50 protein-coding genes and 1 pseudogene are annotated in these 54,018 nt (G+C 69.5%); 32 read left to right on the top strand and 19 right to left on the bottom strand.

The window, feature by feature from the left end; all coding sequences use genetic code 11:
- A partial coding sequence (locus tag F4X11_19995; GenBank protein MYN67280.1) for a diacylglycerol kinase family lipid kinase occupies positions 1 to 917 on the bottom strand: 917 nt, incomplete at its 3' end.
- A gap of 102 nt (positions 918 to 1,019) precedes the next feature.
- Here F4X11_19995 and F4X11_19990 point away from each other — a divergent pair.
- The 3 genes from F4X11_19990 (at position 1,020) to F4X11_19980 (ending at position 3,745) form a co-directional block, all read left to right on the top strand.
- The gene (locus F4X11_19990; protein MYN67279.1) at positions 1,020 to 2,204 is read left to right on the top strand and encodes a hypothetical protein; all 1,185 of its coding nucleotides are present in this window, start codon (positions 1,020 to 1,022) and stop codon (positions 2,202 to 2,204) included.
- A 236-nt stretch (positions 2,205 to 2,440) separates the two neighbouring features.
- On the top strand, positions 2,441 to 3,013 hold the full coding sequence (gene fabZ, locus F4X11_19985; protein ID MYN67278.1) for a 3-hydroxyacyl-ACP dehydratase FabZ: 573 nt from the start codon (positions 2,441 to 2,443) through the stop codon (positions 3,011 to 3,013).
- 87 nt (positions 3,014 to 3,100) lie between these two features.
- Positions 3,101 to 3,745, top strand: a complete 645-nt coding sequence (locus tag F4X11_19980) for a hypothetical protein (protein ID MYN67277.1) — start codon at positions 3,101 to 3,103, stop codon at positions 3,743 to 3,745.
- Here the strand turns inward: F4X11_19980 and F4X11_19975 are convergent.
- Positions 3,742 to 3,921, bottom strand: a complete 180-nt coding sequence (locus F4X11_19975; GenBank protein ID MYN67276.1) for a hypothetical protein — start codon at positions 3,919 to 3,921, stop codon at positions 3,742 to 3,744. The genes F4X11_19980 and F4X11_19975 overlap by 4 nt on opposite strands.
- Positions 3,922 to 4,007: 86 nt before the next feature.
- On the opposite strand from F4X11_19975, the gene F4X11_19970 reads away from it, so the two are divergent.
- The 3 genes from F4X11_19970 (at position 4,008) to F4X11_19960 (ending at position 8,095) form a co-directional block, all read left to right on the top strand.
- A complete protein-coding gene (locus F4X11_19970) occupies positions 4,008 to 4,847 on the top strand; it encodes a sel1 repeat family protein (protein MYN67275.1) in 840 nt (279 codons plus the stop codon).
- Positions 4,848 to 5,010: 163 nt separating this feature from the next.
- A complete protein-coding gene (locus tag F4X11_19965; protein ID MYN67274.1) occupies positions 5,011 to 6,798 on the top strand; it encodes a PQQ-dependent dehydrogenase, methanol/ethanol family in 1,788 nt (595 codons plus the stop codon).
- Positions 6,799 to 6,814: 16 nt separating this feature from the next.
- A complete protein-coding gene (locus tag F4X11_19960; GenBank protein ID MYN67273.1) occupies positions 6,815 to 8,095 on the top strand; it encodes a quinoprotein dehydrogenase-associated putative ABC transporter substrate-binding protein in 1,281 nt (426 codons plus the stop codon).
- Between the two features lie 8 nt (positions 8,096 to 8,103).
- On the opposite strand, the gene F4X11_19955 is transcribed toward F4X11_19960, so the two are convergent.
- The 3 genes from F4X11_19955 to F4X11_19945 all read right to left on the bottom strand — a co-directional run bounded on the left by F4X11_19955 (position 8,104) and on the right by F4X11_19945 (position 9,504).
- A complete protein-coding gene (locus F4X11_19955; GenBank protein ID MYN67272.1) occupies positions 8,104 to 8,346 on the bottom strand; it encodes a type II toxin-antitoxin system HicA family toxin in 243 nt (80 codons plus the stop codon).
- A 25-nt stretch (positions 8,347 to 8,371) separates the two neighbouring features.
- Positions 8,372 to 8,947 carry a hypothetical protein gene (locus tag F4X11_19950; protein ID MYN67271.1) on the bottom strand — a complete coding sequence of 192 codons (576 nt, stop codon included), beginning with the start codon at positions 8,945 to 8,947 and terminating at the stop codon, positions 8,372 to 8,374.
- Between the two features lie 116 nt (positions 8,948 to 9,063).
- On the bottom strand, positions 9,064 to 9,504 hold the full coding sequence (locus tag F4X11_19945) for a PIN domain-containing protein (GenBank protein MYN67270.1): 441 nt from the start codon (positions 9,502 to 9,504) through the stop codon (positions 9,064 to 9,066).
- Positions 9,505 to 9,819: 315 nt separating this feature from the next.
- Here F4X11_19945 and F4X11_19940 point away from each other — a divergent pair, with 315 nt between their 5' ends.
- Entirely contained in the window at positions 9,820 to 12,048 is a 2,229-nt protein-coding gene (locus F4X11_19940; protein MYN67269.1) for a carboxypeptidase regulatory-like domain-containing protein, read from the top strand.
- A 97-nt stretch (positions 12,049 to 12,145) separates the two neighbouring features.
- On the opposite strand, the gene F4X11_19935 is transcribed toward F4X11_19940, so the two are convergent.
- The gene (locus F4X11_19935; GenBank protein ID MYN67268.1) at positions 12,146 to 13,621 is read right to left on the bottom strand and encodes a hypothetical protein; all 1,476 of its coding nucleotides are present in this window, start codon (positions 13,619 to 13,621) and stop codon (positions 12,146 to 12,148) included.
- A 161-nt stretch (positions 13,622 to 13,782) separates the two neighbouring features.
- Here F4X11_19935 and F4X11_19930 point away from each other — a divergent pair, with 161 nt between their 5' ends.
- On the top strand, positions 13,783 to 14,568 hold the full coding sequence (locus F4X11_19930; GenBank protein MYN67267.1) for a hypothetical protein: 786 nt from the start codon (positions 13,783 to 13,785) through the stop codon (positions 14,566 to 14,568).
- A 77-nt stretch (positions 14,569 to 14,645) separates the two neighbouring features.
- On the opposite strand, the gene F4X11_19925 is transcribed toward F4X11_19930, so the two are convergent.
- Entirely contained in the window at positions 14,646 to 15,542 is an 897-nt protein-coding gene (locus F4X11_19925; protein MYN67266.1) for an alpha/beta hydrolase, read from the bottom strand.
- Positions 15,543 to 15,777: 235 nt separating this feature from the next.
- Between F4X11_19925 and F4X11_19920 the strand changes: the two genes are divergently transcribed.
- Both F4X11_19920 and F4X11_19915 read left to right on the top strand, forming a co-directional pair.
- A complete protein-coding gene (locus F4X11_19920) occupies positions 15,778 to 17,946 on the top strand; it encodes a PQQ-binding-like beta-propeller repeat protein (GenBank protein MYN67265.1) in 2,169 nt (722 codons plus the stop codon).
- A 240-nt stretch (positions 17,947 to 18,186) separates the two neighbouring features.
- Entirely contained in the window at positions 18,187 to 19,116 is a 930-nt protein-coding gene (locus F4X11_19915; protein MYN67264.1) for a hypothetical protein, read from the top strand.
- 64 nt (positions 19,117 to 19,180) lie between these two features.
- Here the strand turns inward: F4X11_19915 and F4X11_19910 are convergent, their stop codons facing one another.
- Positions 19,181 to 21,340, bottom strand: a complete 2,160-nt coding sequence (locus tag F4X11_19910; protein ID MYN67263.1) for a PQQ-binding-like beta-propeller repeat protein — start codon at positions 21,338 to 21,340, stop codon at positions 19,181 to 19,183.
- A gap of 155 nt (positions 21,341 to 21,495) precedes the next feature.
- On the opposite strand from F4X11_19910, the gene F4X11_19905 reads away from it, so the two are divergent.
- On the top strand, positions 21,496 to 23,403 hold the full coding sequence (locus F4X11_19905; protein MYN67262.1) for a hypothetical protein: 1,908 nt from the start codon (positions 21,496 to 21,498) through the stop codon (positions 23,401 to 23,403).
- Between the two features lie 21 nt (positions 23,404 to 23,424).
- Here the strand turns inward: F4X11_19905 and F4X11_19900 are convergent, their stop codons facing one another.
- Together F4X11_19900 and F4X11_19895 are read right to left on the bottom strand one after the other, a co-directional pair.
- A complete protein-coding gene (locus F4X11_19900) occupies positions 23,425 to 24,153 on the bottom strand; it encodes a TonB-dependent receptor (protein ID MYN67261.1) in 729 nt (242 codons plus the stop codon).
- Positions 24,015 to 24,944: a TonB-dependent receptor plug domain-containing protein gene (locus tag F4X11_19895; protein ID MYN67260.1), complete on the bottom strand. Its 930-nt coding sequence runs from the start codon at positions 24,942 to 24,944 to the stop codon at positions 24,015 to 24,017. The genes F4X11_19900 and F4X11_19895 overlap by 139 nt, the downstream gene beginning before the upstream one ends.
- Before the next feature lie 270 nt (positions 24,945 to 25,214).
- On the opposite strand from F4X11_19895, the gene F4X11_19890 reads away from it, so the two are divergent.
- Genes F4X11_19890 through F4X11_19880 form a run of 3 tightly spaced genes read left to right on the top strand, consistent with a single transcriptional unit; the run spans position 25,215 to position 28,740 of the window.
- Positions 25,215 to 25,517, top strand: a complete 303-nt coding sequence (locus F4X11_19890; protein ID MYN67259.1) for a DUF1330 domain-containing protein — start codon at positions 25,215 to 25,217, stop codon at positions 25,515 to 25,517.
- 9 nt (positions 25,518 to 25,526) lie between these two features.
- Positions 25,527 to 27,290, top strand: coding sequence for a hypothetical protein (locus F4X11_19885; GenBank protein ID MYN67258.1), 1,764 nt, complete (start codon positions 25,527 to 25,529; stop codon positions 27,288 to 27,290).
- Entirely contained in the window at positions 27,259 to 28,740 is a 1,482-nt protein-coding gene (locus tag F4X11_19880) for an SLC13 family permease (GenBank protein MYN67257.1), read from the top strand. The genes F4X11_19885 and F4X11_19880 overlap by 32 nt, the downstream gene beginning before the upstream one ends.
- A gap of 82 nt (positions 28,741 to 28,822) precedes the next feature.
- Here F4X11_19880 and F4X11_19875 read toward each other — a convergent pair whose 3' ends face one another.
- Positions 28,823 to 30,640: a redoxin domain-containing protein gene (locus F4X11_19875; GenBank protein ID MYN67256.1), complete on the bottom strand. Its 1,818-nt coding sequence runs from the start codon at positions 30,638 to 30,640 to the stop codon at positions 28,823 to 28,825.
- Between the two features lie 180 nt (positions 30,641 to 30,820).
- Between F4X11_19875 and F4X11_19870 the strand changes: the two genes are divergently transcribed.
- Together F4X11_19870 and F4X11_19865 are read left to right on the top strand one after the other, a co-directional pair.
- Positions 30,821 to 32,056, top strand: a complete 1,236-nt coding sequence (locus F4X11_19870; protein ID MYN67255.1) for a nitrate reductase — start codon at positions 30,821 to 30,823, stop codon at positions 32,054 to 32,056.
- Positions 32,057 to 32,123: 67 nt separating this feature from the next.
- On the top strand, positions 32,124 to 32,894 hold the full coding sequence (locus tag F4X11_19865) for a hypothetical protein (protein ID MYN67254.1): 771 nt from the start codon (positions 32,124 to 32,126) through the stop codon (positions 32,892 to 32,894).
- A gap of 141 nt (positions 32,895 to 33,035) precedes the next feature.
- Here the strand turns inward: F4X11_19865 and F4X11_19860 are convergent, their stop codons facing one another.
- From F4X11_19860 to F4X11_19850, 3 genes are all read right to left on the bottom strand, one after another.
- Complete coding sequence (locus F4X11_19860; protein MYN67253.1) at positions 33,036 to 33,254, bottom strand: hypothetical protein; 219 nt, start codon at positions 33,252 to 33,254, stop codon at positions 33,036 to 33,038.
- A 131-nt stretch (positions 33,255 to 33,385) separates the two neighbouring features.
- On the bottom strand, positions 33,386 to 33,946 hold the full coding sequence (locus F4X11_19855; GenBank protein ID MYN67252.1) for an RES family NAD+ phosphorylase: 561 nt from the start codon (positions 33,944 to 33,946) through the stop codon (positions 33,386 to 33,388).
- Positions 33,943 to 34,407: a helix-turn-helix transcriptional regulator gene (locus tag F4X11_19850; GenBank protein MYN67251.1), complete on the bottom strand. Its 465-nt coding sequence runs from the start codon at positions 34,405 to 34,407 to the stop codon at positions 33,943 to 33,945. Before F4X11_19850 ends, F4X11_19855 begins: the two co-directional genes overlap by 4 nt.
- Before the next feature lie 128 nt (positions 34,408 to 34,535).
- Here F4X11_19850 and F4X11_19845 point away from each other — a divergent pair, with 128 nt between their 5' ends.
- The 8 genes from F4X11_19845 to F4X11_19810 all read left to right on the top strand — a co-directional run bounded on the left by F4X11_19845 (position 34,536) and on the right by F4X11_19810 (position 39,396).
- A complete protein-coding gene (locus F4X11_19845) occupies positions 34,536 to 35,309 on the top strand; it encodes a sulfite exporter TauE/SafE family protein (GenBank protein ID MYN67250.1) in 774 nt (257 codons plus the stop codon).
- A 60-nt stretch (positions 35,310 to 35,369) separates the two neighbouring features.
- The gene (gene pyrE / locus F4X11_19840; protein ID MYN67249.1) at positions 35,370 to 35,939 is read left to right on the top strand and encodes an orotate phosphoribosyltransferase; all 570 of its coding nucleotides are present in this window, start codon (positions 35,370 to 35,372) and stop codon (positions 35,937 to 35,939) included.
- A gap of 62 nt (positions 35,940 to 36,001) precedes the next feature.
- On the top strand, positions 36,002 to 36,268 hold the full coding sequence (locus F4X11_19835; protein ID MYN67248.1) for a hypothetical protein: 267 nt from the start codon (positions 36,002 to 36,004) through the stop codon (positions 36,266 to 36,268).
- Positions 36,265 to 36,642 carry a type II toxin-antitoxin system VapC family toxin gene (locus F4X11_19830; GenBank protein MYN67247.1) on the top strand — a complete coding sequence of 126 codons (378 nt, stop codon included), beginning with the start codon at positions 36,265 to 36,267 and terminating at the stop codon, positions 36,640 to 36,642. The genes F4X11_19835 and F4X11_19830 overlap by 4 nt, the downstream gene beginning before the upstream one ends.
- Before the next feature lie 4 nt (positions 36,643 to 36,646).
- Positions 36,647 to 37,015, top strand: coding sequence for a type II toxin-antitoxin system VapC family toxin (locus tag F4X11_19825; protein MYN67246.1), 369 nt, complete (start codon positions 36,647 to 36,649; stop codon positions 37,013 to 37,015).
- Positions 37,016 to 37,185: 170 nt separating this feature from the next.
- The gene (locus F4X11_19820; protein ID MYN67245.1) at positions 37,186 to 37,419 is read left to right on the top strand and encodes a type II toxin-antitoxin system prevent-host-death family antitoxin; all 234 of its coding nucleotides are present in this window, start codon (positions 37,186 to 37,188) and stop codon (positions 37,417 to 37,419) included.
- 8 nt (positions 37,420 to 37,427) lie between these two features.
- Positions 37,428 to 38,033, top strand: coding sequence for a type II toxin-antitoxin system VapC family toxin (locus F4X11_19815; protein ID MYN67244.1), 606 nt, complete (start codon positions 37,428 to 37,430; stop codon positions 38,031 to 38,033).
- Positions 37,912 to 39,396, top strand: a complete 1,485-nt coding sequence (locus F4X11_19810; GenBank protein MYN67243.1) for a transcriptional regulator — start codon at positions 37,912 to 37,914, stop codon at positions 39,394 to 39,396. The genes F4X11_19815 and F4X11_19810 overlap by 122 nt, the downstream gene beginning before the upstream one ends.
- Positions 39,397 to 39,415: 19 nt before the next feature.
- On the opposite strand, the gene F4X11_19805 is transcribed toward F4X11_19810, so the two are convergent.
- The 5 genes and pseudogenes from F4X11_19805 to F4X11_19785 form a co-directional block, all read right to left on the bottom strand.
- Complete coding sequence (locus tag F4X11_19805) at positions 39,416 to 40,597, bottom strand: ATP-binding protein (GenBank protein MYN67242.1); 1,182 nt, start codon at positions 40,595 to 40,597, stop codon at positions 39,416 to 39,418.
- A gap of 80 nt (positions 40,598 to 40,677) precedes the next feature.
- Positions 40,678 to 40,770: pseudogene (locus F4X11_19800) on the bottom strand (DUF2191 domain-containing protein).
- Between the two features lie 7 nt (positions 40,771 to 40,777).
- On the bottom strand, positions 40,778 to 41,422 hold the full coding sequence (locus F4X11_19795) for a hypothetical protein (GenBank protein MYN67241.1): 645 nt from the start codon (positions 41,420 to 41,422) through the stop codon (positions 40,778 to 40,780).
- Positions 41,391 to 42,077, bottom strand: coding sequence for an AAA family ATPase (locus tag F4X11_19790; protein ID MYN67240.1), 687 nt, complete (start codon positions 42,075 to 42,077; stop codon positions 41,391 to 41,393). Before F4X11_19790 ends, F4X11_19795 begins: the two co-directional genes overlap by 32 nt.
- Positions 42,014 to 42,328: a hypothetical protein gene (locus F4X11_19785; protein ID MYN67239.1), complete on the bottom strand. Its 315-nt coding sequence runs from the start codon at positions 42,326 to 42,328 to the stop codon at positions 42,014 to 42,016. Before F4X11_19785 ends, F4X11_19790 begins: the two co-directional genes overlap by 64 nt.
- Positions 42,329 to 42,773: 445 nt before the next feature.
- On the opposite strand from F4X11_19785, the gene F4X11_19780 reads away from it, so the two are divergent.
- The 8 genes from F4X11_19780 to F4X11_19745 all read left to right on the top strand — a co-directional run bounded on the left by F4X11_19780 (position 42,774) and on the right by F4X11_19745 (position 53,998).
- Complete coding sequence (locus tag F4X11_19780) at positions 42,774 to 43,991, top strand: hypothetical protein (GenBank protein MYN67238.1); 1,218 nt, start codon at positions 42,774 to 42,776, stop codon at positions 43,989 to 43,991.
- On the top strand, positions 43,991 to 45,910 hold the full coding sequence (locus F4X11_19775) for a hypothetical protein (protein ID MYN67237.1): 1,920 nt from the start codon (positions 43,991 to 43,993) through the stop codon (positions 45,908 to 45,910). Before F4X11_19780 ends, F4X11_19775 begins: the two co-directional genes overlap by 1 nt.
- Positions 45,907 to 49,131 (top strand): DEAD/DEAH box helicase, encoded by a 3,225-nt coding sequence (locus F4X11_19770; GenBank protein MYN67236.1) that lies wholly within the window; start codon positions 45,907 to 45,909, stop codon positions 49,129 to 49,131. The genes F4X11_19775 and F4X11_19770 overlap by 4 nt, the downstream gene beginning before the upstream one ends.
- A gap of 330 nt (positions 49,132 to 49,461) precedes the next feature.
- Complete coding sequence (locus F4X11_19765; GenBank protein MYN67235.1) at positions 49,462 to 49,671, top strand: hypothetical protein; 210 nt, start codon at positions 49,462 to 49,464, stop codon at positions 49,669 to 49,671.
- 3 nt (positions 49,672 to 49,674) lie between these two features.
- Positions 49,675 to 50,316: a hypothetical protein gene (locus F4X11_19760; GenBank protein MYN67234.1), complete on the top strand. Its 642-nt coding sequence runs from the start codon at positions 49,675 to 49,677 to the stop codon at positions 50,314 to 50,316.
- A gap of 151 nt (positions 50,317 to 50,467) precedes the next feature.
- Positions 50,468 to 51,694 (top strand): hypothetical protein, encoded by a 1,227-nt coding sequence (locus tag F4X11_19755; GenBank protein MYN67233.1) that lies wholly within the window; start codon positions 50,468 to 50,470, stop codon positions 51,692 to 51,694.
- Between the two features lie 186 nt (positions 51,695 to 51,880).
- The gene (locus F4X11_19750; protein MYN67232.1) at positions 51,881 to 52,084 is read left to right on the top strand and encodes a hypothetical protein; all 204 of its coding nucleotides are present in this window, start codon (positions 51,881 to 51,883) and stop codon (positions 52,082 to 52,084) included.
- Positions 52,085 to 52,327: 243 nt separating this feature from the next.
- Entirely contained in the window at positions 52,328 to 53,998 is a 1,671-nt protein-coding gene (locus tag F4X11_19745; GenBank protein ID MYN67231.1) for a DEAD/DEAH box helicase, read from the top strand.
- Positions 53,999 to 54,018: the final 20 nt, after the last annotated feature.

Here is a 54,018-nt window from a genome sequence, read left to right as displayed (position 1 = left end):
GCGAAACTCCTGCGGCCTAGGCTCCCAGCCTCGGGAGCCCGCGGCACGCGCACGCGAAGCGAGCCCCGGTCGACGCGGACGTGCAGGCAGCGTCCCCCGGCGTGCACCTCGCCGTCCACGTGAAACGCGAGCGGTCGGTCGGCAGCCAGCTCGATGGCCGTCGCGGAGACGCGGCGAATCCCCGGCAGCCGGTCGATAGTGCCCGTGAAGAGCCGGAACGACTGGCACAACAGCCAGGGCAACCGCCGGGCCGGGATGCAGACCAGCTCCAGCACGCCGTCGTCGGGACGCGCGCGGGGCGCGATCAGCGCGCCGTTGCCGTACTCGCGGCAATTCGCGACCGCCACCAGGAAAGCGGGCATGGTGAAGGTCTCGTCCGGGGTGCGGACGGTGTAGGTGGCCGCCCGGTAGGAGCGCAACTCGCGGACACCCGCCCGGAAGTACGCCGGCGCACCCCGCGTCGACAGCCGGTTGAACACGGCCGCCATGTGCGCATCGAAGCCGATGCCGGCGACGTTGACGAACAACCGCCCGTCGATGCTCCCCGTGTCGATTACGCGTACCGAACCCGAGATCGCCGTGCGGAGGGCGGCCTCGGCGCGGCCCTCGAGGCCCAGCCCGCGCGCGAACCCGTTGCCGGACCCGCCGGGCACCACACCCAGCGTCGCCCCCGCCGCGGCCACCTCGGCCGCCACCTCGTTGATGGTGCCGTCGCCTCCCCAGGCCACGATCGTCCGCGCGCCGCCGGCGATCATCGAACGGGCCAGCGCCGTCGCGTTCCCGCGCTGCTCCGTGACGCGCACCTCGCCATCCACCGAGCACGTCCGCAGCGCCGCCTGCGCGCGGCGGACCGCCACGTCGGCCGGCGGCCGGCGCCGCGGTCCCGCCGCCGGGTTGATGATGATGCCTGCGGTCATCGTGACGGTTACTGTATCGGTCGATCGCGGCGCCTGGCCGCCGGGCGCAACCCGGACTGCTTGCCCGGGGCCGGTGCTATAGTAGGTCCACCGATGCGCCGGATGTGGCTCAGAGCGGCGCTCGTCGCCGTGCTCGGCGTCAGCGTCACGGCAGGCTATTACGCTTTTGTCACAGGCCAGCGGATCGCGGAGGCGCAGCAGGCGGGGCGCGCCTTCGACGCCGGCGCGTGGGGACTCCGGCTGTCGCTCGCCGAGTTGCGCGCCGCCCAGCAGGCATACGTCGCCGCAGGCCAGGACCGCGACTACTGGGTCGCGGACGTCGCGGCGCGGATAGAGGAGTTGGCGGTCGAGCTGGCGACCCTGTCCTCGATGTCCACCCGGCCCGCCACGGCCGCCGCCCTCGACGAGGCGGCCTCCCTGATCGAAGCGCTGCTGCGCATGGACGAGCGGGCTCGCGACCACGCGGCGGCGGGCCAGGAGTTGATGGCGTCGGATCTCATCTTTGCCGACGGGTCCGATCTGGGCCGCTCGGCCGCCGATGAGATCGAGCGCGCGCGACGCATCGAGCGCGAGGCGGTCGACGCCGCGGCAAGCGGCCGGCGGCAACTGCAACTCGTCGCGGTCGGCGGGGCCGCGGGGGCCGGCGTGCTGTTCGCGCTCCTGGTTTCCCCGTTTCCGGCCGGGCGGCCGACCGCGACGCCCGACGCGCCGAAGGATGCTGCAACCGAGGGCGTGCAGGAGCCGGCGTCCCCGGAAGGACGGCTGTTCCTCGACCTCGATCCCGGGCAAGGCGAACCTCCAGCCGCGGCCGAATCCGTTTCGCGGTCCCCCTCCGTCGCGCCGGACCTGCGGCTTGCCGCGGCTCTCTGCACGGATCTGGGTCGCTCCGCGAACGCGGCCGAATTGCCCCCCCTGCTCGCCCGGGCGGCGCAACTGCTGAACGCGAGCTGCGTCATCGTGTGGGTACGCGACGGGACCGGCAACGCGCTCCGGCCGGCCATCGCCCACGGCTATCCGGCGGCGGCGCTGGCGCGGCTGGGCACGATACCCTGCGACAGCGACAACGCGGCGGCGGCCGCCTACCGCGACGAACGCCTGCAGGTCGTTTCGGGCGGCGCGGACACCCCCGGCGCGCTCGTGGCCCCGCTCGCCTCTGCCGAGGACCGCGCCGGGGTCATGACGCTGGAAGTGAACGACGGGTGGGAGACCAGCGACGCCGTGCAGTCGACGGCGACCATCATCGCCGCGCAACTGGCCACCCTCGTTGCCGCCGACCCCTCGGGCTAGGAGTCTGCGCCGTAGAACGGCGTAGACTTCTAGTCAGGCCCGGTTGGGCGGCAATCGGAGCCGCAGGCGACGATTGTCGGGCCAGCGACCCTTCGAGAGGTCACCCCCGGTCGCTAAACAGGACGCTCGAACGATGCACCCCGCACGGGCACGGCCGGATTCTCGGGGTTTCCCCCGAATCGCGAAACCGGCACGGGTCTTGATTGAGTGGAGGGTGGCCGCACGGAGCGTGCGGGATGCACCATCACAGGCAGGCGCTGGCATCGCCGCATCCCGTATCGTTGGGCACTGACGCTCCGTTGCGGCCTCTTCGCTGCCTGTGCCTCCCGCGGACGGGCGGCGGGCGATATACTCCCCCCGTGACGACGGGCCTGACGCTTCCTCTCGACAACGCGGCGATTGAACGCATCCTTCCGCACCGCTATCCCTTTCTGCTGGTCGACCGCATCACCGAGTTCGAGCTCGACAAGCGCATCGTCGGCATCAAGAACGTATCCCTGAACGAACGCTACCTCTCCGACCGGCGCGGTAGATCCCCGGTCCTGCCGCCGACGATTCTCACCGAAGCGGTAGCGCAGGTCGGCGCCATACTGATACTCGCCAAGTCCGAGAACCGCCAGAAGCTGCCGTTCTTCACCGGCATCGAGCGCGTCCGCTACCTGCGGCCCGTGCATCCGGGCGACGTGGTCGTGATCGAGGCCGAGGTGGTCCGGCTGCGGAGCCGGATGGGTCGCTTGAAGGGCTTCGCGCGGGTCGGCGACGACGTCGTCATCGACGGGACGATGACCTTCGCGCTGGGCGCGCGCTGATCGACCCGGGCCGCCGCACCGCGTGCCCGCGCGACCTCGGCACGCAACCGCGTTGCGTTCTGCGGCGCGAATCTCCTAGAATCAGGCATGGGTGGGCGCAAGAGATCACGTGTGTCGAAGGCGCCGGTTCCGCAGTCGGAGCCGGCAAGCGGCGGACCTCCCTGGATCCTGATCGGCGGTCTGCTGATAGTGGCCGTAGCGGCCGCGCTGGTGCTGCTTCCGTCGAGCAGCGACACCCCGGGCTCCCCGGACGGCGAGCTGGCCTCCGCCGCGTCCGAGACCGGCGACGAGAGCGTCGCGAACTCGGAGCGTCCAGCTCCCCCGCCGGCGGGCGAGCCGACGCCGATCCCGGCGGCCGACGCGCCGTTGCCGCCGCTGCCCCTGGTGTCGAATCTCGTGCCCCGTTCGCCGCAGGACATCCGGGACGCGTACATCTTCGCCGCGCAGAATCCCGACGTGCTCGACTACGTGCCGTGCTACTGCGGGTGCGAGACTCGCGGCCACAAGCGCAACTCGGACTGTTTCGTGCAGTCGCGCAATCCGGACGGCAGCGTGCGCGAGTGGGACACCCACGGAATGGCCTGCATCGTGTGCATCGACGTCGCGCGTCACGCGATGCGGCTGCGGGCGTCCGGCGCTCGGGTAGAGGATGTCCGGACCGCCGTCGAGTCCACGTACGCCGCCTACGAGCGGCAGACCCCGACCCCGCTGCCGCCTGCCCCGGCCAACTAGCAGGCCTCGCGCTGCCACGTGTCGGCGTCGAACAGGCGCCGTTGCCGGGTCACCTGCGACTCGACGTCCATCAGCCACAGCGTCTCCGCGCCGTCGCGGTCCGACGCGAAGAGCACCCACGCCCCGTCCGGGTGCCGCCGGCCATTGATACAGCCACGCTTTGACGTCAGGCGCACGGCGGCGTGCATCCCGGGGAAAGCGGCTGCATCCGGGTCGTTGAGGGAAGGCTGCGAAGTCGCGGCCGAACGCAGATCGCGGTAGGATGCGGATTCGTGTTGGGTGTGGGCGTGGTTCTCTGAGGACGAGGATGCCCGAGCTCCGGATGCGTGTCATCGTTCTTGCGGCCATCGTTGTCGCTGCGAGCACGAGTGTCGGTGAGGCCCCGGCCCCGGTGCTTTCGGCCGAGCTGGTCGACCTGCACGCGCAGGCCCGGCGGGGCGAGGCGGAAGCGCAGGCCTCGCTCGGATTCACGTACCGGCGCGGCGAGGGCGTGCTGCAGGACGACGCGGCGGCCGCCGGCTGGTTCCGGGCGGCGGCCGAGCAGGGTCACGCGGCGGCGCAGTTCAACCTGGGCTTCCACTACCGCGAAGGGCGCGGCGTGCCGCAGGACGATGGGCGCGCCATCCGCTGGTATCGACGCGCGGCGGAGCAGGGCGACGCCGACGCCCAGAACAACCTGGCGGGCATGTACGCCCGCGGCGATGGCGTCGCACCCAACGGCCCCGAGGCGGTGCGGTGGTGGACGCTCGCGGCCGAGCAGAGACATGCGCTGGCGCAATACAACCTGGGCTTCATGTACGGCGACGGCCTCGACCTTCCCGGGAGCCACGCCGAGGCCGTGCCCGCGGATGGACTGGCGGCGAGCGAACCGGGGACGCCGGGGAACGGTTCCGGCCCCGCGGACGCCGAGGGTCGGACCGTTCCGCAGGATTACGTGCGCGCCTACATGTGGCTGATCCTGGCGTCGCGTCACGGTACCGGCGCCGTGCGCGACGGCGCGATGCAGGGGCGGGTCCGGGCCGAGCGGAAGATGACCCCGGCCGAGCTCGCCGAAGCCCGGCGCCGCGCACGGGAGTGGAGGCCGGCGCGTGCGGCCCGGTGATTTCGAATAGTCCTTGACGCCAGTCCCCCGAACGGCCATTCTCGGCACGAATCGTCCGGCAGGGGCGTACTCGACAGAGGAGCAATGCAGCCCAGGCGGGACGCATCGCCGCTCGAATGCAGCGGGGCTTGCGCCACGGGCTCCCAGGGAAGGGGAAACGGCCATGAAGCGAAGCATCTGTGCCATCGCGGTTCTGGCGCTGGGGTTGCCGCTGGCGCTCGCCGCCAACGACGATCTGGTCTCGCGGCAGAGCGACGACGACCAGTGGGTGTTGCCGGGGAAGAACTACTCGGCCACGCGCTACAGCTCGCTCGATGACATAACCGCGGACAACGTCGCGAATCTCACCCAGGTGTGGTCGTTCTCGACGGGTGCGCTGCGCGGCCACGAGGGGCAGCCCCTGGTCGTGGACTCGACGATGTACGTGCACAGCGCGTACCCCAACCACGTGTACGCCATCGACCTCACCGAGGAGGACTGGCCCATCAAGTGGCGGTACACGCCCGTGCAGGACGACCGCGCCGTGCCGGTCGCCTGCTGCGACCTGGTCCATCGCGGCGTGAACTACGTCGAGGGCCGGATCCTGATGACGACGCTCGACGGACACGTCATCGCGCTCGACGCCGAGAGCGGCGAGGAGCTGTGGAACGTCAGGAACGCCGACCCGCTGCGGGGTGAGACGATGACGATGGCCGGCCTCGTGGTCAAGGACAAGTACATCGTGGGCGTCTCCGGCGGCGAGTTCGGCATCCGTGGCTGGGTGGCCGCCTATGCCGTCGAGTCGGGCGAGCAGCTCTGGAAGGCCTACAGCATGGGTCCGGACGAGGACGTCATGCTGGCCCCCGACTTCAACGAGGCCAATCCCCACCATGGCGGGCCCGGCGACGGCACCGAGACGTGGCCCGGAGACCGCTGGCGGAACGGCGGCGGCGCCACGTGGGGCTGGTATGCCTACGACCCCGAGCTCGACCTGATCTATTACTCCACGGGCAACCCCGGGACGTGGAATCCGACCCCGCGCGAGGGCGACAACAAGTGGTCGATGACCATCTTCGCCCGCGATCCCGATACCGGCCTGGCGAAGTGGGCCTACCAGATGACGCCGTGGGACGCCTGGGACTACGACGGCATCAACGAGCACGTGCTGCTCGATCTGAACATCGGCGGGCGGGACGTGAAGGCGCTCGTGCACTTCGACCGCAACGGCTTCGCCTACGTGCTCGACCGCGCGGACGGCACGCTGCTGTCGGCAGAGAAGTTCGTGGAGCACACGAACTGGGCCGAACGCATCGATCTGGAGACCGGCCGCCCCGTGGAGGTTCCCGAGAAGCGCACCCGGCAGGGCGTGAACACCCTGGACATCTGCCCCTCCGCGATGGGCGCCAAGAACCAGCAGCCCGTGTCGTTCTCGCCCCGCACCAGCCTGATCTACGCCGGCACGAACAACCTGTGCATGAACTACGAGGGCTTCGAGGTGCGCTACATCGCCGGCGCCCCGTACGTCGGCGCGAACGTGCGGATCTTCGCCGGTCCGGGCGGCTACCAGGGCGAGTTCATGGCCTGGGATCCGGCCGCCGCCGAGAAGGTCTGGGGGATCACCGAGCCGTTTCCGGTATGGACCGGCACGCTGGTCACGGCCGGCGACGTGGTCTTCTACGGGACCATGGACCGCTGGTTCAAGGCCGTCGACGCGAGGAGCGGAGAGATCCTGTGGAGCTCGCGGCTGCCGTCGGGCTCGATCGGCAACCCCATGACGTTCCGGGCGCCGGACGGGAAGCAGTACGTCGCGATCTATTCCGGAATCGGCGGGTGGTTCGGCCTCCCGGTCGCGGCGGACCTCTCGCGCGAGGATCCGCTCGGGGCGCTCGGTGCGGTCGGCGCCGCCTACGACTCGGGGCTCGACAGGGTGACCTCCGTGGGCGGCACGTTGCACGTCTTCGCGCTCGAGTAGGCGCACGGAGATTGCCGTGACCCGTTCCTTCAGGAGCGTCATCGCCGCCGGGAGGGTTGTCGCCGCGGTCGGAGCCTGTGCGCTGCCGGCGGCGCTTGCGCTGTCGGTGGCGCTGGCGCCGTCGACCAGCGCCGTGTTCGCGCAGTCGCCGGAGCTGCGCGTCTGCGGCGACCCCGACAACCTGCCGTACTCGAACGAACGGCTCGAGGGGTTCGAGAACAGAATCGCCGCCGTGGTCGCCGCCGAGCTCGGCGCCACGCCCGTCTACGCCTGGTGGCCCCACCAGCGGGGGCTCGTCCGGAACACCATCGACGCGGGGACCTGCGACGTCATCTTCGGGGTTCCCGAAGGTCTCGACTTCGTCCTGTGGACGAGGCCGTACTACCGCTCGGCCTACGTCATGGCCTACCGCGGCGACCGGGGTTACGACCTCCCGTCGCTGGACGCGCCGGGACTGCAAGAGCTTCGCATCGGCGTCCACGTGAACACGCCGCCCGAGGAGAGCCTCGCGCGGCGCGGCCTGCTCGACAACGTCTCGACCTACTCGCTGTTCTTCGACCCGCGGGGCGATCGGGACCGTCCCCGGAAGCTGCTCGACGACCTGGCGGCGGGAACGGTGGACGTCGCCGTCGCGTGGGGTCCCCTGGCCGGCTACGCCGCCGCGACGTCGGGCGCGCCGCTCGAGCTGGTCCCGCTGGAGGACGAGCCGGGGGTGCCCTTGTCCTTCGACATTTCGATGGGCGTCGCGAAGGGCAACGAGGCGTTGAAGGACCGGCTGGAGACGGCGATCGACCGGCGGCGGACGGAGATTCTGGCGATTCTGGAGGAGTACGGCGTGCCGCTCGTTCCTGCCGGCGGGGGCGCCGCCGCCTCCCCCGCTGCCGGCGCTTCCGGCGCCGCGGACCCGAACGCCGAGGCCGCACCGGAGGAGGCGGCGCAGCTTGAGCCGCCATCTGCGGCGGCGGCCGCGGATCCGCCGCCGACCCCCGGGCCGCGGAAGCTGAACCCGTTCACCGGCAACGCGGACATGGCCGCGGAGGGCAGGACGCTGTACTTCCAGGTCGGCTGTCAGGGCTGCCACGGCGGCGGGGGCGGCGGCGGGATGGCCACCTCCGTCATCGACGACGCCTGGACGTTCGGCAGCGACGACGACGTGCTGTTCCGGCTCATCAAGGGCGAGATCCCCGAGCAGACGATGCCGACCGTCTACAGCGTGCTCGAGGACGAGGAAGTCTGGCAGATCCTGGCGTTCATCCGCTCGGTCTACGCCGGCGACCCCGGCCGGATCGACTGGTAGCCATTCCCTCAATCGAGGAAGAACGCACGCCGCAGATCGACCGAGGGCACAAGGCGCGCCGCCTGCCGGTAGATGGCCTGCAAGGTGCCCGTCGCCAAATTCCGGTGCAGGGGAACGATCAGGATCTGGCGCTCGCCCGCCGAGACTCGCACCAGCTTGGCGTGGCTGCCCCGTTGCGTAAAGACCTCGAAACCGAACCGGTGGAGGATGCGCAGCACGTCGCGGGACGAGAGCCGTCGCAGGCGCGGCATGGGCGGCCAGTTGAGCAACCCGGCGTCAGACCCCGAGGGGCGCCGTTTCGTAGCTCACCGACAGGCGCGGTGCGGACGACACGCCGAGCCGGGCGGGGTCCTCGCCTTCCATGTGCAACGCCAGCGCGTCGCGAAGGTTCACGAGCAGATCGTCGAACGACCGCGCCTGGGTGACAACCGCGAGCTCCAGGCACTCGGCGACGTACCATCCCTGGCTCTCTGTCACCACCGCGTGAATCGTGTTGCGAGTCTCGACGGTCTCTTCGCCGTACGCCGGCGCGGATTCGGCGGCCCGCGGTACCGCGGCACGTCGTACGCCGGCGTATCGCGAGCCGTCGGATGCCGGCGGGCGCTCGCGGAACGCGGGTTCGATCCGGTAGCGGCCACGGTCGACGCGGCGGAAGTACGGCCAGCGCCGTGCGTGATGGTCGGGCGCGTTCACGCAGCACCGTCCGGTGACCTCCGTGCGCACGGTGGCCTCGTTCACGCCCGGCAACGAACGCACGATCTCCGCGGGGGTGAACGTCCAGTCGTCCCTGGTTTCGCAGAGGCGCAGCGCCGCGGCGAGCACCTGCTTCTGCACCGACTCCTTGCGTGTCACCGACTCTCCTTCACTCGCCGATGATCGATTTGCACGTGGTCGATTAAATTTATCAAATGTAAATCATTCGCGCGCGTGGTAGCGGCCTGGCGCCGCAGGCCGGCTCCGGCCGAATGTCATTCCACCGGGCTCCAGACCCGATCGAAGCCGAAGCCGCCGAAGTCCTTCACGTTGGCCGTGGCGAATTCCGTGACGCCCTGTCGCCGTAACGACAGGGCCAAGCGTGCATCGTGGATCCTGCGCCGGGCGAAGCGCGCCGTGGCGGCCAGCCGCCAGAGCTCGTCGTGCAGCGCCGTGCTCTCGGGGTCGAACCCGACCAGCATCCACCGCGGATGGCGGCGGTACCTCTGCACGACCTCGACCGCCGCGGCGGCCTGCAGCGGGCGGAGGAGCACTGCGGGATTCCTCAGCAGCGCATAGAACTCCACCAGCACCAGCTCCGAGACGGCGACATCGTCGCGGCGGGTCAGGTCTTCCAGAAAGACGCGGGCCCGGTCGTGGCAGGGACTGGCCCGGCTGAAGGCGAAGAGCAGGACGTTGGTGTCGAACGACGTCACCGCCGACGCCTCGCCGGGTGTGTGGTCTCTCGAAGCGCCTCGACCGTCCGCGCCTCGAGGTCGTCGAGTGCAGCCTCCCGGAGCGCTTCGTGACTCAGTCCGCGCCAGCCGACCGTGTCCGATACCGGTGGCCGCCACGGCGTCGACGATGGCGTGACGACGGGATGCCGGGCCAGGAACTGTTCGGCGGCGCGCCGCATGGTCTCCGCCAGAGAACGCTTGCTGCACCGACCCCTTGACGCCAACCCCCCGAACGGTCATCGTCGGCACGAGCGGTTCGGTCAGGCAGGCCGGAAGGGACCGCGGGAGATCACGATGCGACGAAGACTCGAACGGCTGACGGTTGCGATGCTCCTGGCGTTGGGGACCGCGGGGCTCGTGGTGGGCGCACAGGAAGGCGCTCGCTCGACCATCGCCGGCGTCGTCTCCAGCAGCGCGGGTCCGGAAGCCGGCGTCTGGGTCATCGCCGAGACCGGTGACCTGCCGACGAAGTTCCGCAAGATCGTGGTCACCGACGACGAAGGGCGGTTCCTGGTCCCGGAGCTCCCGGAAGCGACCTACTCGGTCTGGGTCCGCGGCTATGGGCTGGTCGACTCGACGCCCGTGACGGCGGCGCCCGGTGAGGACGTGCGCTTGACCGCCACCGCCGCGCAGACCCCGCAGGAAGCCGCGGCGATCTATCCGGCCGCCCACTGGCTGTCGCTGATCGAGCCGCCCGAGGCGGACGAGTTCCCGGGCACCGGCCCCGACGGCAACGGCATCAGCGAGCAGCTCCGGACGCGCGACGAGTACCTCTACAACGTGAAGGCCTGCCTGCGCTGCCACCAGGTCGGCGGCGAGTTCACGCGCGGGCACCCGAATGCCGAGGAGTACGACTCGGCCGTCGACGCCTGGGACGAACGGGTGCGGATGGGCCAGCGCGGGGCCGAGATGAGCATGTGGATGTCGCGCTTCGGGCGCGAGCGCGGGCTGGCGATGTTCGCCGACTGGAGCGACCGCATCGCGACCGGCGAGGCGCCGCCTGCGCCGCCGCGCCCGGAGGGGGTCGAGCGCAACTTGGTCCTCACCCAGTGGGAGTGGACCGACGAGATGGGCAAGATTCACGACGAGGCGTCCACCGACAAGCGCAACCCCACCGTGAACGCCAACGGCCCGATCTACGGCGTGGACATCGCCAACGACAACCTCGCCATCCTCGATCCGAACACCCACACGGCGACGATGGTGCGCATCCCGACCCTGGCGGACCGCTCGACGATGCGGGCGTCGTACGCCCAGTCGGGCTACCCCGCGTCACGGCTGGCGGATCTGGCCCGCTTCAACCCGGCCAGCATCCACAACCCGATGCTCGACAGCCGGGGCCGGGTCTGGTACACGGCGACGCTGCGTCCCCCGGAGAACCAGCCGGACTGGTGCCTGGAGGGCTCCGACAACCCGTACGCGCGGTACTTCCCGGTGACGCGGTCGGGCCGCAACGTCAGCTACTACGACCCCGAGACCGAGGAATTCACGATGGTGGACACCTGCTTCGGCAGCCACCACCTGCAGTTCGGGTTCGACGAGAACGAGACCCTGTTCCTCAGCCGGCCCAACAGCGACGTGTTCGGCTGGGTCGACACGAAGCTCTTCCACGAGACCGGCGACGCGAGGCTGGCGCAGGGCTGGTGCCCGACCGTGGTGGACACCAACGGCGACGGCCGCATCACGAAGCCGTGGAACGAGCCGTCCGTCATCGGCGGCGCCCGCTTCGAGGAGGATGCCACCCGTAGCACCTACGACTTCGATCCGACGCTGGATACGCGCGTCGCGGTCGGTGCGTATGGAATCATCGTCAACCCGGTCGACGGGTCGGTCTGGGGCGCGCAGGATTCCTATCCCGGCCGGATCGTGCGGCTGGTGGTCGGCGACGATCCGCCGGAGAGCTGCATCGCCGAGGTGTTCGAGGTTCCCTCCGAGCGCTGGGACGTGGAGGCGGGCGGCGAGCGCGGCTTCATGCCGCGCGGCCTCGACGTGGACCGCAACGGCGTCCTCTGGACGGCGCTGTCGGGGACGAACCATCTCGCGAGCTTCGACCACAGCAAGTGCGGGCCGCTGACCGGGCCGGCGGCGCACACCGGCCGGCACTGCGCGGAAGGGTGGACGCTGCATCCGCTGCCGGGCCCCGTCTTCAAGGGAACCGACGTCCGCGCCGACTACAACTACTACAACTGGGTCGACCAGTTCGACACGCTGGGACTCGGCGAAAACGTGCCGATCGCCACCGGCACGGGCTCGGACTCGCTGGTGGCGCTGCTGCCGGAGACCGGCGAGACGGTGGTCATGCGCGTGCCCTATCCGCTGGCCGGCTTCCACCCGCGGGGCCTCGACGGCCGCATCGACGATCCGGACGCCGGCTGGAAGGGACGCGGCGTCTATTCGTCGACCGGGTCCGACACCGTCTGGCACGCCGAGGACGGATTCGCCGTCGAGAACGGCGAGTACCGGTCGATCTCGAAGCCGATTCTCGTGAAGTTCCAGTTCCGGCCGCACCCGCTGGCGAACTGACGCACGCCCCGGCGCGTGGGTCCTGGTGAGGCGTTCCAATCAGGCGCAGCGCTCGAATCAGGCGGTGATCCGCGAACCGGTGATGTTGGACCCGCGTTCACCGTAAGGTAAACGCCCCGAACGCCGGCACCAGGATCGTGCTCAGCACGACTATGGCGATCGACGTCAGGACGGTCGCCACCATGCCCGTCCGGAACATCGTTCCGAATCCGACGGCGCCTGCGGCGAACGTCGCCGCCGCCGTCGGGGCGGACCAGGGCAGCACCAGGGAATGGGCCGTGCCGGCGATGATCCGGGCTAGAACCGCGGCGTTGTATTCGAGCGCCTCCGCAATCGGAAACAGCGTCGAGGAGACCATCAGCGTCGTCGCCGTGCCGCTGGCCAGTTGCGTCACCACCGTCGAGACCAGACCGGCCAGCCACGGCAACGCCGTCCCCGCGACGCTCGCCGTGAACGCGGTCCCAATCCAGTCGGTCACCCCCAGTCGGGTCAATCCGCTGACCAGCGCCATGCCGCCGACTACCAGAAACAGCACGTTCCAGGGGACGCCTTCCTGAAAGTCCTTGCGGTCGAGGGTCATCTCGCCGCGCTTCGCGTCCACCGGGAGCAGGTAGAGAAACACCATCGCTGTGGGAGGCGCGTACCAGATGCCGAGGAACTCCGTGGTGACGAAGGTTGGCAGCATCCACAGGACCAGCATCACGGTCAATGCCGACAGGACGTTCTTCTCTCCGCGGCTCAGCGGACCCAATTGCTCGCGTTGCCGGCGAATGTGGGAACGTCGATCGGGAAGGGCCTGCACTTCGGGCGGCACCATCCACTTCAGGGCCAGGTAGCAGATGGGAACGTGGGCCGCGGCCAGAAAGACACCGGTCGATGTCCACTGCGCGAAGCTGACGCTGTAGCTGGTCGTCCGCTCCAGCACCGCGAGGGTCAGCGGGTTGAACACACTGCCCCCGGGGGTTGCCAGCCCGCCGGCGGACGCGCCGTACAGAACCGCCAGACTCGCCGCCGCGTCCATGCGCGGCGCCCCGGTGGCGGGCGGCCGCGACTCGCCGGCGTCGAGCGCGGCGACCGCGGACCGCGTCAGCGACAGCGCAATCGGCGTCATCGTCACGATGACGGCCAGGTCGTTGACCAGCGCGGATATGACCGTGGACGCGATCAGCAGCACGAACAGCAGGCTGCCGCTGGACCGTCCCACGCCGGGGATGCTCAGAATCGCCAGCGAGATCCTGACGGCCAGGCCGTGCTTCCGCAGCGCGTGCCCGACGAGCATGACGCCCACCAGGAAGGGCAGGATCGTCTGCCCGTACAGGCCGGCCACGTCGGCGAAAGGCATCGCGCCGCCGGCGGGCAGGAGCACGAACGGCAGAAAGGCGGTGACCGCCCACGGCACCGGGACGGTCGCCCACCACGCCAGGGTCCAGCCGTAAACGGCGAGCGTGAAGTGCGCCTCGGGCCCGAGGCCGGCCAGCGGCACGGCGCGGACGGCGGCGAAAGCGGCCGGCCCGGCGATCACCCGCAACACGAATGCCCGCCGGCCGGTCGTCAGCCCGTCAGCGGCGCTCATGACGCCTACTTGCGTGCGCGAAGCCCCGCATGAAGTTAGAGTACACGGATAACCGCCCCCGCTCCGATCGGACGTGGGCGGCGCGGTCGTGAACGACAGGACAGGGGGTAGGCTCGGCAACCGCGGGGCGCCGAGTCGGCCGGCAACCGAGGAGGAGTCATATGCAGCGCCATGTCGTCGGTTTCGTCGTCGCAGTCGTCGCCGTGCTTCTCGTCGCTGGCGCCACGCCGGTGACTCGCGCGCAGGAGGCGATGCCCTGGATGCGCGTCGACATTCTGGAGGTCATCCCCCAGGAGCTGGACGAGTTCATCGAGGTGCAGCTCGAGCAGGTCAATCCGGCCCTCCGGCGGGCGGGGGTGCAGTGGCGCTCGGCTTGGCGCACGGCCGAGTTCGGGAACCAGTACGAGCGGATGTTCGTGACGCCGATGGACGATCTGGCCGAGCTCGATCGCGGTGGTCCGCTGGCGTTCGCTCTCGATCGGCGGGACAGGGAGCGCATGGAGGATCGCGTACGGCGCACCATTTCCGGCCACCGGACCTACGCGTTGCGTTACCGCCCCGAGCTGAGCGTCGAGTCGCCGAACGCCGGCGGCCTGGCGCTGGCCTGGATCACGACGCTCGAAGTGGCTCCGGGACGCCTCGCCGACTGGCAGGCGTTCATGCGCGAGCGGCTGCCGCTGTTCCGCGGGGACAACGTGGTGTTCGGCATGTACGAGCGCTACCTGGGATCCGGCGCGGCGGTGTGGCAGCTCGTCGAGAACCACTCGAGCTTCACCGAGCTGAACAGCCCGACCATCATGCAACGCGCCCTGGGCGCACGGACCAGCGACACGGCGGCCGGACTGGCCGGCGTCGTCCTGTCGGTCGAGCGGACCGTCCTGCGGTACGACCCCGAGCTGAGCTTCTCGGGAGCGGGAGCGGCGCCCGAGGGCGGCCGATTCCGGTAGGTTCGGGGAGGGACCGTGGATAGCCGCGTCCAGTGGGCAAGGCGCGGACTCCACGGCCCCGCCGCGGGCGACGCGGGTCAGGAGATGCCGGTGATGGCCCCCGGCGTGGCGCGCGGGTCGCGCGGCCCCCACGCGCCGGCCGCAACCCGGCTCAGGAAGTCCGCGATGAACGTGTTCACGCGGTCGGGCTCCTCCAGGTTCAGGGTGTGGCCGGACTTCGGCAGGACGGCCAGACCGCTGCGGGGAATGACGCGCTTCAGCCACAGGCTGGTCTCCAGACAGCCGTCGTCCTCGTCGCCCGCGAGGATCAGCACCGGCGCTTCGATCGCGGACAGCTCCGCTTCCAGCGCGTACAACGACGGACGCTCCCGCTGCACGCCGCGCATCGTGCGCACCGCGCCGTCCGCGGCGTGCTCCCCCAACTCGCGCACGAGCTGCTCCCACCCGCGAGGGTCCTTGTTCCGGAACTGCACGCGCGCCGGCCCGGACAGGTACCGGCGGGCGAACGCCTCGATCCCCGACTCTTCAATCAGCCGGGCGATGGCCTCGCTTTCCTGGCGGAAGCGCCCCGCCTCCGCGGGATGCGCCCCGTAGCCCGTTCCCGCGATCACCAGCGACCGGACCCGCGCCGGGTGCTGCATGGCCAGATGCAGTCCCGCGAAGCCGCCCATGGAGATGCCGACCACGTCCGCCGCCTCGACGCCGAGCCGATCCAGAACGGCGACGGCGTCATCGACGGCGTGCTGTTGCGAGTACGCGCCGGCAGCGGCCGGCACCTGCGACGGCGGGTAGCCCCGGGCGGCGTAGGTGATGCAGCGATGGCTGCGAGAGAACCACCGGATCTGCGGCTCCCAGCTTCGATGATCGCCGGCGTACTCGTGCACGAAGAGGATGGCGTCGCCGCTGCCCACCGATTCCGTGTGCAGCTCCACGCCGTCGGAGGTGACGATTGCTCGTGCCGACGATTCAGGCATCGCGACCGGCCCTCCGGTTCTGCGCCCGGCGGGTCAGCGCGGAGGCGGCGAGCGGGGTGGCGAACCGGGTTGCGATCATGGAAAGCCTCCGATCGAGTCGAGCTCTCGCTCGCAGTTGTCGCCCCATCCTCTAACGACTTGCCGCGTCTTTACCACCCTGTTGGTGGTATAAGGGCGGAACGGACGGCCACGCGGTCTGCAGGCGCCTTCCGACGGCGCCGGAGGAGTGGCGATCATGTCGAAGGGAACTCGCGTCGGCGTCGCTGCGGCGGTGGTTCGGGTGGCGGTCGCCGCACTGGTCGCGGTGGTCGGCTCCCTCGGCGAACCGCGTGTCCCGCCGGCGAGTGTCGCGGCGGCGGCGCAGGCCCCGGGAGCGGACGGGGGCTTCACGGCCGAGCAGGCCGCGGCCGGGTGGACCGTGTATGCCCGGCAGTGCGGGGAGTGCCATGGGGAGACGCTGGACGGCGCGGAGGCGCCGGCCCTGCGCGGGGTCGACTTCCTGAACGGCTGGGCGGGGCAGACCACCGACGAGCTGTTTACCTACCTGCGGGATACGATGCCGCCCGGCGGCGGCGGATCGCTCGGCGATCAGGTCTATCTGAACCTGGTCGCCTACCTCCTGGACGCGAACGGCGGCCGGCCGGGAGACGCGCCCTTGACGGCCGACGCGGCGGTCACCATCGGCGACGCGGCGGACATCGCCGAGGCGCGGCGTGCGGCCGAGGCGGGCGAGGTGCCCCGGCGGCGGCCGGCGCGGTTCGTCAACCGGGAGGTGCCGCACGAGCTGAGTCCGGTGACCGACGAGATGCTCGCGGACCCGCCCCCGGGCGACTGGCTGAGCTGGCGGCGGACGCGCGACAGTCACGGCTACAGCTCGCTCGATCGGATCACGCGCGACAACGTCGGCCAACTGCAGCTTGCCTGGACCCTGGCGATCCGGGAAGGGAACAACCAGACCACGCCGCTGGTGCACGACGGCGTGATGTTCCTGGCCAGCCCCGGCAACGTCGTGCAGGCGATAGACGCGCTCACCGGCGACGTCATCTGGCAGTATCGGTGGCCGCTGCCGGAGGATGCGCCGCAGCGGGCGGCGACCCGCACCCTGGCGCTCTACGGCGACAAGGTCTACCTGGCCACCCACGACGCGGCGCTCGTCGCGCTCGAGGCGCGAACCGGCGCCGAGGCGTGGCGCGCCGTGAAGGCGGACTACACGCAGGGTTTCCGCCAGAACTCCGGTCCGGTGGTCGCCGAGGGTGTCGTCGTCAGCGGCATGAACGGCTGCAACCGCTACAAGGAGCAGACCTGCTTCATCACCGGCCACGACCCGGACACCGGCGAGGAGCTCTGGCGCACGTCGACGATCGCCCTGCCGGGCGATCCGAACGACGCCTCGTGGGGCGACACGCCGCCGTATCTGCGTGCGGGCGGCGACTCGTGGATCCCGGGCAGCTACGACCCGGACCTCGGCCTCTTCTACATAGGCACGGCGCAGGCCAAGCCGTGGGTGGCGGCCAGCCGCGGCATGACGACGCGGCAGGACGCGCTCTACACCAACTCGACGCTCGCGTTTCACCCGCGGACCGGACAGGTCCAGTGGTACTTCCAGCACGCGCCGGGCGAGACGCTCGACCTCGACATCGTCTACGAGCGCGTCCTGGTCGATTCCGGCGACGAGAGGTGGCTGTTCACCATCGGCAAGGACGGCATTCTCTGGAAGCTCGACCGGCGGACCGGGGCCTTCGTCGACCTGCGCGAGACGGTCTACCAGGACGTCTTCGCCGCGATCGACCGGACGACCGGCGAGCTGACCTACCGGCAGGACATCATCGACGCCCGCATCGGCGATCGCGTGCCGGCCTGCCCCAGTCTGCTCGGCGGCCACAACTGGCAGGCGTCGGCGTACCACCCCGGCGCCCACGCGCTGGTGATTCCCCTCCACCAGGCGTGCATGTACCTGACCGGGCGCGAGGTGGAGTTCGTCGAGGGCGGCGGCGGCGCGGCGGGCCGCTCCGAGTTCCGCGAGATGCCGGGCAGCGACGGCAACGTGGGCAAGCTGGCCGCCTACGACGTGCGGACCATGGAGGAGCTGTGGAGCCGCGAGCAGCCCGCCCCCTTCCTGACGTCGACGCTGACGACGGCCGGCGGCCTGGTCTTCGCTGGCGACGCCGACCGCTACTACCGGGCGTTCGACATCCGGACCGGGGACGTGCTCTGGGAGACGCGTCTCGGCGCCGCGGCGCACGGGTACCCGATGACCTACGCGGTGGGTGGGCGGCAGTTCCTCGCCGTGCCGGCCTCGCTGGGGGGCGCCTTCCGGGGCCTGACCGCCCAACTCGTCCCGGAGGTCTTCCAGCCGGAGGGAGGCAACGCGCTGTACGTCTTTGCACTGCCGGAGGGTGATTAGGTTCCGTAGCAGTCCGCAGGCAGCCGGGACAAGGGTGACGGTCAGTCGTCTCCGTACCTTCCGGTCAAGGAAATCGCACGGGCGCGCGCCGAGCGGCCCGCCGGGCCGGCGACTTGATGACTCCTGTAAGATGAGGGCGGTTTCGCCGAAACCGACGAGTCGCTCCAGGGCATGTTCCCGATGGCTCGCACCGGTCGCGTGTCTCGCAGGTCGCCTGATGTCTCCCGGAGGAACGGACAGATGACACGACGCAATGTCATTCGGTGCTTTCTCGGCGCCGCGGCTTGGCTCGCGGCCGGCCGGCGCCGGACGTCGCGGGCGCAGACCGCCCTTGCCGCCCGCGAGGTGTGGGCGAGAATCGAGGCGGTCGGCGACGGCGTCTGGGCCGTGGTCTCCACCCCGAGTCCCGACGACCGTACCACGTACGCCACCTTCTGCAACGGCGGCATCATCGCGGGCCGGGAGCGGGTGCTCGTGTTCGAGGGGTTCGGCTCGGCCGACGGCGGCGCGTGGGTGGCCGAGCAGGCGCGAATCCTGGCGGGACGGCCGGCAACGGACGTCGTCGTCAGCCACCACCACGGCGACCATCAGGGCGGGCTGAGCGGCTTCGGCGCGCCCGGGGCACGCCCCACGTTGTGGGCGACCGCGTCGACGCGCGACACCGTCCTGTCCGCGGACGTGCACGAGGCGCGCGACATGCTCGAGGCCGCCACGCTCGTCGCCGCCGACGGCCCGACCACCATCGATCTCGGCGGCCGGCAGGTGGCGATCACGCCCTACGCCGGCCACACCGTCAGCGACATCATCGCCGTCGTCGACGACATCACGTTCTGTGGCGACCTGATATGGAACCGCGTGGTGCCCAACTACGTCCACGCGACGCCGATCGACCTCGACCGGAACGTCGGCGCGCTGCTGGCCGGCCGCACCGCGACGATGGTGCCCGGGCACGGGCCGCTCCTCGACGCCGACGCCCTGGACGAGTACACGACGCTGCTCGACTCCATCGAGGCCGAGAGCCGACGGTCGTTCGCCGCGGGGCAGTCGCCCGCGGAAGCGGCGGCGAGCTTCCGGCCGCCGGCCGGCCTCGAAACGTGGGGCGCGTTCGGAACCCTGCCGCGCGCCTTCGAGGTCGCATTCGGCGCCTGGCATCGGCAGCTCGGCCGGTGACGGCGCCATGGCCTGGGCGTGTCATGCCTGCGTGAGCACGTGTGCAGGAACGCCCGGACGTCAGCTAACGGACGTCGAGTGACTCGACCTGCAGCCGTCCGGCGCCGTCCGGCGCCGCGTTCCAGTGTCCGGTCACCTCAACCAGTTGGTCGCCGGCCTCGGCCGCCGTGGCCGTGAGGCCGTCCGTCTCGACGAGCGGGAGGGCGAAGTTGGGCGACAGAGCGAGGGCCGGCGCGCCGTTCCTGTCGATGACGTGTCCGATGGCGGTGACCGCCATGCGGTCGGGAATGAAGCCCGCGTTGCGCACCGTGTCCCACACCGCCGCCGGGTCCAGATGGCGACCGGGCTCGACGGCGAGGACGATCCGCCCGTCGGCGGGGCTGACCTCCACACCGGAGACGTAGTCCACGCGGCGGAGCCGCCGTTCGAGTCCAGCGGCGCAAGAGGGACACGACAGCTCCACCTCGATGGTCACCCGCGCCACCCCCGGCAGGTCAGGTGACCGCGCGGCCGCCGCGCCCGCGGGCAGCGCGAACACGAAGACGCCGCTGCCGCCCCGCGGGTTGCGTTCCTCGCGAAGGAGGTCGCCGGGGAGAATCGTCGCCCAGCTCGAGCCGCCGATCGACGGGCCGGCCACGAACGCGACGAACTGCCTGCCGTCGACGGCATAGGTGATCGGGTACCCGTTCGCCATCGTCGAGAGCCGGCTGCGCCAGAGCTGCTCGCCGCTCAGCGCGTCGTAGGCGTAGACGTGCCGCCCCCAGTCGCCGATGAACACCAGGCCGCCGCCGGTGGTCAACGCCGACGTGTTGTAGGGCACGCGGAGACGGTGGCGCCAGAGAGTCTCGCCGGTCCGCACGTCCAGCGCTTGAAACTCGCCCAGTTGACCTGGCGCCTGTGGATGAAAGTGGTTCAGCCGGCCGCGCACGGCGCCACCCCCGCCGCCCCCGGCGCGTCGCTCGACGGGAGCGAAGGCGGCGGTCTCGCAGTTCAGATTCAGCGGCACGTACAGCGCGCCGGTCCCGGGGTGATACGCCATCGCCCGCAGGCTCTTGAAGCCGCCGGTGCTGGGGCAGAAGAAGAGCTCCTCGCCGACCTCGGACAGCATCCCGTCGCGATGCGTCACCTCGCCGGTCCGCGGGTCGACATCCAGGATGTTCTGATAGCCGAGGTCTATCGCGCGCCGGAACGCTCCCGTGACGCTGTCCAGCTCCCAGAGAATCCCGAGCTTGCCCATCGAGAACAGCGAGCGCTTGCCGTCGTAGTCGATCAGGATGCGCTCGAACGACTCGTCCATGTCGTGCGAATCGCCGGGGATGTGTTGGTAGTACCACCTCATCTCGCCGGTGGCGGGGTCGAGCGCCAGCGTGGAGTTGCTGTAGAGCGCGTCACCGTCCGTGCCGCGCGCGTCGCGGTTGTGCGGCTTGGGCTGCGACGTGCCCCAGTAGACGAGCCGGGTGACCGGGTCGTAGCTCCCCGTCATCCAGGCGTCGCTTCCGGCGCGGAACATGAGGGGCAGGTCGCCCCAGGTGTCGCCGCCGGCCTCGCCGGGACGAGCGATGGTCGAGGTTCGCCACAACAACCGACCGGTGCGGCCGTCGACGCCGACGATGTAGCAGGTGTCGTCGCGGTAGCGCCCGCAGCCCGTCATCCCGGCGACGATCGTTCCGTCGACGACGATCGGTCCGCTCGAGAACGTGTACCCCTCCTGGTCGGCCCCGACCGGGGTCTCCCAGCGCACCGCGCCCGTCCGGACATCCAGCCCGACGATGTGGGCGTCGTAGGTGTTCAGGATGACCAGGTCCTGGTAGACGGCCAGGCTCCGCATCTGCGCCGAGCTGCGGAGCCGCTCGTCCATCTCGCGGCGATACTCCCAAACGAAGTCGCCGGTGCGCGCGTCGAGCGCCTGGACCACATTGCCCGGGTTGGCGACGTACAGGAAGCCGTCGTGCACGAGCGGCGTCGTCTGCGAGACCCCGGGTTCGAGGCCCCAGGACCAGGCGAGACGCAGCTCGTCCACGTTGCCGCGGTCGATCTCGTCGAGCGGGCTGTACCCCCATCCGTCGAGGGTGCGCCGCCAGCTCAGCCAGTCGGCGGGGTCGGGATCCTGCAGCATCGCATCGGTGACCGGGGCAGGGTCCCGGACCTGCGCCTGGCCGGGATATCCCGTCGCCAGCGTGATGCCGGCGTATACGCACACTGCAAGCAAAGCGCGACGGCTCATGTCAATCTCCTGCGGAACGTGAGGTTATGGGATTATGCAGGAACGGGTCTGTTTGACAACCCGGTCGTCGCGACGTCCGGGGCCACGGCCCTTGTCTGTTGGAGTGCCGCCCGGGGCGTCCGTGCCGTCCGGCCGAAGCATGGAGGACTGGTGCAATGCAGGTCTTCAATCGGATCCTGGCGCTTGCCGGTCTGCTGGGACTCCTCGTCGTTGTCGTCGGGACAGGCCGCGTGCACGGCACGCAGGAGCCCGGGCCCGCCCGGGAGACGATCGTCTACAGCAGCATCCAGCCGTCCAACTGGGATCTGTACCTCTTCGAGAGCCGCGGCTCGGAGCCCCGGCGGCTGACGACGGATCCGGGGCTCGACTACAACGGCGTCATCTCGCCGGACGGGCGCTGGGTGGTGTTCACCTCCGAGCGGAGCGGCAACCCGGACCTGTACGTGCTCGACCTGGAGGGTGACTCCAGGCCGCGGCCGCTGGTCGAGAGTCCCGCGCTGGAGGACGCGGCGGCCATCTCGCCCGACGGCCGGCGCCTGCTCTTCGTCAGCACCCGGGACGGCAACGCCGACATCTTCGCGACCGCGTTTCGACCCTGGAACCCGTCCGCGGCCGGTGCCGCGACCAACCTGACGCGGCACCCCGCGGGCGACTACAACCCGGCGTTCTCGCCGGACGGCACGCGGATTCTCTTCTCCAGCAGCCGCGACACGACGGTGGCTACGAGCACCGGGGCCGGTCCCCCGGCGGCCTACCTGGCCAGCGAGCTGTACGTGATGCAGGCGGACGGGAGCGACGTGCGGAGGCTCACCCACCACGAGAGCTGGGACGGCGCGCCGGCCTGGACGCCGGACGGGCGGGAGGTCGTCTTCTACTCGCAACGGGACGGCGACCCGCGCATCTACCGCACCCGCGTCGATGGAATCGACGGCTCAGCGCCCGACCCGATCTCCGCGCCCGGCGAGGCCGCGCTATCGCCGGTCTCCGCGCCCGAAGGCCGGCTCGCCTTCACGGCGCGCCGGGACGACCGCTGGACCATCGTCTCCACCCTGCCCGACGGTTCCGATCCGCGAATCGAAAGCGACACCGCCCGCGACTACTGGGCGCCGGCCTACGACCCCGACTCGGGCCGCCTGCTGGCGCACGGACCGGGACCGACCGATCCGGCGTCGCGGTTCGAGAGCGACGCGCCCGGGGACTTCCTGATCCACCGGCCGCTCGAGGTCGCCATGCCGGGCCGCCGCGTGTCGCTCGTCGGCATCCGCGGCTATCTGCCGGCTGTCGATCCGACCTCCGGAGAGGTCGCCACCAGCGAGGCATTCGCGCGCCTCGTGGCGTCGAGGGCCGACGGTACCGGCAAGCGGGTCGTCTTCGACCTGGCCGGGGCGGATCGGTACCGGGGCCCCGACTCCGTCTGGGGGCCTTCCTGGTCGAAGGACGGCCGCTGGCTGGCGTTCGCCGTCGGGCCGCCGTTCGCTTCCGGCAACGTGGATGTGGACATCTGGAAGATCGGCGCCCGGGGCGGCGAGGCCGTGAACGTGACGCTGGACTCGGGGTCCAACGACGCGTTCCCCGACTTCTCGCCCGACGGCCGGCGCCTCGTCTTTCGCAGCATGCGCGACGGCAACGCCGAGATCTACGTGATGAACGCGGACGGCACCGGCGTGCAACGACTGACGCACCACGAGGCGACCGACACGATGCCCGCGTTCTCGTCCGGGGGCGACCGCATCGCGTTCACGTCGCTGCGGGACGGGAACTTCGAGCTCTACACCATCGCGTTCGACGCGGCCGGCCGGCCGGGTGCGCCGGAGCGCCTCACCCGGAGCCCCGGCCACGACATGCACCCCCGGTTCTCGCCGGACGACGAATGGGTGCTCTTCACGTCCCAGCGCGGCGAGTTCAGCGACGAGCTGCCGCTGTTGCGGGTCGTCTTCCAGCCGCAGCCGTACGGCGAGCTGCACGCCATCCGCCCGTCGGACCGGACCGTGGTCCGGTTGACTCACAACAAGTGGGAGGACGGCCCGACGGCCTGGGTCAGCGGCGTGCCCGGCCTCGACTGACGCCCGGCGACGCGTTCCCGGTCAACGCAGGCCGCCACCGAGGGTGAACCCGACGTAGATCTCGCGGCCGGGCGAGGGCCGGTAGTACCGGCGGCTGAAGTGGTTGATCAGGCCTGATGCGTTGTAGCGCTCATTGAACAGGTTGTCGATGCCCGCGAAGGGCTGCACATCGACGCCGCCCACCTGTCCGACCCATCCGAAGCGCAGGTCGACCACCGTGTAGGCCCAATTGGTTGCCGCCGCCTCGTTGGCGTTGGAGACGAAGTACTCGTCGACCCAGCGCACCGACGCGCTCGCCTGCAAGTGGAACGGCGCCGCGTAGTCGACCCCCGCGAACAGGCGCCCCGGCGGCGCACCGGGCTCGCGCTTCCTCGAGTAGTCGACGTCCCCGAGCACGTATCGGCGGAAGACGAAGTCCTGGTGGGTGTAGGCGAGCTGGGCCTCGAACCGGGCCGCCGGCCGCCAGCCCAGCGACAACTCGACGCCGTTGCGCGCGGTCTCGCCGGCATTGACGTAGTAGAGCGCAACGGCGCTGGGACGGATCGCCACTATCTGACTCAGCAGGCGCGAGCGGTAGGCGGCGACCTCGTATTGCAGCCGGGCCGGCTCGATCAGCCCGCGCACGCCGAACTCGCGGCTGCGGAGCCGCGCCGGGTCCAGCTCGTGGTTGAACCCGCCCCGCTCGTCCGGCGACCGCGCGAGCTCGGCGGTGATGGGCGTCTCTGTCGCTGGTAGCCGTAGCTGCCCCACTGCAGGTCGGGGCGGAGTGTCAGCCGCCGCGTCGGATCGATCTCGGTGACCAGGTTGATCACGCCGCCGGCGGCGTTCCCGTACAGGACCGAGCTCGGGCCGCGGATGACCTCGATGCGCCGCACCGACCCGAGGTCGACGCTGCCCGGCTCGGTGGTCCCGTCGGTGGTGGTCAGCGGAATCCCGTCCTGGACGACGGCCAATCCGCGGATGCCGAGCATGGGCTCGGAGGGCGGGGCGCGGACGCTCAGCGCGATGCCGCCCGTCAGCCCGTAGTCGCGCCGATTCTGGACGGTCAGGCCCGGCACGCCGCACAGCGCCTCGTCGAGCGACGCCTTCCGCTCGGTGAAGCCGAGCGCCTCGGACCCCAGCACCGCCACCGCGTTGGCCACGTCGCCCAGGCCCTGCTCCGACCGCGTCACGGTGACGGTCTCGGCCAGCGGCGCGATGGCCAGGGTGAAGTCGACAATCGTCTCCGCTTCGGCGACCCGCGCTGCCGTGGGATCGGCGCGGAACCCGGGCAGGAAGACGGATACCTCGTAGTCTCCCGCGGGCAGCCGCGCGATCTCGTAGTCGCCGTCCTCGCTGGTCACCGCGCTGCGCGCCAGGCCGGTTGCGGCATGCCGCGCGGTGACGGTCACGCCGGGCAGCAGGCCGCCCAACTGGTCGCTGACGACTCCCCAGATCGACCCGGCGTCGTCCTGCGCGGCCGCCGGCCCGATACCGGCAAGGAGGCACAGCACACCCACGCAGGCAATCCGGAGACCGTTGTCACCGGCGACGCGAACCATTGTCGTCGAGGGTCATGTACGGCGTTGGGGATCAGCACCAGCGGGGGCGATCACAAACAGTACCCCGAAACCGAAACGACCGCCATCGGCGCATCAAGGAGGCGTCGGGGCTCCTGTTCCGCATCAGCGGCGCAAGGCCGATAGAGGTGGTGAGCGACGTCAGCACGATCGGCCGGAAAGCCGTGGACGCCGGCCTCGCGCACCGCGAGCGTCAGGCCGGCCGTCTCGAAATCCGCCGGTCGGGTAGAATCCGTCACACGACGAGACCCGATGGGAGGAAGAGTAGTGGCTGGATACGCGCTGATAGACGTGGAGATAAACGATCAGGCGGCCTTCGCCGAGTTGCGCGAGCGAGCGCCGGCGGTCGTGGAGGCTCACGGCGGCAGGTTCCTGGTGCGCGGCGGCGCGACGGAGGTCGTACAGGGCGACTGGACGCCGCATCGTGTCATCATCATCGAGTTCGAGAGCGTCGAACGGGCGAAATCGTGGTGGAACTCCGCGGCCCACGCCGAGCTCAGAGCGATGGCCGACAAGTGCTCGAATACGACCACGACGATAGTCGAGGGCGTCTGACGCGACAGGATGAGCAGCGGCTCGAGCCGGACTGCCAGCGTTCGCTATCAGCCTGACGAGAGTCCTCCGGCTGCGCTTGCCTTCGGCTGCGGCCTGCAGCTCGTGGTGCTGGGCGGCGCCAGCATCGTACTGATCCCGACGATCGTGATTCGGGCCGCCGGCGGCAGCGAAGCGTACCTGTCCTGGGCGGTGTTCTGTGCAGTCGCCATCAGCGGCGTCTGCACCGCGCTGCAGGCGGTTCGCGCCGGCCGCATCGGGGCCGGGTACGTCCTCGCGATGGGCCCGCCGGGAGCCTTCATCGGCCTCAGCGCCACGGCGCTGGTCCAGGGCGGGCCGGCACTGCTCGGCACCCTGGTCGTTGCGTCGTCGTTGCTGCCGATCGTGCTCTCCGCGCGGCTCTCCCTGTTCCGGCGGCTCCTGACGCCGACCATCGTCGGCACGGTGAACATGCTGATACCGGTCACCGTGCTGCCGGTCGTCTTCGGCCGCATGCACCAGACGCCGGACCAGGTACCGGCGCTGGGCGCGCCGTTGACCGCGCTGGCGACGATCCTGGTCATCCTCGGTATCTCGCTGAAGGGGACGGCGACCCTCCGTCTCTGGGCGCCGGTCATCGGGATTGCGACCGGCTCGCTGATCGCCGGTGCGTTCGGTCTCTACGACCTGGCCCGGGTGATCGAGGCGCCGTGGGTCGGCGTGCCGCGGGGCGGGTGGCCGGGCATCGAGCTCGACATGGGCCCGGCATTCGTCGGGCTTCTGCCCGGCTTCGTGTTCGTGGCGTTTATCGGCACCATTCACACGATCGTCGGTACCGTCGCCATTCAGCGCGTCTCGTGGCGCGAGCCGCGGGCCGTGGACTACCGGGCGGTGGAGGGCGGCGTGGCGGCGGACGGCATCTGCAAGCTGCTCTCCGGCCTCGCCGGGATAATGCCGACCCAGACCGTCGCCGGCATCAGCGCGCCGGCCATCGAGATTACGGGTGTCGGGGCCCGCAGGGTCGGAATCGCCGCAGGTGGAATCCTGCTCGCTCTCGCGTTCCTGCCCAAGGCGCTGGCCCTGGTTCTGGCGATCCCGGGCGCGGTCGCCGGCGCCTATGTGACCGTACTGATGGCATTGATCTTCGTGCGCGGCATGACCGAGATCGTGCAGGGCGGCATCGACTATCGCAAGGGGCTGGTGACGGGCGTGGCGTTCTGGGTCGGCACGGGATGCCAGAACGGCATGATATTCCCCGGGCTTCTTTCGGACGTCGCAGGCGGCCTGCTGCAGAACGGCATCACCACCGGCGGCCTGGTGGCCATCCTCATGACGCTGTTCCTGGACATGACGGCGCCCCGCCGCTCCCGAATCGAAGTCGACTTCGATCTGGCGGTGCTCCCGAAGATCAGGGAGTTCCTCGGCGCGTTCGCGCAACGCAGCGGCTGGGACGCGAAGATGGTGCACCGCCTCGAAGCGGCCGGCGAGGAGACGCTGCTGACGCTGACCGGCCCGGACGAGCGGGATGCGAAGCGGCAGCGGCGCCGCCTGTTCCTGTCGGCGCACAAGGAAGCCGACGGCGCGGTCCTGGAGTTCGTGGCCGCGGTCGGCGAAGAGAACGTGCAGGACCGGATCGCGATTCTCGGGGAGCGGCCCGACGGTGTGCTGATGGAAAGGGAAGTCTCGCTTCGATTGCTCCGCCATATAGCGACCTCGGTCCGGCACCAGCAGTTCCACGAGACGGACATCGTCACGGTCCGCGTGGATGCCCCGGAGACGAGTCGTGCGGGCAAGTGAAGCGCTGACGGGCCGACGGGCATTCGCGTTGCGGGTGCTGGCCGGGCCGGCGGCGTTCGCCGTCGTTCGCGCCGCGCCGCTGGCCGGTCTCGGGCCGGAGGCGCACTTCGCGCTTGCCGCCTACGCGTGGATCCTCGCCTGGTGGGCGACCGTGCCGGTTCCGTGGGCGGTCGCCAGCTTTCTCCCGTTCGTGCTGCTGCCGGTCGGCAGCGCCATGCCCTTCGCCGAGGTGGCCGGCCTGTACGGCCAGCCGATCCTTCCCTTTCTGATGGGCTCGATGCTCTTCGGGCACGCCATGCACAAGCACGGGTTGGCGACCCGGGTCGCCCTGGCGCTGCTGCGCATGCCGGGCGCCGTGCGGTCGAGCGGCAGCCTGATACTCGTGTTCCTGATCGCGGCCGCGGTGACGTCCGCGCTGGTCAGCGACCTCGTCGTCATCGTGATCATGACCCCCATCGCGCTGTCGGTCAGCCGGTCGGCGGTGGCCGCGCTCGACGCCGGCGAAGCGGCTGCCCGGGCGCCGCGCATGGCGGAGGCGGCGAGTCTCGCGGTGCTGTACGGCGTGGCCGCCGGCGAGCTGGCGACCCCCATGGGCATCGCGTTCAACCCGCTGGTGCTCTCCGTGCTGGAAGAAACGACGCGCTACAGCATCAGCTTCGCGCAGTGGACGTCGACCGGGGTCGTTCTCGCCGCGGTCCACGTCCCCATCTACTACCTGATCCTGAAGCTGATGGTCGTGCCCGACGTGCGGAACCTCTCCGCCAGCCGGCTGCGCATCCGCCGGCAATCCGAGCAGCTCGGCCCGCTCGGCCGCGGCGAGAAGAACGTCCTGTTCGTGTTGACCGTGATGCTGGCCCTGTGGATGCTGCCGGCCCTCGCGACGGTGGAGTTCCTCGACATCTGGTACGTGCCCCCGGTGGGCATGGTCCTCCTCTTCCTGCTGCCGGTGGACGGCGAGCGCGGCGAAACGACCCTCGACCGCAAGGACCTTCAGGAAGGCGTGTCGTGGAACGTGCTGTTCCTCGTCGTCGGGGGCATGGCGATGGTGAGCGGACTGACCCGACTGGGAGTGACCGACTGGGTCGGGGCCGCGTTCGCGGGGAACGTCACGGCGACGGCGTTGCCGTGGCTGGCCGGTCTGCTCACGACCGTGCTGACGCAAGTGGCCAGCGGCATCTCCTCGACGGTGATGGTGTCCTCGATGCTGCTTCCGATCGCCGAGGCCCTCGAGTACAACGCGGCGATTCTGGCCCGGATCATCGCCGGCACGGCCCACGCCGTGGCGCTGCCGTGGTCGAGCCCCACGGCGGCGACCACGTTCGCCGCGGGCGCCGTCCACCTCGGGACCATGTTCAGAGCGGGCGTCGTGGCCACCGTTCTGACGTCAATCGTCGTCATCGTGCTGAGCATGATCCTGGTGCCGGCGTTCGGGGCGTTTACCGTGCAGTGAACCCGCCGGGGGAACCCGGGGCGGATCCCCGGCATGACGAGAATCGGCGCTCGCCGACAGGACCTCGGGACTGGCAAGTCAACTACCGGTGCGCCTCGCGCCACTCGCGCGCCAGGCGTTGCGCCTCCGCGATCTGCGCGGGGCTCATCCGCGCCTCCAACTGGTCGAGCGGGCTGCGATCGTGCCCGTTGTTCTGCGACACGGCCAGGTGCAGCCACATGTACGCTGCGACGTGGTCCCGCGGCGTGCCTTGGAGCCCCCAGGAGTAGGTGATGCCGAGTACCCACTGCGCGGCGTCGTGTCCCTGCTCGGCCGCGCGCAGATACCAGGCGAGGGACTCGGCATTGTCCAGGGCAACTCCCTCGCCGTTGCTGTAGGCGAACCCGAGAGCGAACTGCGCGTTGGCGTAGCCCTGCTCGGCCGCGCGCAGATACCAGGCGACGGCTTCGGCGTCGTCTTCCGGCACGCCGGTGCCGCGCTGGTACGCTTGACCGAGCCGGAACTGCGCCTCGGGGTCTCCCTGCTCGGCCGCCGGCCGGAGCTCGGCGACGTTCGGCGTGTTCTCGGCGTCGCCCGCTTCGCGGGCAGGAAGTTCCTCGCCGGCCACCGCTGCGCCGAGCATCTCGGTGAACCGAGGGCTGAAGTGGTTCGTGCGAGCCAGAATCAGTCCCTCTTCGTCGACGAGCACGTAGGTCGGGAAGCCGCGTACGGCCCAGGCCCGCTCGATGTCGCTGTCGATGCCGGCGTGCCAGTTGGTCCAGGGCATCGGCTCGCGCTCGATGAGCCTCGTCACGGTCTCGAGCTGCTCGTCGACGCTGATCGCCAGCAGGGTGAAACGGTCCGCCGGCAGCTCGCCGACCAGCTCGCGCAACTCCGGCAGCACGTCGATGCAGGGGCGGCACCACGTCGCCCAGAAGTCGATCAGCACCACGCGGCCCCGGTAGGCCGACAGGCTGTCCTCGGCGCCGTCGAGCCGGCGGCCCGTCATGTCCAACGCCGTGCCGCCCACGGTCGCGTGCTCGATGGTCCGGATCAGGTCCGCCTCGGCTTCCGAGAAGGTGCGCGGATCCGATCTGCCGAAGGGGCCGGCCGGAGCGACCGCGGAAGGATCGGCGGCGGCGGCGGCTCGCGCGCCGCCGAACGGCTGGTCCTCGACGCCGGCGCTCAGGCCGGTCGCCGCATCGAGGGCGCGCTGCCGCCGCCCGTCGCGTTCCTCCTCCCCGACCCTCGCTCCGTTGGCGGACCGCATCAGCCCGGCCGCCACGTAGTACCGCGCCGTCGCGCGAAACGCCGGACGCGGGGCGCCGGACGCCATCTCCTCGAAGAACCGGTCGATGCCCCGCGTCGACGACTCGCCGTCCGGTCCGTAGAATCGCCGGCCGTCCATCCGCATCAGGATCGACGGCCAGCGCTCGTCGTCCGGCGCCTCCGCGACGAGCGCCTGCGCTCCCCTGTACATGTGCTGGTCGGCGTCCGGCTCGGTGATGGTCTGCAGGACGAGGAACTCCGCGGCTTCCCTCGTCCTGTCGTGCGCGTCGGCGTCGACGATCGCGGTCGCCGCCGCGATGGCGGGGCGGATGTTCGGGCGCTCGGCGAACGCATCCTGAAAGCGGCGGTCGCGCTCGTCGGCGGACAGGCCGGCCATGGCGATCCCGCTGGTGCGCTCGCGCCAGGCGCTCTGCTGGTCGAGGTACTCCTGCACCACCGCCCAATCGGGAGCGGCGTCGGCCGGCCGGGAGGTTGCCCGGGGAATCTCGATGGGAGCGGCCGTCCCGGATTGCGCCATGTCGTGCGTGGCGGCGGCCAGCAACAGGCCCAGGCACACGGGCGCCATCGGTACGACGACCAGCATCGCAGGGAATCGCCGGCTGTTCGGAGTCACGTCGCGCTTCTCCTCCATGATGTCCCTCTCCGGATGATCGTTCGTCCAGCGCACTCGGTCGCCAGCTTGTTGCGGGCCGGCCGGCCGAGCCTTTCGGCAAGGGCCGATTCGACCGCCTGACTACGATGTTTCATCTTACCGCCAGCGGCGGGGCTATGATGGAGTTGGAGGCCGGATGCACCGGTCCGCCGCGATCCGATGCCCTTCAGGTCAGTCTTCGTCGCCGTCACCATCAGCGGCGCGCTGCTGCTGGCGGCGTTGCTGATCAACCAGGCCCGGCCGGATTCGGAGGTCCGGCAGCCGTCGCCGGAGCTGGTGCGGGCGACCGGGCGGTGTGCGCAGTGCCACCGGGAGGAGACCGCGGCCGTCGTCCACCAGTTCGAGCGCAGCGAGCACAGCCGCGCCAACGTCACCTGCTACGACTGCCACCAGCCGGGCGAAGGGCAGGAGACGTACGACCACTACAACTTCCGCCTCGCCCGCGACGTCACCTCCCTGAACTGCCGGGGCTGCCACCGCACGGAGTACGAGCAGTTCGCGCGCAGCCGGCACGCCCTGCCGGCGTGGGCCGCCGTCAGCGGGACGAGCGGGATATCGCCCGAGCAGCTCGCGTTCGGGGAGCGCCACCATCCCGGCGCCGTGGACCGTCCCGCCAACGCGCTGGCCAGCCTGGAGGGCGTGGCGGCCACCCGGACCGGCTGCCTCGGCTGCCACCGCATCGGCCAGCCCAACCGCGACGGCTCCATCGGAAGCTGCACGGAATGCCACTCGCGGCACTCGACGTCCATCGCGCTGGCGCGCGAGCCGCAGACTTGCGGGCAGTGCCACATGGGGCCCGACCACGCGCAGGTGGAGATCTACACCGAGTCGAAGCACGGCGCGCTCTTCGCCGCGCAGCGCGCTTCGCTGAACCTGGACGCCGAACCCAAGCGGCTGACGACGGCCGACATGTCGGTACCCACCTGCGCGACCTGCCACCTGAGCGGTCTGGACGGGCTCAAGGTGACCCACGATACGACGGAACGGCTGTCCTACTGGCTGTTCGCGCCGGTCTCCGAGCCACGTCCGGGGTACGCCCGCGCGCAGACGGAGATGCAGGAGACGTGCCTCCGCTGCCACGCTTCGTCGAGCGTCGCGCGCTTCTACGAGGAGGCGGAGGCGGTCCTGGACGCGACCAACGTGCGGGTCCGCGAAGGGCAGGCGCTGATGGCCGCGCTGCGCGCCGACGGGCTGCTGACCGACGAGCCGTTCGACGAGCCGATCGAGTTCCTGTACTTCGACTTCTGGCACTACTTCGGGCGCACCGCCAAGCACGGCGCGTTCATGGGCGGAGCCGACTTCGTGCAGTGGCACGGCAACTACGAGCTGCTGCTCAAGCTCACCGAGCTCGAAGAGCTGGCCGCCGGCCTGCGGAACGCGCGTGCGGATCGCTGAGCCGCGCCCGCGTCGTGCGCGCCGGCCACGTACTCTGCGGCGACTTCTGGAGAGCCGGGCCAGGAGCTTGCTGCTGGAGGCCTTCGTACTCGCGAACTTCGCCTTCCTGGTCCTGGACGTGTTCCTGGCCCACTCCGTCAACGCCTTCCGTCACCGCGCGGAGTGGATTCCCTTCGTATTCTCGATCGCGGCGACGCTGCTGCTGGCCCCGGCGCTGCCGGCGGCCGGCCGCACGAATAGAGGGAGCTACGCGCACCGCGTCGGACTCTTGGTCGGATACGGCGCCATCGCGCTCGGCATCGCCGGTGTCGTCTACCACCTGGAGAGCCAGTTCTTCTCCCAGTGGACCCTCCGCAGCCTCGTGTACACGGCCCCGTTCGCCGCCCCGCTGGCCTACGCCGGCCTCGGCTTCCTGCTGCTGGTCAACCGCATGGTGCCGCGCGATACCGGCGAGTGGGACGGGTGGGTGGTGTTCTTCGCCCTGGGCGGCTTCCTCGGCGTCTTCGTCCTCGCGCTGTGCGACCACGCGCAGAACGGGTTCTTCCACGCCACCGAATGGTGGCCGGTGGCCGCGAGCGCCCTGGCGGCGGGCTTCCTCTGCGTCGCGCTCGTGGACCGGCGCACCGCCTTCCGGCGGCTCTGCTTCGGCGTGCTCGCGCTACAGGCCGTCGTCGGGTTGATCGGCTTCTACCTCCACGTGGCGGCCGACGTCAACGGGTTGTCGGCCAGCCTGTTCGAGAACTTCGTGCACGGCGCGCCGCCCTTCGCGCCGCTGCTCTTCGTCGACCTCGGGATCCTGGCGGCGATCGGGCTGGCGTCACGGGACACGCCGAGCTGATCGAGCGCCTGGCGGAGCTGGGCCGGGAGCACCGGCTGTCGGGCCGGGAGTCTGCGCCGTAGAGCGGTGCGCTCCCTGGTCAGGCACGGTCGGGCGGCGATCGGAGCGGCAGGCGACGACTGTCGGGCCGGGCTCCCGGTCTCACTTGTTCTCCCCCAGGTGACCCAGCAGACCCCACACGAACACCCCGACGCCGAACAGGCCCACGACGAGGCCGACCGGCAGCATGACCATCGTCACTCCCAGACCGAGGCCGAAGACCATCAGGACGAACCCGATGACCACGGCCGCGACGTGGGCGAGAACCAGGCAAGCCTTCTCGAGCCACCGGCGCCTTCGACCCGCTGGTTGTGTCGCCATCGCAATCGCGTCAGTACCTGTCCATCGCCCCGAAGCTCTCGACCGCCAGGCGCCCATCGCAGACTACAAGGGAACGGGGGTTGGCGGTTCGCGGGCATGCCCGCAGCCGCCCCGAAACCTCGCGCGCGCCTTCAGGCCATTCCGTCACCCCGGAACCACCCCGCGAACGACAGCATTCGAACCCGCCGGGCGATGCTGCGCCCGCTGGCCGGAAACCACGCCAGCTCGCGGCCGGCGCCGTCCCGGGACTGCGCCGAGCGGGCGCGGACGCCGCGCAATCGCGCGGCCTTCGCGCGGGTTCCGACCGGCTGGCAGTGCGCGTGCGGTACCGGCGTGCCGTTCTCGTCGAGCGGATACGCGGCGGGCAGACCGGCGGCGCGCAGGCCGGCCGCCGAGTGCGCGTCGCAGACGAACTGCCGGCGCGGCAGCGTGCAGCCGATCAGCACCGGCCCCGTGTCGTCGCGGAGGTCTTCCGGTTCGTACGGCCAGCGGGCGGTGAAGGCGCGTAGATTCTGGCGCGCCGTGCGGAGGTCCTCGTTGAGGTAGAGCACGCGAAAGCTGCCCGGCGGATTCCAGCGTCCGCCGCGTCGCCGCGCGTAGTCCGGATCGAGGGGGTCGCTCCACGAAGGGTCGGCGATACGCCACCAGACGTGCGCGTCCGGTACCGCTTCGCGTCGCAATGCCGCGGTCATGCATGGACCCGATCGAACCGGAACATGTCACGGCACGCGGCCAGGACGGTGCGCGTGTCGCCCCGCCCCAGCAGGTCCACCAGGGACACGCCGTCGAGGGCCGGCATCGGGCGGCGCACCACCGCCGGGATGCGGTCGCGCTTCAGATGGTGGACGAGCAGGTCGGTGGCGGCGGCCAGGTCCGCCACCGCACGGGCGCGCGCCGCGGGCACGCCGCGCCGCCGCCATTTGCCGATCGCCTGGCGGCTCACGCCGAACATACGGGCCGCCTCGGCCTGGCTCAGGCCCCACGTCCCGGTCGTCCGCGTGAAGGCGTCGGCGGCGCGGCGACGGTCGAGTCCGGCGATGAAGGCGTCGAGCCATTCGGCGTCGTGTCGATGCGCCGTGAACGTCCGCTCGGCCGCTTCTTCCGGATCGAGCGCGCCAGACGGCGCGGCGGTGTTGCCGTCTCCCAACTCCATGCGCTACCGTATGTCAACCGCAACCGTACGTCAACCGTGTGGCGGGTGGACGCTGGCCGCCGCGGCCGGCGGGAACGTCGCCCCCGCGTTCGCGAGCGTTCGACCGCGGGGCTCTATCATTCCCCCGCATGGACCCGCTGACCGTCGCTCTGCTCTGCGCCGTGGCGTTCGCGTCGGCCGCGCTGTCGGCGGTGGTCGGCCTGGCCGGCGGAACCGTGCTGCTGGCGGTCATGCTGTTGTTCTTCGAGCCGGCCGCCGCCATTCCGCTGCACGGCGTGATCCAACTGGTCTCCAACGGCGCGCGCACCGTCGTGCAGGGGCGCCACGTGGCGTGGAGCGTCGTCGGCTGGTACGCGTTGTTCCTGCTGCCGCTGGCGCTGGCCGGGGCGCGCGTGGCGCTCGCCATGCCGCCTGCCCTCGGCACGACCCTGATCGGCGTCTTCGTGCTGGTCGCCACGTTGCGACCCGGATGGCTGCGAATCCGTCCCGCCGGCGCGGGCGGCGAGGCGCGCCGTTTCGCAGTGCTGGGCGGCGTCGCCGGTTTCCTGGGCAGCCTGGTCGGGGCGGTCGGGCCGCTCGTCGCGCCGTTCTTTCCGCATCTCGGACTGTCGCGGCGGGGCGTGGTGGGCACCGCGGCGGCCTGTCAGGGGGCAGGACACCTGGCGAAGATCGCGGCGTTCGGCTGGGTGGGCTTCTCGTACCGCGAGCACGTCGGGCTGCTGCTGGCGATGTCCATGCTCGTGATCGCCGGTGCGGCGGCCGGCAGCCGACTGCTCGATCGCGTCGACGACGTTCTCTTCACCCGCCTCTACCGCACCGTCCTCGTGCTGGTCGCGCTGCGCCTGGTGTCGAGCGCGGCGTGGATGGGCGACGTGGCGGCGACCGCTGCGCCGACACCGTGAGCCGATTTGACCGGAGCGGTACAATTCACGGAATTTGAACGAGTTAGGTGATTCCCGACAATGAGCGACAGCCCGACCGACACCCGCAAGAAACTCCGAGATCTCCTGGAAGCCCGCGCGTTTCGAACCGGCGAGATCACGCTCAGCACCGGCGCGAAATCGAACTTCTACTTCGACTGCAAGCCGGTGACGCTGAGCGCGGACGGCGCCTACCTGGTCGGGATGGCCTTTCTCGACGCGCTCGAGAAGCTACCGGAGCGCCCCGGGGCGGTCGGCGGGTTGACGCATGGCGCGGACCCGATCGTCAGCTCGATGGTGGCGCTGTCGTACGCCCGCGAATGCCCGATCGACGGCTTCTACGTCCGCAAGGAGCCGAAGCGCCACGGCACGAAGCGCCGGCTGGAGAATCCGCCGCAACCGGGAACGAAGGTCGTGATTGTCGACGACGTCGTCACCAGCGGCGGGTCCCTGCTGAAGGCGGTCGAGGAAGCGCGCGCGGCCGACTGCGAAGTCATCGCCGCGATGGCCCTCGTCGACCGGGGCGAACAGGACGGCGCAGCCAGTGTCCGCAGGGAAGTCGGCAACTACGTCCCGCTCTACACGCGGAGCGACTTCCGCGGGTTGTCGTGACCCGGCGACCCGCATCGTTGGGCGGGTTGCCCGCGACCCGTAAATAGGGGAATATGTCTTCCGTGAAGACCACCATCGAACTTCCCGATACCACTTTCCGGCAGGCTAAGGCGCTCGCTGCCAGCCGCGGCATGACCTTGCGGCAGTTCTTCACCGACGCGCTCGAGGACAAGCTCCGGCGGTGCACCGGCGACGCCGCAGGCCGCGAACACGAGGCTCCGTGGATGGCCGGATTCGGCGCGTTGGCCGATCTGTCGCATGAGCACCGTCGGGTGGGCGAAGCGATAGCGGAGGAGTTCGAGACACTGGCGCCCGAAGACGTCGCATGATTCTCGACACCAACGCCCTGTCCGCATGGGCGGAAGGCGTGGCAGCCGTCGAGGCGCCGTTGCGGTCCGCTCGTCGTCTCGTCGTCCCGAGCATCGTCCTCGGCGAGTACTACTTCGGCATTCGCCAGTCGAGCCATCGCGACCGTTACCAGGACTGGCTCCGCCGCTACCTGCCGCTGGCCGAGATCGCCATCGTCACCCACGCGACCGCCGGCGTCTACGCCGACGTCCGCCTGGAGCTGAAGCGCTCCGGCAACCCCATTCCGCCCAACGACGCCTGGATCGCCGCCCTCGCGCGTCAGCACGGATTGCCCGTGTTGAGCAACGATGCACACTTCGATCGAGTCGACGGTGTCCAACGCATCGCGTTCTGAACGCGTGCCAAGAGGCGAACGATGCAGGATCGTGCGCGACGATCCGGAACAGGTTGCCCGCGCCGAGGTGTTCGTCGAGCACGGCGCCTGGATTTCGCTGCCGGTGCTCGCCGAGACCGTATGGGTGCTGAAGTCCGTCTACGGGCTGAACCGCCGGCGCATCGGGACCGCTGTGAGCATGCTCGTAGAGCACGATCGCCTCGTCCTGCAGGATGAGGACGTCGTCCGACGAGCGCACGCGACGTTCGCACGCGAGCGAGCGGTCGGATTCTCCGGTTGCCTCGTCGTCGAGATCGCCCGCAAGGCGGGACACGTTCCGGTAGGCACGTTCGACAGGAAGATGTCGCGCGTGGACGGCGCCCACCGATTGTGACAGCGACGCATGCAGTCCGGCGGCGCCCGGCGGTACTACCACGCGGCGGCGGCCAGCTTCCCGTCCCACAGCCGTTCCAGGAACTGAACGATCATCCGTCTGCGGCGGCCCGTGCCTTGCGATGTGACCAGCTTCTTGGCTAAATTGTCCGGCAGGAGAGGAAGCCGCCGATGCCCGTCGTGAACGTCCACGAAGCCAAGACGCAACTGTCCCGACTGCTGGCGCAGGTGGAGGCGGGCGAGGAGGTCGTCATCGCCCGACGGGGCGCACCGGTCGCGCGCCTGGTTGCGTGCAAGCCCATGGGGAGGCGACAGCCGGATGTTCTCAAGGGCAGGACCGCGCTCACGGACGCCTTCTCCGATCCGTTGCCGGAAGACGAGTTGAAGCTCTGGGAAGGCGGTTAGCGTCAGCGATGCGGGTACTGTTGGACACGCATGCGTTCGTGTGGTGGGTTGCCGACAGCCGCCGCCTCTCCGGAACTGCTCGCGGGACCATCCGGAACGAAAGGAACGACATCCTCGTCAGCGCGGCGTCTGCGTGGGAGATTGCGACGAAGCACCGCCGCGGCAAGTTTCCGGAGGCTGATGCGTTGGCGAGCGACATACGCGCCGCCATTGCCGACCAGGGCTTCGAGGAACTGCCTATCGACGTCAGCGACGCCGAACGCGCCGGGCGGCTGAGCGGGCCCCACCGCGATCCCTTCGACCGTATGCTCATCGCCCAGGCGCTGGCGCACGAACTGGCCAACGCGGGAGGTCGGCGTTCATCCGCTCGGCGATCGAGATGTACCTGCGCGCCCGACAGCGACGGGAGATCGATGAGCAGCTCAGGAACGCCTACGGCGGACACGCCGACGAGCTGCTGGAGGAAGTCAGCGACCTGTTGGACGCTCAGGAATGGCCGCCCGAGTGAATCGGTGCCCCGGAGTCAACTCAAGGGCTACGTCGGCGCCCTTGGTCCGCGCAAGATGCGCCAGTTGTGCCGCGCCCTGGCGATCGCCACCGGATGCGACGGGTAGAGTTCGTCTCCCTGGCGACGCTGTCGGTCACGGCCGGCGCGACCGTACCGCCCTCGCTTTCGGCATCTCGGCGATAGTATTGGTGTTTCGTTCACACCGCGTCGCCTCCCGCGGCAAGCCTGAACGCGAAGCGAAGCACTCGATGTTCGACACCAGGGACCAGATTCTGAATCAGTTGCGCGCCGGCGAGGACGGCCGCGCCGAGTTCAAGGACGTGCGCCTCGGGAAGCGAGGCGTGATCGCCCCGAATACCGAGGAACTCGCGAGCGAGCTGGTGGCGTTCGCCAACGCGGAGGGCGGCGTCGTGTTCCTTGGCGTCGACGACGCCGGCGCCGTGCACGGGATTCCGGTCGAGCGCCTGGATACGGTCGAGAACTGGATCGTAAACCTCGCCACGAACAACTGCGACCCGCCGATCCGACCGATTCTGCGCAAGGATCTGCTCCCGGACGCCGCCGGCGCGGACCGGCACGTGCTCCTGGTGGAGGTATCGCGCGGGCTCTACGTGCATCGAACCACCGGCGGGCGGTACCACGTGCGAGTCGGCTCCACGAAACGCGACCTCACGCCGCCGGAGCTCGCCCGGCTCTTCCAGCAGCGGGGCCGCGAGTACGTGTTCGACGAACAGCCGGTGCTCACCGCGACGGTCGACGACCTCAACCGCAACCGGCTGGAAGCGTTCTTCGGCCGCTCGCCGACCATTCCCTGGCTCGACCTGCTTCGCAACACGCGGGTCACGGTTGCCGACGAGCACGGCGTGGATCGGCCGACCGTGGCCGGGCTTCTGGTCTTCGGCAGGGAACCGACCGACCTCCTCGCCTCGGGATCCATCGAAGCGGCGTGCTACCGCGACACCCGCCTGTCCTCCGACGACCTCGTCCACGCCGAGCGTCTCGCCGGTCCGGTATCCGACCAGATCGACGCCGGCATCGCCTTCGTCGCCCGATTCATGCAGGCGCCGGCCGACAAACCGTCGAGCAACGTCGCTCCCTACGACCTCGACGTCGTCGACGAGGCGATCGTCAACGCCGTCGCCCACCGCGATTACGCCATCTCCGGCTCGAAGATCCGACTGTTCCTGTTCGCCGATAGACTCGAGCTCTACAGCCCCGGCAAGCTGCCGAACACCATCACGCTCGACGACATGCCCTACCGCACGTTCACCCGCAACCAGCTTCTGGTGAGCTTCCTGTCTCGAATCCGCAGCAGGCGCACGGGGCAGGTGTTCCTGGAATCACGAGGCGAAGGCGTGCGGAAGATCCTCCAGGACGGCGAGGCGCACGCGGGACGGCGGCCGGCGTACGCGCTGTTCGGTGACGAGCTTCGGCTGACCTTGTGGACGAAGAAGGCGGCTGCTGGTTGACCGCAGACCGTACAGTGAATCAAGCCCCAGCCCGTGGGACACCTTCCACGGACGCGGCGCCGGCCAGCTTCCCGTCCCACAGCCGATCCAGGAACTGCTCCCACGGCAGCAGCAGGATGCCGTCCACCACGCGCGGATACGGATCCATCGACACCAGGATGTGCCTCGCCAACAGCTTCTCTTCCGCCAGGGCGCGCAGGCCTTTCAGGTGGCGGCCGCCGACGGCCCGCGCCGCCTTCACCTCCACGGCGACGTCCGCGAAGACGAAGTCCACCTCCAGCTTCGAGCGCGACCGCCAGTACCGTGGCGCCTCCAATCGGTGATAGTCGCAGAACGCCCGGATCTCCTGGAACAGGTAGCTCTCGAACGCGTCGCCGTATTCCGGCGTCCCCGGCGCCAACCCGCGCCGGCCCTGCAGATGGCGGGCCACGCCGGTGTCGAACAGGTAGAACTTCGACGTCGAGACCGCCTTGCGCCGCCGCGTGTCGGTGAACGCGGGGACCTCGTGCGCCAACAGCGTGTCCTGCAGAATCCGGTAGTAGTCGCGCGCGGTCGACGGCGCTACCTGGGCGTCGTTCCCCAGGCTGGCGAAGTTGATCTGTGTCCCGTGGGCCAGCGCCGCCACGTCCAGAAAGCGGCTGAACGCCGGCAGGTTGCGCACGATGGCCTCGTTCGATATCTCTTCGCGCAGATAGTCGCCGGTGTAGTCGCGCAGTCCCTCGCCGGGCTCGTCCGAGAACCAGACCGACGGCAGCAGCCCGAACTCCAGCGCCCGGTCCAGGCTGAAACGCTTCCCCAGTTCCGCCCGCACCAGCGGGTGCAGCGACCGCCGTCCGGCCCGGCCGCCCAGCAGGTTGACCCCCTTGCGCCGCAGCGCGCGGGCGCTCGATCCGGTCAGCAGGAAGCGGGCGCCGTGCTCCTCGATCATCAGATGCACTTCGTTCAGCAGCTCCGGCATCCGCTGAATCTCGTCGATCACGACGATGTCCGAACCGCTCCCTTCCGCCAGCGATTCCCGGATCAGCCCGGGATTGCGCGCCAGACGCCGGAACAACTCCTGATCGAGCAGGTTCCACGTCCGGCAGTCGGCGAACTGCTGTCCGATCAGCGTGGACTTGCCGGTCTGTCGAGGCCCGAACAGGAAGCAGGACTTCCGTTCCACCAGGGCCCGCACGTCGAGGATTCGAGGGATTGTCGGCATCGCGGCCGTTTCACCGGACCTGCCGCTGATTTTAACGTGGAATCAGCGGTAAGTCCGCCGAATCGACCCCGCACCAACTCCGACACCGCGGTCCCGAGGCTGACGCCGCGCCGGCCAGCCAGCGCTCGCGCGACGGCCAGCAGGTCGTCGTCAATCGTCAGGGTGGTCCGCATGGCCGCATCATGGCATCACGTCATCTGCCGTGGTCGGGGTTGTCGCAGTCAGTGAGACACCCTCCACGATGTGTCGCCGAATCGCCTCGGCCCAGTCACCCAGGTAGTCGTCGAAGGCCTCGCCGAACGCGCGAACGAAGTCGTCCGCGGCCGACGACAGTGCTGTCATGCGGTACTTCACGGTCGCTCGGCTGCGGGCCTCGCCCTCGGGAATCACTTGTACCTCCACCATGGCTGCGTGGTGATCCGGAACCATGTATACGAACGACGCGACGCCTGCGGCGGGATCATGCCGCGTCTGGATCCACGTCGCGGTTCCCACGCCCTTGTTGGTGGTCCGGAAGATGACGCCTTCTCCGGCGCCCGGGTTGTTTGGATGCACGTAGCACGGGTCCCAACCTGCCACCCAGCGCCGTTCACCCTCTGCACTGAACAGCGGGAACGCTTCCGCGGCCGGCAGGTCCATCGCTACCACGCCCGTTCTCTCTATATGGACCCGCTCGCCGGTGTCGGTTGCCACGGTCGCTCCCGGCTCGGAGCCGGTCGTGCGGGGTGCGAAACGGTTCGGCCGGCTCTGCGCATGGTCCGGACCGTACCGGTCCCGAAGGTCGTCCGATGCGTCAGGGTTCGACGACGCCTTGTTCGTGGTCATCTCGTGCACGCCTGGTGGCCGCCCGGGGCATGCTGCCGATTCGCTCGAGCAGCGAGTGGGCCCACTCGGGCGGTTCCGGGCTCACGTGTTCGATTCCGTGCCGTCTCAGGACGGCGATCTGCCGGTATGTCGTTCCGCTGTTGTCGTACAGGTCGATTCGCGTAAAGGCGTGAGCTGTTCGCGCCAGATTGTCCTGGGCGTTGTGCCACCGTCGTCGGATATCGTCCCCGTCGACGGCATGGCCGGTGTTCTCCGCTACCCGCTTCTGTACCCGGATGACGTTGATCTCGGCATCTCTCGTTCCGATGAACACGGCGTGCACGTCGTATCCCGCCCGTGCGGCGCTTTCGACCATTCTTGGTCGTGAACGTCCCGAGTAGGTGCTTTCGAATCCAAAGCTCTCCCTCGTGGCGAGGTGACCACGGAGAGCCCGGTTGACGCGCCGTGCCGCCTGGATCTGGTTGTGGCGATCGTTCCAGTCGCCCAGGCTGTTGGCGATCGAGTCGGCGTCATAGAAGGCTGTCGGGAGTTCGTTTTCGTGCTTGCTGCACCAAGTCGACTTTCCGGCTCCGTTCGTCCCGATGACAATCGTCAGTCGCGGGCGGTGGATACGTCGAGGTCCTTGGCCCTTCGTGCGGCTGTCGGTCTCGGCCATGCTGGGTACTCGCGGTATTTCGGACTGTCGGCGGGGAACACCTCCTCGGCGCCGTCCGGCCAGATGCGGGTGACCTGTCCGGTCGCGAGCTCGTGGCGGTCGATCACGCCGGCCGGCGTCTCCGAGATGATGAACCTGTCGTCGTCGCTGGCGTACACGCACGACTTTCCCTGGGCGAAGCACATTTCCCGTGCGTCCTCGGTGGCCAGCATGGTCATCGTCCCATCGGCTTCGCCTGTATCCGTCTTCATCTCAGCTCCCCTGGGGCCGTGATGCCTGCTTCCTGCGACACGTTGCACGTCAGGCGTCGACGGCCTTGGCTTCTCTGCATTCTAGGGTACGAGAGCACGGAGGGAACGACGGCGCCGGGGCGCACCGGTCGCGCGCCTGGTTGTGTGCAAGCCCATGGAGAGGCGACAGCCGGATGTTCTCGAGGGCAGGACCGCGCTCGCGGACGCTTTCTCCGATCGACGAGGTGGCTCTGCCACCAAGACCATGTGGTTGGTTCGTCTCTGATTCCGCTCCCGCACACGGTGACCGTGGCTTCCGTGTCGCCCCTCGATTCCGGTTCGGCGATGAGTTCCCCGCCGCAATCTTCTTGCGATTCGCGTGTACGGCTGGCCTCTTCCGGACGTTACAGAACCGAGGCGAAGTGCGGCTGCGTTACGAGCGTGCCGCCGAGGGCTGCGAAGAGGCATGCAGGCGACGTTGACCTGGCTCGACCTGACGGCGAGCGACCGCGACAAGATGCGGCGCGTCCTGGATCTGTTCAAGGAGCAGGGCACGCTCGACGAGATGGGGCTGGGGAGCCTGCGGGACGTGCTGTCGGACGCGTTGTTCCCCGGCACCTCCTACATCCAGACCCGGCTGCGGTACGTCCTCTTCGTGCCCTGGATCTACCAGCGGCTGGAGGCTCGGCGGGTCCGGAGCGGCGACGTGGAGCGAGCCGCACGCGCCGTGGAAGTGGACCTGATCGGGCGACTCGAGCAGAACGAGGACGCCAGGGGCATCATCGGCGTGGTCGCTCGCGCGGCGCTCGTTCGGCTGCCGAGCTCCCTCTACTGGGGCCCGCTCACGCGGTGGGGCATTTTCCGGCCCCAGCAGAGTCAGGGGTGGTACCACTCGCACTTCGACGCGCTCGTCGATGGCCGCGGCGTCGTGGGTCGGGCGGACGATCCGGGCGTGATCTGGAGCCGGGACGCGCACTGGCACCCCCGGATGCCGGAGGCGCCGAAGGGATTTCCCGGGGAGGCGTCGTTCGCGTTCACCCATGACGAGGCCGACTTCCTGCGCGGCCGCATCGAGGAGAGCTGCGCCGGCACGTTGCTGGCGTGGCTGGTCCGCAACGGCTCCGATTCGCCGGCCGAGAACGTCTGGGACGATCCGGACGCCCTGCGCGCGCCGGGCAGCATTGGCGACACGCTGGAGCTGGCGCGGCGGTTCTCGCTCCATGTCGCGGGCATTCCGCTGCTCTACAACCTGCTCGTGGCGGAACGGCGGCGCGAGGTCCTGGACCAGGACGACGGCCAGGCGATCGAGGCACTCCGCCGGGCTCTCGCCGACTGGGCGAAGGCGGAGGCCGACGACAGCCCGTACGAGCCTGACGTGCTCTGGGACCTGGTCGTGCGCCGCGGCGGGCGCCTGCCGCACCACCAGCGCGTCTTCATCGAGAGCTGGTCGCGGCGGATTGCCGAGCTGGATCCCGACAGCATGGCCGACGACCCTCGGTTGCGGGCGCTGGTTGCCGAACGCGAGCTGCGCCTGAAGGGCGGCCGGGCGCGATTGGCCAACCGGAATCGCCTGGTCGACTGGAGTCCGTGGAGCAACATCCGTCCGATGGACTTCCGCATGGACTTCCGCTGGGTTCGGGTCCGGCAATTCCTGATCGACCTGCATGGAGGTTTTGCCGCCTGATGCTCCTGCCGGACTCGCGCACCACCGCCTTCGAGTTGATCCGGCCGCCCAGCAGGTACCGGCTCGACTTCGCCGTGCTGACCACCTACACCCTCGATCTGGAAGCGCTGCTCGTGCTGCCGCTGTCGGTGCTGGCGCATCCCGACGGCGGCCTGGACGAGCTGCTGGCCGATCCGCTGCGGCTGCACCAGGCGATCCGGGACGCCGGCGACCGCGTGCATGCCTTCGTCGACGAAACGGGCATCGGGATTCCGCGCAGCGCGCGACCGCTCTACTCCATGCTCGAGTCGAGCGTGCATCCCGTGCGCGCACCGGGCCGCGGCGCCTTCCATCCCAAGGTGTGGGTGGCGCGGTTCACGGCGAAGGACGAGACGGCGGAGGACGTGCTGCGGGTGGCGATCCTGTCGCGGAACCTGACCTTCGACCGCTCCTGGGACGTCGCCCTGGCGAGCGCGGCCCCGCCGGGGAGCGGGCGCCGCGTGTCCGCGAGCCGTCCGCTGGGTGACTTCCTCCGGGAGCTGCCGCAACTGGCCACGAGCGCGAACCGCGTTCCACAAGACGTCGCGGACCGCGTCGAGGAGCTTGCCGATCAGGTTGCGCGCACCGCGTTCCCGGCCCCTGAAGGCTTCGACTCGCCGATCGAGTTCCATGCGCTCGGCCTGTCGAGGCGCCGTCGATCGTGGAGCCCGCCGTCGAGCGGCTATCGCACGCTCGCCCTGGCGCCGTTCGTCAACCAGACGGGGCTCGCCGCGGTCGACGGACTGAGCGGAAACGACCGGATACTGGTGAGCCGGCAAGAGGAGCTCGACAAGCTGTCCGAGCACGCGCTCGCCGCCTGGAAGGAGATATTCGTCCTCTCGGATACCGCCCAGGGAGAAGCCGAGGATGTTCCGGCCGACGCGGACGAGGATGGTGAGGCCGACCAGGCTGGCGCGAACGGGGGCGACCCGGGGACCGGCGTAGATGCTCGCCAGGACGGCGACACGTCAGCGGCCGGCACGGATGCTCGCCCCTCGGGGCTGCACGCCAAGATGATCGCGGTGGAGCACGGCTGGGACGCGACCTGGTACGTGGGCTCCGCGAACCTGACCTCGGCCGCGTTCGGCGGCGGCAACGTCGAGGTGATGGCGTCGGTCACGGGCAAGAAGGGACGCGAGGAGGGCGCCAGCGGTTGCGGCATCGATCGCTTCCTCCACGGCGGGTTCCTGAAGTTGTGCGTGCCGTATCAGAGGGTGGAGCCGGAGCCGGAGGACCAGCGCGTGACCACTGCGCGGGAACGCCTCGAAGCGGCCCGGGACGCCCTCGTGGACGCCGATCTTCGCGTTGTCTGCGTGCCCGGGGACGATCTCTGGACGTTGACGATCGACGGTGGCGTCGCTCCGCCCGCCGACGATGTCGAGGTCGCGGCCTGGCCTGTCTCCGTTGCCGAGGATCAGGCCCTGCGGCTGGACGAGCCGTTGCGCTGGAGGCTGCCGGTCGCACGCCTGACGGCGTTCATCGCCTTTCGATTGCGCGTCTCGATGCCGGGCGTGGACGACATTCGCATGACCCTGCGGCTTCCCGCCGAGGGAATGCCCGCCGACCGGATGCGCCACGTGCTCCGGGGCCTGCTGGACAGCCCGGAGAAGTTCCTCCGCTTCCTGCGGGCGCTGCTGGGCGGGATCGAGCAGTTGCCCGCGGCGCTGACGGACGAAGGGCAAGGAGACGGCGCCGCGTCCTGGGGAGTCGGCCTCGGCGGCGAGACGCTGCTCGACGACCTCGTCCGCACCGCGTCCCGAGACCCTGATCGCCTGAAGCCGGTCCGCCGGCTGATCGACGACCTGCGGAAGACGGAGGAAGGGCGGCGCATCGTGCCGGACGATCTGCTCGCCGTCTGGACGGCCGTCGAGGCGGCGGTCGCCGGGGAGCCGCGTTCATGAAGCGACCATCCGTCGAGGCGAGTCTCAAGCCCCTCAAGCCGTTTCAGCGCCGCACGGTGCAGCACGCCTTCCACCGCCTGTTCCAGGCGGAGAACGGCACCGGGCGCTTCCTGGTGGCCGACGAGGTGGGCCTCGGCAAGACGCTGGTCGCCCGCGGCATCATCGCCCGCGCCATCGATCACCTCTGGAACGACGTCGACCGGATCGACATCGTCTACATCTGCAGCAACGGCAGCATCGCGCGCGCCAATCTCCCGAAGCTGCAGGTGGGCGCGGCGGAAGAAGGGTCGTTCGCGTTGGCGACTCGCCTGACGATGCTGGCCACGGAGCTGGCGCGTCGGGAGGGCGAGTCCGGACTCGCCGACAGCAAGCTGAACTTCGTCAGCTTCACCCCCGGCACCTCGTTGGACCTGGGACACTCGACCGGCCGGGGCGAGGAGCGGGAAGTGCTGTTTCAACTGCTCCAGCCGTTGATGGACCAGCATACGGCGCTGATGAATCTCCTGCAGGGAGGGATCACCAGGACGGACGAGTGGCGCTGGCGGCTGAAGAACAACCCCCGGCCCATCGACGCCACGATACGCCGGCGCTTCGAGGCGGCGTTCCGCGAGCAGCCGAAATTGGACGAGAGGCTGCGAGGTCTTCTCGACACCACGTTCCGCCGCTATCACCGCTGGCCGGCCGAAGCCCGGTACCAGCGCGACCGGGTCATCTCCGACTTGCGCCGCGTGCTGGCCGGCGCGTGCGTCAAGGCGCTCGAGCCCGATCTGCTCATCCTGGACGAGTTCCAGCGCTTCAAGAATCTGTTAGGTACGCAGGGGACCGAGCGCGACGCCGCGGCGGAACTGGCGCAGGAGCTGTTCCAGGCCGAGGCGCATGACAGGAAACGAGTGCGCACGCTCCTGCTCTCCGCGACGCCGTACAAGCTCTACACCGCCGACGCGGAAATCGAGCACGAGGATCACTACGAGGATTTCCTGGCCACCACGCGGTTCCTGCTCGGCGACGACGACGCCCTCGTAGAGGAGCTCAAGCAGCAGTTGTCGCGCTTCGGGGCGGCGCTGCGACGCGCGGCCGGCGGGGAGCCGGACCAGGTGGAACGCGTCGAGCGGGCGAAGCGCGCGGTCGAAGACTCGCTGCGGGACGTGATGGCGCGCACCGAGCGGGTCGCGGCCAGCGAGGACCGGGACGCGATGGTGGCCGAGGACCGGCGCACCACCCCCGTCACCGCGAGCGACGTGCGGCAGTACCTCGCCGCCGACGCGCTGTTCCGCGCCGTCGGCAACCAGGATCCGATGCCGTTCTGGAAGTCGGCGCCGTATCTCGCGCACTTCATGCACGGCTACAAGTTCCACGAGCTCCTCGTCGAGGCGCTCGGCGCGTCCCGTCCCCCGGACAAGATCGTCGATGCGCTCCAGCGCCACGATGCGGCCTTTCTGAAGGCGGCGACGTTGCGGTCGTGGGGCAGCATCGACCCGGGGAACGCCAAGTTGCGGGAGCTGGTCGGGGAGTTGATCGACGAAGGACTGTGGCGCCTGCTGTGGATGCCGCCCACGCTGCCGTACTGGCCGCTGGAGGGACCGTTCGAGGGCAAGGAACACGCGACGAAGCGGCTGTTGTTCTCGGCCTGGAACCTGGTGCCGGACGTCGTCAGCGCCGTCCTCAGCTACGAAGCGGAACGGCTGATGATGGGCGGCCGGCTCGATTCCTACGACAACCCCGACGCGCAGCAGCGGCCGCTGCTGCGGCTGACGCAGACAGCGGCCGGCGTCCGATCCCGTCACCGACTCCTCCTGTTGCTGCTGCCGTGCCTGCCGCTGGCGGATCGGGCGCATCCGCTCGCCGCGCCGCCCGGGCAGGATCGCCGGGCGTGGGTGCGCGCCCAGGTCGACGACTTGCTCTCGGACCCGCGGCTGCCGAACCCGCAGGCGGGGACCGTCGACGATCGGTGGGAATGGGCCGCGCCGCTCCTGCTGGATCCGGAACTGCCGGCCTTCCTGCGGACGTGGCGTGACGGCGAGCTTTCCGGGGCGTCGGACAACGAGCAGCTCCCGCAGCCGAATCCGGACGTCTTCGGCGCGTACGTCGACGATCTGCTCGCGGTCGACCCGCAATCGCTCGGCCGGCGGCCTCCTGACCTCGCCGAGCTGCTCACGGACCTCGCCCTCGGCTCGCCGGCGATTCTCGCGGCCCGCAGTCTGAGCGGCGGGAGCGAGGTTCGTGACGCCACGCGCCGCCGGCTCGCGGCGCTGATCGCCGACGCGTTCTGGCGCCTCTTCAACCGGCCGGCCGTGGTCTCGCTGCTGCGACAGCTCGCCGCCGGGACCGCGGCCGTCGGCGACGAGTCGGCCTACTGGCGGCTCGTGCTGCACTACTGCCGGCAGGGCAATCTGCAGGCGGTGCTCGACGAGCAGTGGCATCTCCTCTGGGAGCAGGACTCGTGGTCCGAGGACGCCAGCCCGGACGAGACCGCCGCCAAGTGCGCGCGAAAGCTCGTCCCGGTGGTGCACCCGGCGCGCGCCCGTGTCCACGCCGAGTTCTTCCGGGCCGAGCCAGGAGCATCCGGCGCCATCGTCGAACGCGACGCGATCCGCGTCCGCACCGTGTTCGCACTACGCTTCGGCCACGGCCGCACGGACGACGGCGAGCAGATCACCCAGGACGCCGTCCGCGCCGCGTTCAACAGCCCGTTCCGGCCTTTCGTGCTCACCAGCACGTCGATAGGGCAGGAGGGGCTCGATTTCCATCCCTGGTGCCACCGCCTGGTCCACTGGAACCTGCCGGGCAATCCGGTGGACCTGGAGCAGCGTGAAGGGCGGATTCACCGGTACAAGGGGCATGCCGTCCGCCGGAACGTCGCTGCCTCCCACGCTGAGGATGCCTTCGCGGCGTGGAGCGCGGGCGACGACATCTGGAAGTTGATGTTCGAGCTGGCGAATCAGTGCGCGCGGGATGCCGAGGAGAGCGACCTGGTTCCGCACTGGATGGCTCCGGGCGAACACCGGGTGGAGCGCCATGTGCCGCAACTGCCGTACACGGCGGAGGTCGAGGCGTTCGACCGGTTGAAGCGGCAGCTTGCCGCCTACCGGGTGGTCTTCGGGCAGCCGCGGCAGGAGGAGCTGGTCACGCTGCTGGATCGCGCAGGCGTCGATGTCGCGAGGCTCAGAGACTGGGCGGTGGATCTGTCGCCACGGGTGACCGGAGACCCGGGCGAATTGTGAGCGTTGCGCAAGAGTTACTTCCCACAGCCGGATCGCTTTTCGCTTTGCTGTAAGCTATTGCAGAGTGGAAGTTTAGTGGAGTGCGTGGGCATGCTGTTGCCGGAATCTCAGTCACAATTTCGTGGCGTGCCCATCGAGCGGTGCGCGCCCAACGGGATCAGGACGCTCCAGCCGGGTCGGGGCGAGTCGCGGCCATATCCGTTGACGCGGGATCCGGTTTTCCACAGAATTCACCATGGGTTGGGCCAAAGTTCAGCGGATTCTCGCTGAGCGGTGGGTTTTGCGCGTACGGGACACGCCCGAAGGCAGGGCAGGGAGGGAGAGTCCCTGATGAAGAAGCTGATTCAGGCAGCACGCTCGGCGTTCGGCGTCCGAACCCGTCCTGCGCCGCCAGCTTCCGACGAGTCCAAGCGACGTGAGACGGACAGGCGGATCGTGTCCAACCTGAGCAGCGGAAACGTTCGACTGCAGCAGGGTCAATTCACAACTCGCGAAGACATCGATCGCGAGCGTGAGCGAGTGCTGGCGCGCAAGCTCTGACCGATGCCGCCCGAATTCCCGTCTGTCTCCGAACTCACCGAGAGCTACGAGACCGCCGATCGATTCACGCGCGAAGTCGCACAGTTTCGGTCCGCGGTCGCCGTTCCTGCCAACAACGAACTCAGATACGCTGGGCACCACTTGCTCCAAGCGCTCGACGGCCAGAAGCAGATCTCCAAGCCTGACGAACTCAGAAAAGCCAAGAACCACTGTGAGCGCGCGATGTACGACGCCGCCGAGGCGGGGATCCTGTACGCGATCGACGAGATTGGGCGCTTTCAGGATGACTACAACGACGTCGTTGTCAGCCGCGTCGTCAGGGACTATCCCAACATCCGTGCGCTCGCGATCGGAGCGCAGGCTACGCTGGCTCAGGGCCGGGGCAGCCGCGCGTCGGTACAACAGCAGACCACGGAGTACATGGAGTTGTTCCGGCAGTTGCGCGATGCGGTCCGCGTGCTCGACGGCAGTCGCGATGACCTCAACGCGATGATCGATGAAGACCGCGCGAAGGAACAGAGCGAAAGCCGCCGGTTTCTTCTTCAGTTCGTGGTCAGAGTAGCAGGCAGTCTCCTTGCCGCGATGGGGCTCATCTGGACGATCTGGTACACGCTGACGTCGGGTGATGTCGCGCCGGGCTCATAGTAATCAACGCCATCAGGGCGGATTCTCGGACTGCTGTTAGGTGGCAGCCAGCGACTCGCGGCGCGTCGATCGCCGACATCTTCCACGGTCTCAATCCTGACCGCGTGGTCGGCATGTGCTCGGGCCGCCGGGGTCCCTACAGTAGGAGAGCATGTCGCTCTCTTCGCAGCTCCGGCTCCTGTGGCGCCGCGCCGCGGGCAACCCGGGCCGCACTCTCCTCTCCCTGCTGACGCTGACGGTCGCCGTCGGCGCGACCGTCGCGATCTTCACCGTCGTCAACGCGGTGCTGCTGCGGCCGCTGCCGTTCCCGGAATCCGAGCGGCTTGTCCTGCTCTGGAACGCGGCCCGGCAACTCGGACCGCTCGACGACCTTCCGATGTCGGATGTGCTCCATTTCCTCTACCAGGAGCACAGCCGCACCCTCGCCGGCGTGGCGGGATTCAGCGACGTGGCGGTCGGCTTCACCGATCCGGACAACGCGCAGCGCGTGCCGGCGGCCAGCGTCACCGCGTCGCTCTTCGACGTGCTGCGGACGCCGCCGCGCCTCGGTCGCCCGTTCACAGCCGAGGAGGACCGGCCGGGCGCCGCCCCGGTGGTCGTGCTCGGCGACGGGTTGTGGAGGAGCCGATTCGGCACGGATCCCGGCGTCGTGGGGCGGGTCGTAAAGACCGATCGCGAGAGCGTCGCGATTGTGGGGGTTACTATGCCCCCGGGTTTCGCGTTTCCGCGGCCGGAGACCGCCCTGTCGCGGCCGATGCGCCTCGACCCGGAGAACGTACGGCTGGACTTCTTCGGGCTGAACGGCGTGGTGCGCATGGCGGACGGGGCGTCGCTGGAGCAGGTTCCGGGCCGAGACCGAGGCGCCATGCTGTCGAACTGCGCCGCACGATTAGCGCCCGGTGTGACCGATCTGAAGGAGTTGCCTTCCCGACCGGTCTGCTGCCCCGGTCATGGCGAGGGAGTACCAGCCGCTGATCGTGCCGCTCTAGCCGCGAGTGGTCGGCGACATCCAGACGACGTTGTGGATCCCGCTGAGCGCGGCCGGGTTACTGCTGCGCACCGACTGCGCCAACGTCTCCAACCTGTTTTTGGTCCGCGCCAAAACGCGTCACGGCGAGGTGGCGATTTCGCGCCCCCTCCCCGAGACCCGCGCGGCTGGCCGGATCGGTCCTTCTCGTGGCGCCGGGCGTTCGGCGTGGCGGGCGGCCGTCGCGACGCTGCTCCTGGCGCTGCCTGTGCGGCTGCTGGTCCGCTTCGGTCTGCCGATGTTGCCGCGGCTGGAGGAGAACTCGATTTGGCTCCACGACCCTGCTGTTCAACTTGGCCGCGTAGCTCCTGGCCGGCCTGCTGTTTGGTCTGCTGCCGGCGTGGCACGTAAGCGCCGCAGCCGCGTTCTACCACATGACCGCGAGTGGGCGCGGCGCCGCGAGCGGTCGCGACCGCACTCGTTTCTCGCCTTAACACAGTGCATCCAGGACCGTTTTGGTTCTCAAAGGGGACTTGACCGCCCACTAGCGGCGTGCTAGGGTCAAGTGCTACCATCCTGGTGAAAATGAGGCGGGGTATGGACGATTTGACTTACGACGGTGTGCCTTATGACACGATCAGTGAGCGCGGCAGCGGCAACTACTATGTGTTCAAAGATCCCGGCAACAACAAGGCCGTTCCGATTGTCTACATCCCGAGAGAACATTTTGACGTGATCTACGGAAGCGGAAAGATGTCCCGAAACTCGAAGATCCGGATCACGATCGAGCGCGTCGCATAGTATCGAGGCAGAGGGATGACGAGTCACCCCGGGAAACAGCGACCGCCGACAGCGGCGCAGCCCGTCGCCTCGGCCGTGGTCGACAGGAGAGGCGGCGTCGAGCGGAATCCAGTCAGAACCGGAGCACGTCACCGACCTTCTCGTTACGGAGCTCGTGGTAAGCAGGTCCAACCTATTTGGGCGGGTGAGCATGACAAGATCGCCCCGGGGGATGGTTAGCCCCTAGCGATCAGAGACCCTCAGATGGACGTCTTCAGCTTGCGCGACAACGTCATCCGAGACTACGGCGCGTACGTCCGCAGCTTCCTCACCATCAAGGACGAACGCATCCGCCAGCTCGTGGATCAGGAGATGGACACCGGATTCCTCTGGCCGGATCCCCTCATCCAGTTGAGTCCGGCATTTGAGTCTGGTGACACACTGCAGCAGTTGATCGACGCGGGTGAGTTGCATCCAGAGTGCATCAACATCTTCCGTGAGAAGCGCGAGGATGGACGACTCGGCGCGCCGTTCCAGCTTCATCGTCATCAGGTCGACGGGATCCGGGCGGCACGCGCCGGCGACAGCTACGTTCTGACGACGGGCACGGGTTCGGGCAAGAGCCTCGCGTACATCGTGCCGATCGTCGATCATGTTCTGCGCCGGGGTAGCGGTAAGGGTATACAGGCGATCATCGTGTACCCCGTGAACGCGCTGGCCAACAGCCAGATGGGCGAACTTGAGAAGTTCTTGTGCTTGGGCTACCCGGACGGTCATTCGCCGGTGACCTTCCGGCGCTACACCGGCCAGGAACCCGACGATGAGCGGAAGGAGATTATTTCCAATCCGCCCGATATCCTGCTTACGAACTACGTGATGCTGGAGTTGGTACTGACCCGGCCTTGGGACTACCAGCTAATCACTGCGGCGACGGGCCTGCGGTTCCTTGTACTCGACGAGTTGCACACCTACCGCGGACGTCAGGGCGCGGATGTTGCGATGCTCGTGCGCCGACTGCGAGAGGCGTGCGTCGCGAAGCAACTGTTGCACGTCGGTACGTCGGCAACCCTCGCGGGCAGCGGCACATGGGCCGAGCAGCGAAATGAAGTGGCAGCCCTCGCATCCCGGCTGTTCGGGGTTACGGTCAAGCCCCAACGGGTGATAGGTGAGACACTTCGCCGCGTTACGCCGGAACAGGACTTCTCTGACCCGATTGTGGTCGAGGGGCTCCGAAACCGGTTGCAGCCTCCGGTTCAACTTCCGGAGAGGGATACGGACTCGATCCTGGCTGATCCGTTGTTTGCCTGGATTGAAACGACGCTTGGCGTTCGAAGGGAAGCGGGAAGCGGACGGCTGGGTCGGTGCGTGCCGCGCTCGCTATCCGGCGACGAGGGTGCCGCAGCTTCGCTTGCGAAACTGACGAACCTGGATCGGGATTCTTGCGAGGCCCAGCTACGTGAGACACTGCTGTCGGCGTACGGCTGCAGGGATGCAAACGGCCATCCGCTGTTCGCGTTCCGCCTGCATCAGTTCGTTTCGAAAGGCGAAGCGGTCTACGCTTCGCTTGAGCCGGAGGAGACCCGACACGTTACGCTACGAGCACAGCAGTTCGTGCCAGGGACTGGCCGGGACAAGATCCTGCTTGCTCTCGCGTTCTGCCGGGAATGTGGCCAGGAGTATTACACGGTTCGGCGAGGACAAAACGAGGGCGGGCGCCCGGTGTACATGACCCGATCTCTTTCGGATCGCCTTGACACCGAGGACGGCGTGGCAGGTTATCTCTACATCAGCCAAACCGAGCCATGGCCGGACAAACCGGCGGACTTCATCCCAAAGCTTCCCGACACCTGGTTGGATACGACGGGCAGCTCCGTGACCGTGCGCAGGAATCAGCGGGAAAATCTGGCTCTCCTGAAACAGGTATGGGTGGGTTGAGGGCGATCTGCGGGGGGACG

Source organism: Acidobacteriota bacterium, assembly GCA_009861545.1.
In the GTDB taxonomy this organism is placed as follows: Bacteria; Acidobacteriota; Vicinamibacteria; order Vicinamibacterales; family UBA8438; genus WTFV01.
This window is presented reverse-complemented; position numbering and strand designations above follow the sequence as displayed.

What these genes read in the sequence shown, in the direction of transcription:
- F4X11_19880 (MYN67257.1), top strand. Translation starts at nt 27,259, where the DNA reads ATGCCCCGGAGACGAGTCGTGCGGGCAAGTGAAGCGCTGACGGGCCGA.
- F4X11_19845 (MYN67250.1), top strand. Translation starts at nt 34,536, where the DNA reads ATGGACCCGCTGACCGTCGCTCTGCTCTGCGCCGTGGCGTTCGCGTCG.
- F4X11_19770 (MYN67236.1), top strand. Translation starts at nt 45,907, where the DNA reads ATGAAGCGACCATCCGTCGAGGCGAGTCTCAAGCCCCTCAAGCCGTTT.
- F4X11_19830 (MYN67247.1), top strand. Translation starts at nt 36,265, where the DNA reads ATGATTCTCGACACCAACGCCCTGTCCGCATGGGCGGAAGGCGTGGCA.
- F4X11_19935 (MYN67268.1), bottom strand. Translation starts at nt 13,621, where the DNA reads ATGAGCGCCGCTGACGGGCTGACGACCGGCCGGCGGGCATTCGTGTTG.
- F4X11_19775 (MYN67237.1), top strand. Translation starts at nt 43,991, where the DNA reads ATGCTCCTGCCGGACTCGCGCACCACCGCCTTCGAGTTGATCCGGCCG.
- F4X11_19895 (MYN67260.1), bottom strand. Translation starts at nt 24,944, where the DNA reads ATGGTTCGCGTCGCCGGTGACAACGGTCTCCGGATTGCCTGCGTGGGT.
- F4X11_19910 (MYN67263.1), bottom strand. Translation starts at nt 21,340, where the DNA reads ATGAGCCGTCGCGCTTTGCTTGCAGTGTGCGTATACGCCGGCATCACG.
- F4X11_19805 (MYN67242.1), bottom strand. Translation starts at nt 40,597, where the DNA reads ATGCCGACAATCCCTCGAATCCTCGACGTGCGGGCCCTGGTGGAACGG.
- F4X11_19990 (MYN67279.1), top strand. Translation starts at nt 1,020, where the DNA reads ATGTGGCTCAGAGCGGCGCTCGTCGCCGTGCTCGGCGTCAGCGTCACG.
- F4X11_19915 (MYN67264.1), top strand. Translation starts at nt 18,187, where the DNA reads ATGACACGACGCAATGTCATTCGGTGCTTTCTCGGCGCCGCGGCTTGG.
- F4X11_19755 (MYN67233.1), top strand. Translation starts at nt 50,468, where the DNA reads ATGTCGCTCTCTTCGCAGCTCCGGCTCCTGTGGCGCCGCGCCGCGGGC.
- F4X11_19875 (MYN67256.1), bottom strand. Translation starts at nt 30,640, where the DNA reads ATGGAGGAGAAGCGCGACGTGACTCCGAACAGCCGGCGATTCCCTGCG.
- F4X11_19885 (MYN67258.1), top strand. Translation starts at nt 25,527, where the DNA reads ATGAGCAGCGGCTCGAGCCGGACTGCCAGCGTTCGCTATCAGCCTGAC.
- F4X11_19955 (MYN67272.1), bottom strand. Translation starts at nt 8,346, where the DNA reads ATGCCGCGCCTGCGACGGCTCTCGTCCCGCGACGTGCTGCGCATCCTC.
- F4X11_19745 (MYN67231.1), top strand. Translation starts at nt 52,328, where the DNA reads ATGGACGTCTTCAGCTTGCGCGACAACGTCATCCGAGACTACGGCGCG.
- F4X11_19855 (MYN67252.1), bottom strand. Translation starts at nt 33,946, where the DNA reads ATGACCGCGGCATTGCGACGCGAAGCGGTACCGGACGCGCACGTCTGG.
- F4X11_19905 (MYN67262.1), top strand. Translation starts at nt 21,496, where the DNA reads ATGCAGGTCTTCAATCGGATCCTGGCGCTTGCCGGTCTGCTGGGACTC.
- F4X11_19785 (MYN67239.1), bottom strand. Translation starts at nt 42,328, where the DNA reads ATGAAGACGGATACAGGCGAAGCCGATGGGACGATGACCATGCTGGCC.
- F4X11_19790 (MYN67240.1), bottom strand. Translation starts at nt 42,077, where the DNA reads ATGGCCGAGACCGACAGCCGCACGAAGGGCCAAGGACCTCGACGTATC.
- F4X11_19920 (MYN67265.1), top strand. Translation starts at nt 15,778, where the DNA reads ATGTCGAAGGGAACTCGCGTCGGCGTCGCTGCGGCGGTGGTTCGGGTG.
- F4X11_19850 (MYN67251.1), bottom strand. Translation starts at nt 34,407, where the DNA reads ATGGAGTTGGGAGACGGCAACACCGCCGCGCCGTCTGGCGCGCTCGAT.
- F4X11_19940 (MYN67269.1), top strand. Translation starts at nt 9,820, where the DNA reads ATGCGACGAAGACTCGAACGGCTGACGGTTGCGATGCTCCTGGCGTTG.
- F4X11_19810 (MYN67243.1), top strand. Translation starts at nt 37,912, where the DNA reads ATGGCCGCCCGAGTGAATCGGTGCCCCGGAGTCAACTCAAGGGCTACG.
- F4X11_19870 (MYN67255.1), top strand. Translation starts at nt 30,821, where the DNA reads ATGCCCTTCAGGTCAGTCTTCGTCGCCGTCACCATCAGCGGCGCGCTG.
- F4X11_19820 (MYN67245.1), top strand. Translation starts at nt 37,186, where the DNA reads ATGCCCGTCGTGAACGTCCACGAAGCCAAGACGCAACTGTCCCGACTG.
- F4X11_19750 (MYN67232.1), top strand. Translation starts at nt 51,881, where the DNA reads ATGGACGATTTGACTTACGACGGTGTGCCTTATGACACGATCAGTGAG.
- F4X11_19890 (MYN67259.1), top strand. Translation starts at nt 25,215, where the DNA reads ATGGGAGGAAGAGTAGTGGCTGGATACGCGCTGATAGACGTGGAGATA.
- F4X11_19795 (MYN67241.1), bottom strand. Translation starts at nt 41,422, where the DNA reads ATGACCACGAACAAGGCGTCGTCGAACCCTGACGCATCGGACGACCTT.
- F4X11_19760 (MYN67234.1), top strand. Translation starts at nt 49,675, where the DNA reads ATGCCGCCCGAATTCCCGTCTGTCTCCGAACTCACCGAGAGCTACGAG.
- F4X11_19860 (MYN67253.1), bottom strand. Translation starts at nt 33,254, where the DNA reads ATGGCGACACAACCAGCGGGTCGAAGGCGCCGGTGGCTCGAGAAGGCT.
- F4X11_19765 (MYN67235.1), top strand. Translation starts at nt 49,462, where the DNA reads ATGAAGAAGCTGATTCAGGCAGCACGCTCGGCGTTCGGCGTCCGAACC.
- F4X11_19925 (MYN67266.1), bottom strand. Translation starts at nt 15,542, where the DNA reads ATGCCTGAATCGTCGGCACGAGCAATCGTCACCTCCGACGGCGTGGAG.
- F4X11_19970 (MYN67275.1), top strand. Translation starts at nt 4,008, where the DNA reads ATGCGGATTCGTGTTGGGTGTGGGCGTGGTTCTCTGAGGACGAGGATG.
- pyrE (MYN67249.1), top strand. Translation starts at nt 35,370, where the DNA reads ATGAGCGACAGCCCGACCGACACCCGCAAGAAACTCCGAGATCTCCTG.
- F4X11_19930 (MYN67267.1), top strand. Translation starts at nt 13,783, where the DNA reads ATGCAGCGCCATGTCGTCGGTTTCGTCGTCGCAGTCGTCGCCGTGCTT.
- F4X11_19965 (MYN67274.1), top strand. Translation starts at nt 5,011, where the DNA reads ATGAAGCGAAGCATCTGTGCCATCGCGGTTCTGGCGCTGGGGTTGCCG.
- F4X11_19815 (MYN67244.1), top strand. Translation starts at nt 37,428, where the DNA reads ATGCGGGTACTGTTGGACACGCATGCGTTCGTGTGGTGGGTTGCCGAC.
- F4X11_19980 (MYN67277.1), top strand. Translation starts at nt 3,101, where the DNA reads ATGGGTGGGCGCAAGAGATCACGTGTGTCGAAGGCGCCGGTTCCGCAG.
- fabZ (MYN67278.1), top strand. Translation starts at nt 2,441, where the DNA reads ATGCACCATCACAGGCAGGCGCTGGCATCGCCGCATCCCGTATCGTTG.
- F4X11_19780 (MYN67238.1), top strand. Translation starts at nt 42,774, where the DNA reads ATGCAGGCGACGTTGACCTGGCTCGACCTGACGGCGAGCGACCGCGAC.